Here is a 55,800-nt window from a genome sequence, read left to right as displayed (position 1 = left end):
GGGCGCAGCCCTCGCCCGCGTAGATGCGCGCCGGCAGCGGCGTGGTGTTGCTGAACTCGAGGGTCACGTAGCCCTCCCATTCGGGCTCGAAGGGCGTGACGTTCACGATGATGCCGCAGCGGGCATAGGTGCTCTTGCCCAGGCAGATGGTGAGCACGTTGCGCGGGATGCGGAAGTACTCCACGGTGCGTGCCAGGGCGAAGCTGTTGGGGGGAATGATGCAGCTGTCGCCATGGAAATCGACGAAGCTTTTCTCGTCGAAATGCTTCGGGTCCACCACGGTGCTGTGGATGTTGGTGAACACCTTGAATTCGGGCGCGCAGCGGATGTCATAGCCGTAGCTGCTGGTGCCGTAGCTGATGATCTTGCGGCCATCGCTTTCGCGGATCTGGCCGGGCTCGAACGGCTCGATCATGCCGTGCTGTTCGGCCATGCGGCGGATCCATTTGTCGCTCTTGATGCTCATGGGTTCTCTCTCCTCGTGCGCGCCAGTCGAAAGGCGGCGCGCGGACGCGATACTACTCTTTTCATAGCTGAATGAAACCGCTGCACGGGCCCCACAGGCTCATGGGGTCGACGCGATCACCGTGCTCTCGACGAGCCGGTCATCGCCCAGCACGATCATCGCGAACAGCAGTTCGTCCAGGCTGGCGGCCTGGGCCGTCTTGCGCGCGAGCAGCGGGGTGGCGGCAGGGTTCAGCACGACGAAGTCCGCCTCGCAGCCCGGCTGCAGGTTGCCGATCACGCCTTCCAGCCCCAGCGCGCGCGCCGCGCCGGCCGTGTGCTGCCACCAGAGGTGGCCGGGCGGCAGCGAGAGGCCGGGCTTGGTCTGCCCTTCGCGCCCCACGTAGTAGGCCGCGAGCATGGTGTGGAACGGGCTGAAGCTGGTGCCCCCGCCCACGTCGCTCGCGAGGCCGTAGCGGAAGCCCACGCGGTCGGCGCCCTCGTAGTCGAAGAAGCCGCTGCCGAGGAAAAGGTTGCTGGTGGGGCTGACGGCCGCGGCGGTGCGGGTGTCGCGCATCAGTGCGCGGTCCTCGTCGTCGAAGTGGATGCAGTGGGCATAGACGGCCCGCTCGCGCATCAGGCCGAAGCCGTCGTACACGGAGAGGTAGCTGCGGGCCTGGGGAAAGAGTTCGAGCGCCCAGCGGATCTCGTCGCGGTTCTCGGCCACGTGCGACTGGATCCATACATCGGGGTACCGGGCCGCCAGCTCCCCGGCGCCGCGCAGCTGGGCCTCGCTGCAGCTGGGGGCGAAGCGCGGCGTGATCGCGTAGCCCAGCCGGCCACGGCCATGCCAGCGGCGGATCAGGTCTTCGGTGTCGGCGAGCGACCGGGTGGTCTCGTCGCGCACGCCGTCGGGGGAGTTCCGGTCCTGCAGCACCTTGCCGGCGATGAGGCGCATGCCGCGCGCGGAGGCCTCTTCCATCAGCGCATCCACCGACGCGGGATGGGAGGTGGCGAAGGTGAGCGCCGTGGTGACGCCGTTGCGCAGCAGTTCGTCGATGAAGACGGTGGCCACACCCCGGGCATAGCCGGCGTCGGCGAAGCGCGACTCGTGCGGGAAGGTGTAGTTCTCCAGCCAGGGCAGCAGCCCTTCCGCGGGCGAGCCGATGACGTCGGTCTGCGGGAAGTGCACGTGCATGTCCACGAAGCCGGGCGCGAGGATGCGGCCGGGGGTGTGCGTGACCGGAAGGCCGGCGAAGCGCGGAGAGAGCGTGCGCCAGTCGCCTGCAGCGACCACGCGCTGCACGCCGTCCGCACCGGGACCGATGGCGAGCAGGCCGTCTTCGTCGTAGAGCGGGAGGCCTTCGGCGTCGAAGCGCAACAGCGCGGCCCGGTAAACGTGGGTGGCGGCGTCAGGGGTCGGGGGCAAGGTCGGCGTGGGCATGCGGGAATGATGACATGGCGGCCCTTCGCGGGCGCACGGTCAGGCAGATGAATGGATGGGTGGGTGGATGAGCGAGGGGGACGCGGCTGCGGCGTGATTAACGTGCCTGGCGCTGCACGCCTTCCACGAGCCAGTCCATGCGCAGGATCTGCTCATCGGTCAGCGTGCGGCCGGCGGCGATCACCTCGCGCCCGGTGTTGTCCCGCACGGGCGCGGCGCCGGCCGCGAACGGGTGCAGGCGTCCGCGGGCGATGTCGTCCTGGCGTGCAAGCACTTCCTTGCGCACGGCGGGGGGCACGCGGCTGCCGAAGCCCTCCACGCGCACCATGCCCTCGCGCACGCCGCCCCAGAGGTTGCCGCTCGTCCAGCGGCCGTCGCGGACGGCGCGCACGCGCTCCGTGTAGTAGGCGCCCCACTGGTGCGTGACGGCGAGAATCTGCGCGTCCGGACCGGTGCCCCGCATGTCGGAGTGGTAGCCGATGGCCAGGCGCCCGCGCTCCTGGGCGGCGGCCATCACCGCGGTGGAGCCGGTATGGAAGGCCACCACGTCCACGCCCTCGTTGAAGAGCGCCATGGCCGCGTCGCGCTCCTTCGGGGGATCGAACCAGACGTTCAGCCATACCACCTTGACGGTGGCCTTCGGATCGACCGAGCGCATGCCGAGCGTGAAGGCGTTGATGCCCTGCAGCACCTCGGGGATCGGGAAGCCGGCCACGAAGCCCGCGACGTGCGAGCGCGTCATGCGGCCCGCCGCGACGCCCGCGAGGTAGCGGCCCTCGTAGTAGCGCGCGTTGGCGGTGGCGACGTTGGGCGCGGTCTTGTAGCCGGTGATGGATTCGAACTTCACCCCGGGGAAGTCGCGCGCCACCCGCAGCGTGGGCTCCATGTAGCCGAAGCTGGGCGTGAAGATGATCTGGTGGCCGGTGGCGGCGAGGTCGCGGATCACGCGCTCGGCATCCGCGCCTTCGGCCACGTTCTCGACATAGGTCGTGCGCACCTGCGGCCCCAGGGCCGCCTCGACGGCGCGGCGCCCTTCGTCGTGCTGGCGCGTCCAGCCGGCCTCGGTGATGGGCGATACGTACACGAAGCCGGCTTTCACCGGAGCGGTGTCGGCCGGTGCGGCGGGCTTGGCGGGCGGCTGCGCCCCGGCGGTGGAAGACAGGAAAAGACAGGCGGCCGCGAGCGCGGCAGCGAGGTTTTTGTACATGGTGGTCCTCTACATGGTCCCGGAACTGGAAAAAGAAAAAGGCTGCCGGGACAGCAGCCTTTTGTCCGCTTCTGCGGAAGAAAGGGGAAGGATTTTACCCGCGGCCCGCCTTCCGCGGGCCCGGTGGGGCCTTCCGGATCAGACCGGCGACACCACGCCGCGCCCGGAGAAATGCCCTTCCGCATTCGCCATGAACCGGTCCACGCTGGCCTGCACGGCCTCGGGCGACCAGCCGGCCACGTGCGGGGTCAGCACGATGTTGTCGAACCCGACGAGGGCCTCGGGCGGATGCGGCTCGCTCTCGTACACGTCCAGGCCCGCGCCGGCGATGCGGCGCTCGCGCAGCGCGTCGGCCAGCGCCTCGGTATCGACCACGCTGCCGCGAGCGATGTTCACGAGGTAGCCCAGCGGGCCGATGGCGTCGAGGATCTCGGCATTCACCGCGTGGCGCGTGGACGGGCCGCCGGGCGTGGCGCACACCAGGACGTCGCACCATTCGGCGAGGTCGCGCAGGCTGGGGAAGTACTGGTGCGGCACGCCTTCCCGCGGATTGCGGTTGTGGTAGCCGATCTGCATGTCGAAGCCGGACGCGCGGCGCGCGATCTTCTGGCCAATGGTGCCCAGCCCGAAGATGCCCAGGCGCTTGCCGGACACGTTCGGCGGCAGTCCGATGGCGTCGCGCCAGACGCCTTCGCGGCAGAGCCGGTCCAGCGGACGCAGGCCGCGCACGATGGAGATGAGCAGACCGAAGGCATGGTCGGCCACGCAGTCGTCGTTGGTGCCCGCGCCGTTGGCCACGGCGATGCCGCGCGCCCTGGCGGCGTCGAGCGCGATGTTCTCGTAGCCGGCGCCCAGGGCGCAGATGAGCTCGAGGGCGGGCATGGACTCGATTTCCTGGGCCGTGAGGCCGATGGAGCCGATGGTCAGCACCGCGCGGAAGCGGCCGCCCTGCGTGGCGATCGCCTGCGTGCGGTCGTTGGGGGTGGGCGCGTAGTGCAGGTCGTAGGCGGCGGCGATCTGGGCCTGGTGCTGCGGCGACAGGGTATTGAGGGCCAGGAGGGGAATGCGCGGGGTGGACACGGTGGAAGCTTCCAATCCAACAATCAAGGTCGGCATGCGCCCGGGGATCGGGCGCGGGCATGCCGCGGCGGCCGCAAGGGCCGCGGCGGCACACCGGCCGGAGTGACGAGATTGTGCGCCAGCCCGCGGCCCCGGGGAACTACGGCCGGACGGTCTGGGTGCGTAAATTCGCATCCGCGGCGATCTCGGCCTCCGTGAAGGGCACGCGCACCCACTGCTTCGCGGAATAGGCCTGGGTGTAGTCGCCCTGGTGCGCAGAGCCCGGGTCGTCCGAGAGGGAATGGGTGAGCAGCGTATGGGCCTGCACCCCGCCCGCGGGGAACGTGACCACCTGCAGGTAGCTGTTGCCGTGCGGCTGGCCGTCCATGGAATATCCGCCCTGGTCGATGGGGTTCTCCGAGCAGGTGATGGTGAAGTAGCCCACTCCGGCGCAACCGCCGAACAGGGGTAGCTTCTTTCCGCCGCGCACCGAGAACAGCACGTCGCCGCGCCGTGCGTCCACCGCGAAGCCGCTCTGCGCGACCTTGGCCACGGCGGCACCGAAGGCCTGCTGCAGGGCGCCGGCCGCCGCGGGATTCAGGTCGCGCGGCGTGTTCAACGGATCGGCCGGGTCGAACGGCGTGGTGTAGAGCTGGGCGGCGGGCACCTGCACGCGGCTCCAGAATTCATCCCACACGTGCGAGCCGCGCGCATCGCTGTTGCCGGTGTTGTCCCAGGCCCGCAGGGCGGCGCAGGCGGAAGCCACGTCCACGGAGGAGCCGCCCACCGTGACCTGTGGCGAGGCGCAGACCAGCGCGAGCGCCTGGTCCTTGAAGCGCTCGGCGCTGAAGACGCGGCTGTTCAGGACCATCTGGCGCACGATGGTGCTGGTGGCCTGGCGGCCGCCGTAGCCGTCGCTGCCGGCCAGGCGCTGCAGCGCCATCGTGTGGCCCAGGCGCGTGCGCAGGCTCTGCTGGGCACCGGTGGCACCGAAGATGGGGGCGTAACCGGTGAGCGGCGCGTTGGCGTTGGCGAGCCAGTAGCTGTCGTTCATGTTGCCCACGTAGTCGTCGCGCTGCAGGTTGGGCATGCGCGACGGGCCGATGGCGCCCTTCTGCACGGAATCCGGATCGGACTGCCAGTCGCAGGCGCTGCGGGAGCCGTCGAAGAACGGCACGCCCGGCAGCGCCGCGGCGACGGCCTTGCCGTAGGCCGTGGTGCAGGAGGCCAGCTGGCTCGCGGACACGTTGGGTACCGCGCCCATGTCGGCATACCAGGCGCGGGCGCTGCCGCGCCCCACGGCCACGGTGTTGACCCAGGGAATGGCGGACTCCTCGCGCTGGATGGCGATGAATTCGTCGAGCGAGCGGGCCTGGTTCCAGCGCATCCAGTTGCGGAAGGTGCGGTAGTTCTCGCCGTTGATGTCGCGGATGACGAAGGCGGTGGTCTGGTTCCAGGCCAGCGCCGGGTTGAGCGTGGACAGGTTCACCAGCGGGCCCATGTCGGTCTTGTAGAGCGTGCGCGTCACGTCGACCGTGCCCGATGCCGTGCGGTTCTGCACCGTGATGGTAGTGGCCGCCATCTTCACCGGGGCGCCGTCGCGCAGGTAGCTCGTGGGATCGCCCGCGGCCAGCGTGAGCTGGAAGAAGCCGAAGCGGCGCGCGGTGGAGACCGTATGGCTCCAGGCCACGTTGTCGTTGAAGCCGATCAGCACCACCGGGATGCCCAGGAACGACACCCCGCTCACGTTCAGCTCGTTGCCGATGGTGAGCTGCGCCTGGTAGAAGCGGTCGGGCCCCTTCCAGTACCAGTGCGGGTTGCCGAAGAGCAGCGGGCTGCCCTCGCCCGTCCCCGCCGTGCCGAAGCCGTACATGTTGCTGCCGATGCCTGCCGTGCCGCCGACCTGCAGCTCCGGGGCACGGGACCGGGAGGCATCCAGGGCCGCGAGCGAGGTGGAGCCATCCTTGCGCTGCGGCGTGGCCGCGGCGGTGCCAGACCGGGTGGCGGCCGGCGCGGTGGCGTTGGCGATGGCCGCCGCGAAGTTGCTGTAGCCGCCCGCCAGGTTCGCGGCGTACATGCGCCGCCATATGTCCTGCGCGGTGACGGGCTGCACCCAGGCTTCATTGCGGCAGGCTGCATGGGCGCCGCTGTCGACCTGGAGGTCGCCCAGGTAGCGGTTGTAGCCGGCGGCAAACCCCTCGACCATCTGCCGGAGCTTCTCCGGCTGGGCCGCCATCATTTTCTCCACCACGTCGGCGGAGATGACGTGGCGGTGGAAGAAGTCCGAATCGATGTTGAGCGGCCGGCCCAGCGTGCTGTTGTAGATGACCTGCGCGGACCCGCCGAAGTAGCGGGAGCGCTCGCCGCGGTAGGTGACGAAGGCATCGGCGAGGGTGCAGAGATTGTCCTGCGCCTGTGCGTAGCCGTAGCCGAAGCCCGCCCCGCCCCAGGTGGTGGCCTTGATGTGCGGCATGCCCATGGCGGTGCGGCGGATCTCCGCGGTGTAGGGGGCCAGTTCGCCGTCGCCGCGCCCGCCGCCACAGGCGGCGAGGCTGGCGACGAAACAAAGGGAAAGCGGCCTCAGGCCGCCACGGAACGTAGTGCGCATGGTTGCATGTCTCCTTGTGGGCCCTCTTGTCGGCCGGAATGGCCGGGGCCGCCAGAGCATAGGAAAAATTGCCGCCGGGCGCTTGTACGCAGCGGCTACGCAACCCCGGCAGGGAACGCGTCAGCAGGCCTGCGCACCGCGCCAGGCCGTGTGCGCGCAGTCGTCCACGAACACGTCCACGCGGCCCGCGTCCGCCAGGAAGGACGGTGTCAGGCCGAAGCAGCGCTGGAAGGTGCGGCTCATGTGCGCGCCGTCGGTGAAGCCGCCCGCGAGCGCGATGCCGGTGAGCGGCATGCCCGAGGCCATCATCTGCACGGTGCGGCGTATCTTGGACCACAGCAGGTAGCGCTTGATCGACAGGCCGGTCTGTTCATGGAAGAGGTGCGTGAGCCGCCCGGGCGACAGGCAGGCCACGGCCGCCAGGTCGCACAGCGGAACCGCCATGCCATGGCTTCCGGCATCGCGCATCCGCTGCAGCACGCGCTCCACGCGCGGATCCAGGCACGGCCGGTCGCCGCCGCGGGAGCGCTTCACGGCACAGCCGCAGGCCGCGTCCAGCATGCCGCCGCTGAGGCGGCGCAGGGCCGGGCTGTCCAGCTCGCCATGCAATGCGCCCTCGAAGTCCTCGCGCAGCGCGCCGAAGCCGGCCGCATCCAGCGGCAGGATGCCCCGGCCGTCCAGGCGCGCGGCCAGCCTGCGGAACGTTCCGGACGCCGGATCGACGTTCAGCGAAAGCAGGCCGCAGCCATCGGCGTCGAGCTGGCGGGGAACATGCGGCGCCACCAGGGCCGCGGTGCAGCGCAGCACCGTGCCATCGAGCGCGACGAGGACAAAGGGGCGGCCGGTGGCGGATGCCAGCAGGGTGGCGGAAGCCCGGGCGGTGAGACCGGACTGGATCGCCTCCGTGATGTAGAAGAAGCGGTCGTCCCAGAGATGCAGCTGGTTGGTGGTGGACATGCGGTGTGCGGCGCGTGCCCGGACCGGCGCCAGCTTGCGCGCCCGTGATTCTCACGCAACAGACTATCGGCCGTCGATCCGCAATGACCCGCGGGGCCATGCCGTTTCAATGCGGCGCGGCGAAGCGGTCGAAGCAGGCCCGCAGCGCGCGCTGCCAGGCCTGCTTGTCCGCGTCGGGAACGAAGCTCGCCTCGAAGCTGTTGGACGCGAGCTGGTAGGCATGCGCCGCCGTGAGCGTGGGGACGGCCTCGAACAGGCGCACGAAATTCGTGTTCAGGTAGCCGCCGAAATAGGCGGGGTCGTCAGAGTTCACCGTGGCCGCCAGGCCAGCGTCCAGCAGGGCCTGGATGTTGTGGTCGGCCAGGTCGGGAAAGACGCACAGCTTCTCGTTGGACAGCGGGCAGACGGTGAGTGCCACCCGCTCGGCGGCCAGCCGGCGCATCAGCGCCGGGTCGTGCACGGCCTGCACGCCATGGTCGATGCGCTCGGCATGCAGCACGTCGAGCGCGCTCCAGATATAGGCCGGCGGCCCCTCCTCGCCCGCGTGGGCGACGCGGTGCAGGCCCAGTTCGCCGCAGCGCGCGAACACGCGGGCGAACTTCTCGGGCGGGTGGCCCACCTCGCTCGAGTCCAGGCCCACGCCGATGAAGCGGTCCCGGTAGGGCAGCGCCTGCTCCAGCGTCTCGAAGGCGTCTTCTTCGCTGAGGTGGCGCAGGAAGCACAGGATCAGCGAGGCGCTCACGCCCAGTTGCGCCCTGGCGTCCTCGCAGGCACGGTGCAGGCCTTCGATGACCGTGCCGATGGCGACGCCGCGCGCGGTGTGGGTCTGCGGGTCGAAGAACATCTCGGTATGCACGATGTGGTCGGCGGCCGCGCGCTGCAGGTAGGCCCAGGCCATGTCGTAGAAATCCTGCTCGTGCAGCAGCACGCTCGCGCCGGCGTAGTAGATGTCGAGGAAGCTCTGCAGGTTGGTGAAGGCGTAGGCACTGCGCAGCGCCTCCACGTCGGCATAGGGCAGCGCCACGCCGTTGCGCTCGGCGAGCGCGAAGATCAGCTCGGGTTCGAGCGAGCCCTCGATGTGCATGTGGAGCTCTGCCTTGGGCATGGCGCGCAGCAGGTCGGGCAGGCGCTCCGGGGCGATGGCGCCGGCATGCGGCGGGAGGGTGGTACGGGAATCGGTCATGGGAAGCCTCGGGAAGGCGCGGCACGGATGCGCGCAGAGCACAGCATAAGGCCGGCCGGGGCCGCGCGGGCTACCAGGCCGAGTCCTGCCCCTGCAGCGCGCGCCGGGCCAGCAGGAAGGTGGCCGCGTTCCAGCTCTGGCCGGCCATGCCCATGGGCGCCAGCGTGCGGCCGTGGAACCATTCGGTGAAGCGCCAGTCGTCGAGCGCATTGGCATGGGCCAGCTTCGCCAGCCCGGACCAGCCGGCACGGTGCAGGCCCAGGCGGGCCAGCGCCATCACCCAGAAGCCGCCGACGAAGGGCCAGATGCCGCCGTTGTGGTACTGGTGCATGAGGTTCTGGCGGTGCCGTCCCATGTACGCCCGCCACAGGTCGTGCTCGTGGGACAGCGGGTGCAGCACCACGCGCACGGGCAGGGAGTGGCCCGCATGGGCGGCCTCGATGGTGTTGACGATGCTGTGCGCCATCGCCTCGTCGGCAAGGCCGCACTGGATGGCAAGCAGGTTGCCGAACACGTCGCCCTCGTCGCCCACCACCGCCAGGTTCACGAAGCTCAGGAACAGGCCCGGGTCGCGCCGGCCGCGGCGGGCATAGTGCTGCAGCAGCCGGGCGCGGTGGTACTCGGGCAGGTCGCGCTGGAAGGGGTTGAAGAGGTGGTTGAAATGGTGTTGCGTGTCCTCCGCCTGGCAGAGCGAGAAGCGGCGCTTGACGTCAAACCACAGGGCATTGGTGTAGAGCACGTAGCCCGAGCGCGGCATGATGTCCGCCCAGTCGCTGGCCTCGTTCTGCTGCAGCAGGCGGAAATGCTGGTGCTCCTGCGCGAGCAGCCAGCCGATGGCACGCTCGACGCCGTCCGCCCAGCGGCCGGCGCCCACCGCTCCGTGGCGGCGCACGTGGTCCACCGCGATCAGCCACCAGAGCGTGGCATCGATGCAGCCCAGGTACCAGAAATCCGCATCGCGTCCTTCCGGATCGACGTATTTGGGAATCTGGCCGTTGGGGGCCTGCTGCGAGGCGAGCGCATCGAGGCTGGCCACGGCGCCCTCCTCCAGGGACGGCACGCCGCTGCCGCACATCGCCATGACGCACATGGCTGCGTCGCGCCCGAAGATCCGCGTGTAGCGCCGCGCCACCGCCGCCGCGGTGCGGCTCGCGGCCAGGATGCCGTGGGGCGTGAGGTTGCGTTCGAGCAGCGCGAGGGAGGCTTCCGAACAGGCATCGATCAGCGCGAGGGATTGGGCGTCGAGGGAATGGTCTGTCATGGGCATGCAATGGGCAGGCGGGCAGGCAGGCGGGCAGCGAGGCGTGTCATGCGCCAGGTGGCCCCGCGGGGCCGGATGGCCGGGCGACCACGCACCCTCCCGGGCATGGAGCATCGGAGCCGGCACGGGTTCCATTGTGCAGCCGGACGCGGAACTGTCCAGGCCCCCGCCTGCATCCGGCGTGGCCGCGAGCGCCTCAGCAGACGCCGAAGGTGATGCCGCAGCCGCGCAGGTAGCGCCGGTAGGCGGATGAGGCCTTGTCCGCGGCGGTATGCAGCTCTGCACGCAGGTCCAGGGGCAGGCGCCTGGGCTGCTGGGATTCGAGCACCGGCTGGTCCTGCGTGAAGATGGTGTGCTGGAAATCGCGCAGCTTGCTGTCCGGCGAATCGAAATCCGCCACTGCCAGGCGGAACCACACGCGGCTCGATTCCGGCGTGAGCGGGCATATGTAGAGCGCGATGGACTCGCGCCAGCCCTCCACCGCGGTGGTGCCCGCTTCGGGCAGCTTGGTGAGCACCGCCGTGTAGGGCCCCGTGACCTCGTAGGTGTATTCGACCTGCGCGGCGGCCGTGGAATGCAGGTTGGACTGCGGCTGCCAGGCCTTGCAGCCGGTGGCCAGCAGGCCGGTCGGCGTGGGCTCCACGCGGTAATCGTCGATGGCCGCGGCATCGCGCGCGCCCAGCCAGCCTTCGTGCACGAAGCCGAAGTGGGACATGTCGAGGAAGTTCTCGACGATGCGCGGCGCGCTGGCCGCCACATCGTAGGGTCCGCAGTTGAGCTTGCGCAGTCGTGCATCGTCTTCCGCAGTGAATGCCGGCAGGGCGGCGTCGCCCGGCGCCAGGCACACCCACACCAGGCCGTGGGCCTCCCGCACGCCGAAGCATTCCACGCGGTGGCCGGCCGGCGGCTGGAACTGCGGCAGCGCGGGCACGTGGACGCAGCGGCCACCGCCCTCGAACTGCCAGCCGTGGTAGGGGCACTCGAGCCGGCCGTCGTGCACGCGGCCGAGCGAGAGGCGTGCGCCGCGGTGGGGGCAGCGGTCGGGGAAGGCGTGCGGCGCGCCTGCAGCATCGCGCCAGAGGACGAGGCGCTGGTCCAGGAGCAGCGCGGCCAGGGGTGAGGAGCCGACGTCCTCGGCCAGGGCGACAGGGTGCCAGTGGTGGTGTTCGATCATCGTGGGACCGGATTGTCAGGCCAGCGCGCGCACGGAATTGCTCAGCGAGCGTGCGCAGGCGATCAGGGCCGGCGCGAGGCGTTTTTCCGCCTCCTCGGGCGTCCAGCGGCTGGTGGGCGCCACGACATGCACGGCCGCCACGGGCCGGCCGCGCCCGCCGACGACCGGCGCGGCCAGGGTCATGTCGCCCAGGAACAGCTCTTCGCGGTTGACCGCATAGCCGCGCTGCCGGGCCAGCTGCAGTTGCTCCAGGATGGCGGACTCATCGGTCAGCGTATGGCGGGTATGGGCCACGCGCTCGCCCTGGCGGATGAGCGCCAGCGCATCGGCCTCGGGCAGTGCGCTCAGGAAGGCCCGCCCGGAAGCGGTGCAGTACATCGGGATGCGGCTGCCGATGGGCATGTGCACGGGCACGAACTGGGCGCTGACGAAGCGCGCCACATAGACCATCTCGGCGCCGTCGGCCTCGGTGAGGCAGGTGGTTTCCGTGGTGACGTTGGTGAGTTCGGACAGGAACGGATTGGCCAGGTCGATGAGCGGGTTGCCGGCCAGGTAGTTGAACCCGATGCGCAGCACGCGCGGCGTGAGTTCGTAGCGCCGCGTCTGCGGATGCTTGCGCACGTACCCCAGTTGCTCGAGGGTGTAGACCATGCGCTGCGCCGAGCTGCGGTTGATGCCCGCGGCCTCGGCGACCTCGGCGAAGGTCATACCCCGGCGCTGGGCGCCGAAGGCGCACAGCACGTCCAGCCCCTTCTCGACGGACTGGTTGAACAGGCGGCTGACGTCATCTTCGGAAGGGGTGGAGGCCATGGAAGCAGTATAGCCCGGACGCCTTAAAAAATCGCATATCGATTTCATATTGGCGACTAGTAGTTTTCACCGATTACAAAACGCTCCATACAAATCGATGATGGCACCGATCTTGCACCGTACTCCGCCGTGCGGACCGGCACGCCCCAATGGCGTGCATGGCGCACACCGTGGTCCATTCCGCCTTTCGTTCAAGGAGCCCCTGCCATGCGTTTCCTCATCCGCCGCCTCCGCCATCTCACGTCCGGCCTGCTGGCTGCCGCCGCCGTCACGGCTGCCTGCGCACAGGGGGCCGCGCCCGCGAGCTACAACGCCGGCGCGACCGCCACGGGCATTCCCTTCACCTTCCTCGACATCAAGACCAACACCATCCAGGGCATGATGGTGGACACCGTGCAGGCGGTGGCCAAGGCAGGTGGGTTCACCGTGAACGTCCAGCAGACGGTGTTCTCGGCGCTGATTCCCTCGCTCACCGCCAACAAGATCGATATCGTCTCGGCCGCCATGCTGAAGACGCCCGCGCGCCAGCAGGTGGTGGATTTCAGCGACCCGGTCTATTCCTACGGCGAAGGCCTGATCGTGAAGGCCGACGACGGCCGCGCCTACACCTCGCTGGACGACATGAAGGGCGAGGTGGTGGGCGCGCAGGTGGGCACGGTGTTCCTCGACATGCTGCAGAAGAAAGGCATCTTCAAGGAGGTGCGCAGCTACGACTCGGTGGCCGACCTGACGCGCGACCTGGCCCTGGGCCGCATCAAGGCGGGCCTGGCGGACCAGCCGATCCTGGCCTACCAGATCCGCCAGAACACCTTCCAGGGCGTGAAGCTGGCCGAAGGCTACAAGCCGTCGAACGTGGGCGACGTGTGCCTGGTGGTGCGCAAGGGCGATGCCGAGACGCTGCAGCGCCTGAACAAGGCGATCGCCGCGATCAAGGCCGATGGCACGCTCGCGCAGATCACGAAGAAGTGGGGCATTTGAGCCCCATGTCCAACTTCCTCCAGCATGCGCGCGACTTCCTGCCCATCCTGCTGCAGGGCGCGGTGGTCACGGTACAGGTCACCGTGCTCGCCTTCCTGCTCAGCAGCGCCCTCGGGCTCATCCTCGCGCTCGGCAAGCTCTCGCCGGTGCGGGCGGTGTCGCTCGCGGCCTCCACGTTCATCAACGTGATCCGCGGGCTGCCGATCATCGTGCAGCTGTTCTACATCTACTTCGTGCTGCCGGATTTCGGCGTGCAGCTCACGGCGTTCCAGGCCGGCGTGATCGGGCTGGGCATCGCCTATTCCGCCTACCAGGCGGAGAACTTCCGTGCCGGCATCGAGGCGGTGGACCCGGGCCAGCGCGAAGCGGCGCTGGCCATGGGCATGCGCCCCGCCCTGCTGATGCGGCGGGTGATCCTGCCACAGGCCTTCCGCATCGCGCTGCCCCCCTACGGCAACACGCTGGTGATGATGCTCAAGGACTCGTCGCTGGTCTCCACCATCACGGTGGCGGAGATGACGCGCGCCGGCCAGCTCATCGCTTCGTCCACCTTCCAGAACATGACCGTCTATACCCTGGTGGCGCTGCTCTACCTCGCGATGAGCCTGCCGCTGGTGGCCTGCCTGCGGCGCCTGGAGCGCCGGCTGGGCGCGGGGAGCCGCCGATGATCGAGATCGAAGGCCTGCAGAAAGCCTACGGCGCGCACCGCGTGCTGCAGGGCGTGAGCCTGCGCGTGGCGCGCGGCGAGGTGGTCTGCCTCATCGGCCCCTCGGGCTCGGGCAAATCCACCGTGCTGCGCTGCATCAACGGGCTGGAGTCCTACCAGGGCGGCGAGGTGCGCGCCTTCGGCGAGCGCGTGGACCAGCGCGGTGCCGGCATCCACCTGCTGCGCCGCCGCATGGGCATGGTGTTCCAGCGCTTCAACCTGTTTCCCCACCGCACCGCGCTGGAGAACGTGATGGAAGGCCCTGTGCACGTGCTGGGCGCGCCCTCCGCCCAGGCGCGTTCCGAGGCACTGGCGCTGCTGGAGAAAGTGGGCCTGGCCGACAAGGGCGGGCACTACCCGGCGCAGCTCTCGGGAGGGCAGCAGCAGCGCGTGGCGATCGCGCGGGCCCTGGCACTCAAGCCCGAGGCCATGCTGTTCGACGAGCCTACTTCGGCGCTGGACCCGGAACTGGTCGGCGACGTGCTCGGCGTGATGCGCACGCTGGCGGATGAAGGCATGACGATGGTGGTGGTGACGCACGAGATGGGCTTCGCGCGCGAGGTGGCCGACCGCGTGTGCTTCCTGCACGGCGGCACCATCGTGGAGGGAGGCGACGCGGCACAGGTGCTGGGCGCACCGCGGCATGCGCGCACCCAGGACTTCCTGCGCCGGGTGCTGCATGCCCCCACGGGGAGCACGGCATGAGCGGCGCCGCTTCGGCACGCCCGATCGGCACCCATCCGGCCGCGGACTCGCTCTGGGCCGCCACCGCGCCGCCGGCGCCGGAGGCACCGCCGCTCCAGGGCCGGCAGACGGCGGACGTGCTGGTGGTGGGCGCCGGCTACACGGGCCTGTCCACCGCGCTGCACCTGGCCGAGGGCGGAGCGCGCGTGCGCGTGCTGGATGCGCACGGCATCGGCTGGGGCGCCTCGGGCCGCAACGGCGGGCAGGTGAACCCCAGCCTCAAGCACGACCCGGACGAGCTGCTGCGCATCTACGGCGCCGCACGCGGGGAGCCCCTGATCCATGCCGTGTCCGGATCGGCGGACCTGGTGTTCGACCTCATCACGCGCCACGGCATCGATTGCGCACCAGTGCGCGCGGGCTGGCTGCAGGTGGGTTACACGGAAAAGGCGGTGGCGGGCATGCACGCACGCGCCCGGCAATGGGAGCGCCACGGCGTGCGCACCGCCATGCTGGGCCGCGCCGAGGCGGCCGCGCGCATCGGCAGCCCGGCGTTCGCGGGTGGCTGGTGGGACGGGCGCGCCGGAGCCGTGCAGCCGCTCGCCTATGCGCGTGGCCTGGCGCGTGCGGCGCAGGGCCTGGGCGTGCACCTGCACGGCGGCTCGCCGGTGGCGAAGCTGGAACGGCAGAGCACGCGCTGGGTGGCGACCACGGCTGCGGGCCACAGCGTGGAGGCGGGCCAGGTCGTGCTGGCCACCAACGGCTATACCGACGGCCTGTGGCCGGGTCTGGCGCGCACGGTGCTGGCGGCCAACAGCTTCATCGTCGCCACGCGCCCGCTCGGCCCGGGCGGCAACGCCATCCTGCCCGGCGGAGAAACCGGCTCCACTTCGCAGCGGCTGCTGCTGTATTTCCGCAAGGATGCGCAGGGCCGCCTGCTGATGGGCGGGCGCGGACACTTCACGGACCCCGCCGGCGCGGCGGATTTCGCGCACCTGGAGCGCGCCACGGCGCTGATGTTTCCCGGCCTGGGTCCGCTGGAGTACGCATACCGCTGGGCTGGCCGCATCGCGGTCACACGCGACTTCATGCCCCACCTGCACCAGCCCGCGCCGGGCGTCACCCTGGCGCTCGGCTACAACGGCCGCGGCGTGGCGCTCGCCACGAGCATGGGGAAGGAGGTGGCGGCCCTGGTGGGTGGCGGCGCGCCGGAACGCTGCCCCTATCCGGTCACGCCTGTCCAGCCCATCCCGCTGCACGGGCTGCAGCGGTTCTATGTGGCGGCGGGCGTGGCGTGGTACAGCCTGCTCGACCGGCTGAACACCTGAGTTCCCGGCCGCTCAGGCGGCCTTTCCCCGACCTGCTGCAGGCATAGCGTTCCGCAGCATGGCAGCGCGCGGCCGGCATGCGGTGCGCGCACGCCGCAGAATCGGGCCATGAATCTGCGACAGATCGAAGCCTTCCGGGCCGTGATGGTCACCGGGTCCGTCAGCGGGGCGGCGCGCCTGCTCCACGTGTCCGTGCCCGCCATCAGCCGGCTGCTGTCGCACACCGAGAGCCGGCTGGGCTTCGCGCTGTTCGAGCGCGTCAAGGGGCGGCTGCATCCCACGGCCGAGGCCCGGCGGCTGTACCTGGAGGTCGAGCAGGTCTATGGCGGCGTGCAGCGCATCGGCAGCCTGACGCGGGAGCTGGCGGTGCGGCGCCGGGGCCTGGTGAGCATCCTGTCGAGCCCGAGCCTCGGGCAGATGATCGTGCCACTGGCGATCGCCCAGCTGCGGACGGCGCTGCCGGACCTGCAGGTGCACTTCCACTGCCTCAATCACGACGCGCTGAAGGAGCGCATCCTGCAGCAGCGGGCCGACCTCGGCATTTCCACCTTCCCGGTCGATCATCCGAACCTCGTCACACGGCCCCTCGCGGCTGCCCGGCTGCTGTGCATCTGCCCGCGCAGCCATCCCCTGGCCACGTACGAGGAGGTCGGCACGGAGGAGCTGCTGCCGCACGAACTCATCGGCTATCCGCACGGCTCGCCGCTGGGAATGCGCATCGACCAGATGTTCGCGGCCGGCGATGCGGCGCCGCGCTTCAACATCGAGGTCACCTCCCCCCACTACGCCTGCGCGCTGGTGCGTGCGGGCGCGGGGGCCGCGCTGGTGGACGAGTATTCGCTGCAGGGCTGGCTGGAGTCGCGCTTCAAGGTGATTCCGGTGCGCGGCGCGCAGCCCATCGTGGCCGACCTCGTGCACCTGCAGAGCGAGCCGCTTTCGCCTGCGGCCCACGCGCTGTTGCGTGCGCTGCACAGCGTGCTGCTGCAGTGCGGGCTGGCGCTGCCGTTCATGGACGACGGCGCGCCCGGCTGAGTTCCGCCGCGCAAGGCAGGCAGCGGGCGGCGCACCACGGTGGAGTGCTGCCCGGGTTTTCCGCCCCCTGCCGGTGCATGGCCCGCCCGCGCGCACCGCGGGGATGCGAGGGTTTAACACCCGGTTAAACCTGCGCGACAAAGCGTCATTCGACGCACCGGACACCGCTTCGAATAATCGATTGCATCTCCCCGCTGCAACGAAAGAAGAAGGTTTCCATGACATCGCGCCCCGCCACTGCCCGCCGGTTCCTCGACCTGGCCGTCGCCCAGATGGGCCCCGTCCACCTGGCCGACAGCCGGCCCTCCGTGGTCGCACGGCTGGTCGCGATGCTGCGCGAGGCGCACGGCCGGGGCGCGCGGTTCGTGGTGTTCCCCGAACTGGCGCTGACCACGTTCTTCCCGCGCTACTGGATGCCGGAAGCGGAGGCGCACGAGCGCTTCTTCGAGCGCAGCCTGCCCGGACCGCAGACGCAGCCGCTGTTCGACGCGGCGCGCCAGCTCGGCGTGGGCTTCTACCTCGGCTATGCAGAACTGACCGCCGAGGGCCGCGGCTTCAATTCGGCGGTGATCGTGGGGCAGGACGGCGCCATCCGCGGCCGCTACCGCAAGATCCACCTGCCCGGCCATGCGGACCACAAGCCCGATGCGCCCTTCCAGCACCTGGAAAAGAAGTTCTTCGAGGTCGGCGACCTGGGCTTCCGCGCCTTCGACACCGACGGCGTGCGCATGGGCATGTGCCTGTGCAACGACCGCCGCTGGCCCGAGACCTACCGGGTGATGGCGCTGCAGGGCGCCGAGGTCGTGGTGCTCGGCTACAACACGCCCTCGGTCAACATCCACTGGGACGAGCCGGCCCACCTGCGCACCACCACGCACCTGATCTCGCTGCAGGCCAATGCCTACCAGAACGGCATCTGGGTGGCCGCGGCCGCCAAGTGCGGATCCGAGGACGGGCACCACATGATCGGCAGTTCGGTCATCGTCGCGCCCAGCGGCGAGATCGTCGCGCGCACCACGAGCGAAGAGGACGAGGTGATCTGCGTGCGCGCCGACCTGTCGCTCGGCGAGCACTTCCGCGAGCACGTCTTCAATTTCGCGAAGCACCGCCGCCCCGAGCACTACCGCCTGATCGTCGAGCGCACCGGCGCGGGCGATCCGCTGCCCTGAACCGCCCCCGGCCGCCGCCGCATTCCCATCCCCCTGAGAAAGCCCACCATGATGCACCGCATGCTGTCCCGCTCCCTCGCGCTCCTGGCCTCGGCCGCCTGCCTGGCGGCGGCCTCCCTGCCCGCGCAGGCCGCCTGGCCCGAGAAGCCCATCACCTTCGTCGTGCCCTCCGCCGCCGGCGGTTCGCCCGACGTGCTGTCGCGGCTCGTGACCAACGAACTCTCGAAGACGCTGGGCGTGCCGGTGGTGATCGACAACCGGCCCGGCGCCGCCGGCAACATCGGGATCATGCAGATCAGGAGCCGGCCGGCGGACGGCTACACCATCGGCTACGGCAACGTGAACACGCTGGCCGTGAACCGCACGCTGTTCAGGAAACTGCCCTACGACGTGGACCGCGACCTGGTGCCTGTGGCCCATGCGTTCGATCTCTACAACGTGCTGATCGTGCCCAGGGAATCACCCATCCAGGACGTGGCCGGCCTGATCGCCGCGGCGCGCAAGGCACCGGGCAAGCTGTCGTTCGGCGCACCCGGCGTGGGCACCACCGGGCACATGGGCGGCGAACTGTTCCGCAGCATGGCGGGCATCGACGTGCTCTTCGTGCCCTACAACGGCGGCCCGGCCGCGCTGCAGGACCTGATGGGCGGGCGCATCGACTACCTGTTCGCCAACTCTTCCGAAGTGGGCCCGCTCGTGGCCGCGGGCAAGGTGCGCGCGCTGGCCGTGAGCAGCGCGAAGCGGATCGCCCTGCTGCCCAACGTGCCCACGCTGGACGAGTCCGGCGTGAAGGGCTACGAGACGGTGGCCTGGGGCGGCGTGGTCGCGCCGCACGGCACGCCGCCCGAGATCGTCGCCAAGCTGAATGCCGCGATCAACGCCGCGCTGGCCACGTCCGCCGTGCGCGAAGGACTGGCGAAGCTTGGAGCCGTGCCGGCCGGCGGCACGCCTGCGGACTTCCAGCGCACCATCGATCGCGAGACCAAGCGCTGGGCCGAAGTGATCGAGCGCAACAAGATCGAGAAGCTGGACTGATGGCCGGGCCCGCATCCTCTTCCACGCCCGCGGCCCCCACGCGCCTGCTGCTGCGCGGTGGCCTGCTCATCGACGGCAGCGGCGCGGCGCCGCGGCCCGCCGACCTGCTGGTCGAGGGCGAGACGATCGCCGCCGTTCTGGAGCCGGGCACCGGCGCGGCCGGCCCGCATGCGGTCATCGACATCGCCGGACGCGTGGTCGCGCCGGGCTTCATCGATTCGCACACCCACGACGACGGCTACCTGCTGGCCCACCCCGGGATGGTGCCCAAGGTCTCGCAGGGCGTGACCACGGTGGTGACGGGCAATTGCGGCATCAGCCTCGCGCCCGTACCACCCGGCCGCGCCCTGCCCCAGCCGCTCGACCTGCTCGGCCCCCCCGATCTGTTCCGCTATCCCGGTTTCCATGCCTGGATGCAGGCGCTGCGCGATGCACCTGCCGCGGTCAACGTGATTCCCCTGGTGGGCCACGCCAGCCTGCGCGTGAGCGCGATGGACGACCTGCAGCGCGCCGCGACGGCGGAGGAATGCGAACGCATGGCACGGCTGCTGGAGGAAGCGCTGGATGCCGGTGCCTTCGGCCTGTCCACCGGCACCTTCTACCCGCCCGCGCAGCACGCCACCACGCAGGAGATCATCGACATCGGCGAGGCCATGCGCGGCCGCGCGGGCATGGTCTATGCCACCCACCTGCGCGACGAATCCGACCGCATCGACGAAGCGATCGAGGAAGCCCTGGACATCGGCCGCGCCCTCGGCGCCCGCGTCGTGTTCTCGCACCACAAGCTGGCCGGCGAGCGCAACCATGGCCGCTCGGTGCAAACGCTCGCGCGCATCGAGCGAGCGGCCGCACTGCAGCCCGTGTGCCTCGATTGCCACCCGTATCCCGCCACCTCCACCATGCTGCGCCTGGACCGCGTGCGGCTGGCGCGCCGCACGCTCATCGCCTGGTCGACGGGCGCCCCCTCGGCCCAGGGGCGCGACTATGCGGACCTGCAGCGCGAATGGGGCCTGGACGACGAGGCCATGCTGCAGCGGCTCGCGCCCGCGGGCGCGATCTATTTCCTGATGGACGAGCGCGACGTGGAGCGCATCCTGGCGCACCCGCGCACCATGGTCGGCTCCGACGGCCTGCCCTTCGATCCGCATCCGCACCCGCGCCAGTGGGGCACCTTCACGCGCGTGCTCTCGCGGCTGGTGCGCGACCAGGGCCTGCTGACGCTGGAGGCGGCCGTGCACAAGATGACCGGCCTGGCCGCGGAGAACTACGGCCTGGCCGACCGGGGCCTGCTGCGCGCCGGCTGGAAGGCCGATATCGTGGTGTTCGACCCTGCGCAGGTGCAGGATGTGGCCACCTTCGACCGCCCGGTGCAAGCCAGCCGCGGCATCGAGGGCGTGTGGGTCAACGGCCTGCGGGTCTGGGATGGCCGGGAGCCGACGGGGCTGCGGCCGGGCCGGGTGCTGGAGCGCTGACCGCGGCCAGCTTCCAGCGCCCGACCCCTGCGCCCGCGACGAAAAAGGGCCACCCGTCGGGTGGCCCTTCTGCCTTGGCGATGGACTGTGCTGCTTACTTCTTGTCGCCGCCCGGCACGGTGCCTTCCACGCCCTTGACGTAGAAGTTGATGCCCGAGAGGAACTTGTCGTCGGCGACGACGTCCTTGGCGAGCAGTTCCTTGCCGTCCTGGCCGAGGATCGGGCCCTTCCAGATCGCGAACGAACCGTCCTTCAGGCCGGCCTTGACCTGGTCCACCTTGGCCTTGGTCTCGGCGGGCACGTCGTCGGCGATGGAGACGAGGTCGATCGCGCCTTCCTTCACGCCCCACCAGCTCTGGCCGGTGGTCCACGTGCCTTCCAGCACGTCGCGCGTGGCCTTGATGTAGTACGGGCCCCAGTTGATCACGGCCGAGCCCAGGTGGGCCTTGGGGCCGTAGGCGGTCATGTCGCTATCCCAGCCGAAGGCGCGCTTGCCCTTTTCCTGGGCGGTCTTGAGCACGGCGGGCGAATCGGTGTTCTGGAACAGCACGTCGGCGCCGCCGTTGATCAGCGAGGTGGCGGCCTCGGTTTCCTTCGGCGGGCTGAACCATTCGTTCACCCACACCACCTTGGTTTTGATCTTCGGGTTGACCGACTGCGCGCCCAGCGTGAAGCTGTTGATGTTGCGGATCACCTCGGGGATCGGCACCGAGCCGACCACGCCCAGCGTGTTGGTCTTGGTCATGGCGCCGGCGATCACGCCGGCCATGTAGGCGCCTTCGTAGGTGCGGCTGTCGTAGGTGCGCACGTTGGGCGCGGTCTTGTAGCCGGTGGCGTGCTCGAACTTCACGTCGGGGAAGTCGGGGGCGATCTTCTGGATCGTCTCCATGTAGCCGAAGGTGGTGCCGAAGATCAGCTTGTTGCCCTGGCCGGCCATGTCGCGCAGCACGCGCTCGGCATCGGCCGATTCAGGCACGCTCTCGACGAAGCTGGTGACGACCTTGTCGCCGAATTCCTTCTCGATGGCCTTGCGGCCGTTGTCGTGCGCGAACGACCAGCCGCCGTCGCCCACCGGGCCGACGTAGGCGAACGCGATCTTCAGCGGCTCGGCCTTGGCCGCGGGAGCCGAGGCGGCGGGCGCGGGTGCGGGCGTGGATGCCGGTGCCGGCTCGTCCTTCTTGCCGCAGCCCGCGAGCGCGGCGGCAGCCAGGGCGGAAAGCGCGGCGGCCTTCATCAGCGAGCGCTTGTGCAGATCGGTCATGTCGAATGTCCTTCCAGGGGAAACAGGTGAGAGAAGAAATCGGAAACGTTTGGAAACGGCAATGATGGCACGGCGCGCCGCCCCGGTCAGCCCCCGGGATGGAACGGCTTGCCCAGCGAGGCCGGCATGTTCGCCCGGATCCAGGCCGGATTGCGCGAGATCAGCGCCAGCACCACGATGGTCGCCACATAGGGCAGCATGCTCAGGAGCTGGCTGGCCACCTGCACGCCCGTGGCCTGCAGGTGGAACTGCAGCATCGTCACGCCGCCGAACAGGTAGGCACCAAGCAACACCCGTGCCGGGCGCCAGGTGGCGAAGGTGGTGAGCGCCAGCGCGATCCAGCCGCGGCCGGCCACCATGCCCTCGACCCAGAGCGGCGTATAGACCGTGGAGATGTAGGCGCCCGAGAGGCCGCACAGCGCGCCGCCCGCCACCACCGCCGCGAGGCGGATGCGCCGCACCGGGTAGCCCAGCGCGTGGGCCGATTCGGGCGATTCGCCCACCGAGCGCAGCACCAGCCCGGCGCGCGAGCGGTAGAGGAACCAGGCGAGGCCCGCGGTGAGCGCCATCGCGCCGTACACCAGCGGATGCTGGCGGAACAGCGCCGGGCCCACCAGCGGCAGGTCGCCCAGCACCGGCAGCGCATACTGCGGCAGCGTGGGCAGCTTGGCCTGCACGTACTGGATGCCTGCGAAGGCCGAGAAGCCCGCGCCGAACAGGCTGAGCGCCAGGCCCGTCGCGTACTGGTTGGTATTGAGCCAGATCACCAGCACGCCGAACACGGCGGCGAGCAGCGCACCGGCGCCCATGCCGGCCGCGAAGCCCGCCCAGGTGCTGCCGGTATGCACCGCGGTGGCGAAGCCCGCGATGGCCGCGCAGAGCATGATGCCCTCGGCGCCGAGGTTGACGATGCCCGCCTTCTCGTTGATGAGCAGCCCGAGCGCGGCGAGCGCCAGCACGGTGCCGGCGCTGAGCGTGGAACCCAGGAGCAGTGCGTAGGCTTCCATCACGCGGCTCCTTTCCGGGCCGGCGTGCCGACCCAGCGCACGCGGTAGGCGATCAGCGTATCGCAGGCCAGCAGCGTGAACAGCAGCAGGCCCTGGAACACGCCCGTGAGCGATTTCGGCAGCCCGAGGCGCGACTGCGCGAGCTCGCCGCCGATGTAGAACATGCTCATGAGCAGCGCGGAGAACACCATGCCCACCGGGTGCAGCCGCCCCACGAAGGCCACGATGATGGCCGCGAAGCCGTAGCCCGCCGGCACGTAGGGCGTGAGCTGGCCCAGGGGGCCGGCCACTTCCAGCGCGCCCGCCAGGCCGGCGGCGCCGCCGGAGATGAGCAGCGCCGTCCACAGCGCGCGGCGCGACGAGAAACCGGCGTAGCGCGCGGCGGCCGGGGCGAGCCCGCCCACCTGCTGGGCAAAGCCCGCCCGCGTGCGGAACAGGAACACCCACAGCGCCGCCGCGGCAGCCAAGGCGATCGGCAGGCCGATGGTCACGCGCGAGCCCTGCATCAGGCGCGGGATCTGCGTCACCCGCTCGAAGGTGCGGGTCTGCGGGAAGTTGTAGCCCATCGGGTCCTTCCAGGGGCCGTAGACGAGGTAGCCCAGCACCAGGGTGGCCACATAGACCAGCATCAGGCTCACCAGGATCTCGTTGGCGTTGAAGCGGTCGCGCAGCAGCGCGGTGATGCCGGCCCAGCACATGCCGCCCAGCACGCCGGCCACCAGGATGGCCGGCACGATCCACGGCCCGGTGGTCTTGTCCGCCAGCAGCGCGATGCCGCCCGCGGCCACGGCGCCGATCACGAACTGGCCCTCGGCGCCGATGTTCCACACGTTGGAGCGGAAGCACACGGCCAGCCCCAGCGCGATCAGCAGCAGCGGCGTGGCCTTGACCATCAGTTCGCCGATCGCGTATTGCGTCTTGATCGGCTCCCAGAAGAACACCTGCAGGCCGCGCACCGGGTCCTTGCCCAGGGCGGCGAACAGCAGGACGCCGATCAGCACGGTGAAGGCCAGCGCGAGCAGCGGCGAGCCATAGGTCCACAGGCGCGAGGCCTGCGGACGCGGTTCAAGCTTGAGCATGCACGCCCTCCGGATGGTCCTGGCTTTCCCGGCGACCCAGGTGCGCCTGCACGTCGGCGTTCCACAGGCCGCTCATCCATTCGCCGATGCGCTCCACCGTGGCGTCGGCCCGGTCGATGGAGGGCGACAGGTGCCCCTTGGCGATCACGTGCAGGCGGTCGGAAATCTCGAACAGCTCGTCGAGCTCCTCGCTCAGCACCAGCACGGCGCAACCCGAGTCGCGCAGCGCCAGGATCTCGCCGCGGATCTGCGCGGCCGCGCCCACGTCCACGCCCCAGGTGGGCTGCGAGACGATCAAAAGTTTGGGGCCGGCGTCGATCTCGCGCCCGACGATGAACTTCTGCAGGTTGCCGCCGGAGAGCGACTTCGCCGCCGCCTGCGGGCCGCCCGCCTTCACCTGGAAGCGCTCGATGATGCGGCGCGCCTGCGCGGCCAGCGCGCCGGTGCGCACCCAGCCGCCCGCGCCCACGCAATCCGAGCGCGTGAGCAGCAGGTTGTCCGCCAGGCCCATGGTGGGCACGGCGCCGCGGCCCAGGCGCTCCTCGGGCACGAAATGCAGGCCCAATGCACGGCGCGCGCGCGGGCCCATGCGGCCGGCCGGGCGGCCCGCCACCCGCACCATGGCGGGCGCGGCGCGCGTGTCCTCGCCCGAGAGCGCGTAGAGCAGTTCCTTCTGGCCGTTGCCCGACACGCCCGCGATGCCGACGACCTCGCCGGCCCGCACGGAAAAGCCGACGTCGATCAGCTCCACGCCGAAAGGGTCTTCGCGGTGCAGGCTGAGTCCTTCGACCTCCAGCACGGCGTCGCCCGTGCGCGCGGGCCGGTGCTGCAGGGCCGGCGGCTCCGCACCGATCATGAGCCGCGACAGCGAGGCGTTCGATTCCTCCGACGGATTGCACACGCCCGTCACCTTGCCGCCGCGCAGCACCGTGCACGCCGTGCACAGCGCGCGGATCTCGTGCAGCTTGTGGCTGATGTAGAGGATGCTGCAGCCCTCGGCGCTCAGCTGGCGCAGCACCACGAAGAGCTTTTCCACCGCCTGGGGCGTGAGCACCGACGTGGGCTCGTCCAGGATCAGCAGGCGCGGCGAGGTGAGCAGCGCGCGGATGATCTCCACCCGCTGCATCTCGCCCACCGACAGGGTGTGCACCGGGCGCAGCGGATCGATGTCCAGGCCGTACTGCGCCGCGGTGTCGCGGATGCGACGCGTGACCTCGGCCAGGGCCAGGTGCTTGTCGAGCCCCAGCCAGACGTTCTCGGCCACCGTGAGCGTGTCGAACAGGCTGAAATGCTGGAACACCATGGCGATGCCCAGCTGCCGCGCCTCCTGAGGATTGCGCACCGCCACCGGCCGGCCGTCGAACCACACGGCGCCCTCGTCGGGCTTGACCGAGCCGTAGATGATCTTCATCAGCGTGGACTTGCCGGCGCCGTTCTCGCCGAGCACCGCGTGCACCTCGCCGGGCTGCACGGTGAGCGACACGCCGCTGTTGGCCACCACGGCCGGATAGCGCTTGGTGATGCCCGACAGCTGCAGGCGCGGCGGCGAACCGGTGGCAGCTGGCGGGGAGGGGGGAGCATTCATGCGGACGATTGTCTCTTGGATTGAATTGGGCGGCGCAGAAAGAAGAGCGCCCGGCGGGACCATGCAAGCCCCGTGCCGTGCCGGTGCGTGGAATGCCGCTCCGGCGCCCCTCTATCATCGGGAGAGTTCCTCCGGCCTCCATCCGGCCTTTCACCGACGACGCCATGGTTCCCTCTCCGTACCGCGGTGCCCTGGTGCACCGCTTCGTCCTCCTGTGCTCGGCCCTGTGCGCCGCTGCCGTTCACGCAGGCCCTGCTCCCACCCCGGACCTGGCCCCTGCCCAGGCGGACCAGCGCCGCACGGAAGCCCGCCCCTACCCCCACGCGCTCGGCCCGGTCCAGGGCATCCGGATCCGCAGCACGCGCTACTTCGATGCCGACAACCGGCCCTGCGCCGCGCCGCCGCCGAAGTCCCGCAGGGTCACGGCCCGCCATGTGCGGACGTTCCTGCGCAAGGCCGTGCCGGTGTCGCAGATCGACGTGATGAACTATTACGGCGCCTTCGGCGAATGCATGAGCGACTGGGTGGACGTATCGTTCGCCGATGGGCGGCGCGTGCGGATGACCTTCGCGGCAGACAGCGGCGTGGCCTACCTCGCGCGGCTGGTGGACGGGAAGGAAGGCGAGGTGTATTTCTACGTCTGCGAGGACTGCGGCCGCTAGCGGGAGTGCGGGTGCTGGCATCGAATTTGCGGTGGCAGGCGGCGCCGGGACCGGTTACGCTTCCAGTCCATGGCCCCATGCCCCCGTCCGGTTCCTGGACGCCGGCGCCCGCCCCAGAAAGCCCCGCGAATGACCGTTGCCTCCCGCCCGATCCGCTTCCTCCGCCGCGGCCAGCCCGTGACGCTGGCCCATGTCCCGCCCGACCGCACGCTGCTCGAGGTGCTGCGCGAGGACCTGGGCGACTGCGGCACCAAGGAGGGCTGCGGCGAGGGCGACTGCGGCGCCTGCACCGTGGTGCTGGGCTCCGAGGAGGACGGCCGCCTGCGCCTGCGGGCCGTGAACAGCTGCATCCGCCTCGCGCACGCGATCGATGGCATGGCGCTCTGGACGGTGGAAGACCTCGCGCAGGATCCGCTCATCCAGCGCGGCGCGCCGGCGGATGGGAAGGAAGGCGGCTCGTCCGCACCGCTGCACCCCGCGCAGGAAGCCATGGTGCAGTGCCATGGGTCGCAATGCGGCTTCTGCACGCCGGGCTTCGTGATGAGCCTGTTCGGCATGTACCAGAACCATGTCTGCCAGGGCCGCGCCGTCACGCGCGAACTGGCCGTGGCGGAGCTTTCGGGCAACCTGTGCCGCTGTACCGGCTACCGCCCGATCCTGGACGCCGCCGGGCGGATGGCCGAGTTGCCGGCCCGGCCGGTGGATGAAGCCGCGGTGCTGGAGCGGCTGCGGGAGCTGCGGGCCACAGGGTCGGCGCCGCAGGATGCCGCACCCGGCTATCTGGCGCCGGAGACGCTCGCCGGACTGCTGGCCGCGCGCGCCGCGCATCCGGACGCGCAAATCGTCGCCGGCACCACCGACGTGGGCCTGTGGATCACCAAGCAGCACCGCCGCTTCGAGCGCGTGCTCGATGTCACCCGTGCCGGGGAACTGCGGCGCATCGGTACCGCGGACGGCCACCTTTCCATCGGCGCGGCGGCCACGCTGGACGATGCCTTCGCCGGGCTGGCCGCGCACTGGCCGGCGCTGCGGCGCTTCGCCGAGCGCTTCGCCGGGCTGCCGGTGCGCAACGCGGGCACGCTGGGCGGCAACGTCGCCAACGGCTCGCCCATCGGCGATTCGATGCCGGTGCTGATAGCGCTCGGCGCGCGCATCGTGCTGGCCAGCGTGCGCGGCGAACGCAGCCTGCCGCTGGAAGATTTCTATACGGGCTACCGCCGCAACCTGCTGGCGCCGGACGAGATCGTCGCGCGCATCGACGTGCCCCTGCCCGCTCCCGGCGACCGGCTGGCGGCCTACAAGGTGTCCAAGCGCTTCGACGACGACATCTCCGCCGTCTGCCTGGCCGTGCTGCTCACGGTGCGCCATGGTGCGGTGCAATCGGCCCGCATCGGTGCGGGCGGCGTGGCGGCGGTGCCGGCGCGCGCACGCGGCGCCGAGGCCGCGCTCACCGGCCAGCCCTGGAGCGAAGCCGCTGCGCTGCGCGCGGGCGAGGCGCTGCAGGCGGAGTTCACCCCCATTTCCGACATGCGCGCGAGCGGCGCCTACCGGCGCGCCGTGCTGGCCTCGCTGATGCGGCGCTGCTGGCTGGAGAGCCCGGAATGCCCCGCAGGAACCGAGGCACTGCCCGTGTCGCTCGAACAGCTCGTGCCGGTGGCGCAACCGCCATCGCAGGCACGGGCCCACGCGGAGGAACAGGCATGAACCGCCGCGATGACACCCTGCCCACCAGCACCGCGCCCGAGGGCCCGCTGAGCCGCGATGCGGACGCGGACCCGGTGGCGGCACGCGCCGATGCGCAAGGCGCGGCCGGCCCGATGGCTGGCGAGGCCCCACCGCCCGGCCTGGACGGCACGCCCCGCAGCGCGCGCCGTGCCGTGGGCGTCTCCCAGATCCATGAAAGCGCCCGCGCCCAGGTGGCGGGCACGGCACAGTACATCGACGACCTGCCCGAATGGAAGGGCACGCTGCACGCGGCTCCCATCCTCTCGCCCGTGGCACACGGGCGCCTGCGCGGCGTGGATGCCGCAGCGGCCCGCGCCCTGACAGGCGTGCGCGACATCGTGCTCGCGGCCGACGTGCCGGGCGACCCGGTCCTCGCCGCCTTCGCGCACGACGAGCCGGTGTTCGCGCAGGACACGGTGCAGTTCGCCGGCCAGGTGGTTGGCCTCGTGCTGGCCGACACCGTGGCGCAGGCGCGGCGCGCCGCCCGGCTGGTGCAGCTGGACATCGAGGAACTGCCGGCCGTGCTCTCGGTGCACGACGCGTTGGCGCAGGAGAGCTACGTGCTGCCGCCCGTCACCGTGCGCCGCGGCGATGCGGCCTCTGCCCTGGCCGCGGCGGCGCACCGCCTGCAGGGCACGCTTGAAGTGGGCGGCCAGGAGCATTTCTACCTGGAAGGCCAGATCGCCTACGTCCTGCCCCAGGAGCAGGGCCAGTGGCAGGTGCATTCGAGCACCCAGCACCCGGGCGAGGTGCAGCACTGGGTGGCGCATGCGCTGGGCATCGACAGCCACCGCGTCACCGTGTCCTGCCGCCGCATGGGCGGCGGCTTCGGCGGCAAGGAGACGCAGGCCGGGCACCTGGCCGTCTGGGCCGCCGTGGCCGCGCGCAAGGCAGGGCGCCCCGTGAAGCTGCGGCTGGACCGCGACGACGACTTCATGGTCACGGGCAAGCGCCATCCCTTCGCCTACGACTGGGACGTGGGCTTCGACGGCAATGGCCGCATCCAGGGCCTGCGCCTGCGCATGGCCGTGAACTGCGGCTTCTCGGCCGACCTTTCCGGCCCCGTGGCCGACCGTGCGGTCTTTCATTGCGACAACGCGTACTTCCTCGAGAACGTGGAGATCGCGTCCTACCGCTGCAGGACGAACATGCAGAGCCACACGGCCTTCCGCGGCTTCGGCGGGCCACAGGGCGTGATCGCCATCGAGACCATCCTCGGAGACATCGCGCGCGCGCTCAGGCTGGATCCGCTGGACGTGCGCATGGCCAACCTCTACGGGCTGGAGGATCGCAACGTCACCCACTACCAGATGGCCGTGGAGGACAACGTCCTGCACGATCTGCTGCCCCGACTGGAACAGACCGCGCAGTACCGCGCGCGGCGCGAGGCGGTGGCGGACTGGAACGCGCGCCACCCCACCTTGAAGCGGGGCCTGGCCGTCACTCCGGTGAAGTTCGGCATCAGCTTCACGGCCACGCTCTTCAACCAGGCCGGCGCGCTGGTCCACGTCTATACCGACGGCAGCGTGCAGGTGAACCACGGCGGCACCGAGATGGGCCAGGGCCTGCACACCAAGGTGGCGCAGATCGTGGCCGACGAACTGGGCGTGCCGCTGGACCGGGTGCTGGTCACGGCCAGCGACACCAGCAAAGTGCCCAATGCCAGCGCCACCGCGGCATCGAGCGGCACCGACCTCAATGGCCGCGCCGCGCAGTTCGCCGCGCGCCATGTGCGCGACAACCTCGCCGCCTTCGTCGCCGGCCTGGACCACTGCGGCGCGGGCGCGGTGCAGTTCGAGAACGGCCGGATCACTTCACCGACGCGTTCGCACGCCTGGCGCGACGTGGTGCAGGCCGCCTATGCCAACCGCATCCAGCTCTGGAGCGACGGCTTCTACCGCACGCCCAAGATCCACTACGACAAGACGACGCTCACGGGGCGCCCGTTCTACTACTTCGCCTACGGTGCGGCCTGCACCGAGGTGGCGATCGACACGCTCACCGGCGAGAGCCGCGTGCTCGCCGTGGACATCCTCCACGACGCGGGCCGCAGCATCAACCCCGCCATCGACATCGGCCAGATCGAGGGCGGCTTCGTGCAGGGCATGGGCTGGCTGACCACCGAGCAGCTCGTCTGGGACGGCCGGGGCCGGCTCGCGACGCACGCGCCCAGCACCTACAAGATCCCCGCCACGGGCGACATCCCGGCCCACTTCCGGGTGGACCTGTGGCACGAGGCCAACCGCGAGGACAACGTGGGCGGCAGCAAGGCCGTGGGCGAGCCGCCCTTCATGCTGGCCGTGAGCGTCTATGAAGCGCTGCGGGATGCCGTGGCCGCGGCACGCGCCGATGCATCGGAGGGTGCCTCCGCGGACGGCCCCGTGCACCTCGTGGCGCCGGCCACCGCCGAGAACGTGCTGCGCGCGCTGGGTGGCGTGGCGGACTGACCGGAGCGCGAACCCTCAGGGAGCCGCCGGGCCGGCGCGCCGCGCCGAACGCAGCTGCCACGCCCGTGCCTCCGCCTCCCGGCCGTGGATCTGCAGATACCTGCCATAGGTCCGTTGCGCCGCGCTTTCACCCCGCTCCGCGCGCTCGCGCACCTGCATCAGGCACAGGCCGTGCAGCGTCGCCGCCTCCTGCCGGGGGCAGGTACGGGCACTGTCGATCCACCACCAGCCCGTCCACGCCCCGAACACCGACAGGAAGGTGATCAGGAACTTCGCGCCGCTGCCGCACCGCCGCCACCACGCCGCCATCGCCTTCGACCCCTGCCCTGCTGCCATGTCAGCGGTCCAGCGCATCCAGCTCGCGCGACAGCGCATCCAGGTCCGCCTGGCGCACCGGCATGAACTCGCGGACCGTATCGGCGATGGGCGGTGGATGGGCGACCTCATGCGCGCACAGCGCCATGTTCGACCGGATGGCCTGCCGCGTTGCAGGAGCGACGCGGTGGCCGGTGTCCCGGGCCGCCCGCAGGTAGTGCGCCAGCGAGAGATGGGCGCACTGGGTAAGCAGCGGAATCTGTGCCGCGGCCTTGTCCAGGTCGAACGCGCCGCAGCGCGGGTAGGTGTGGAGCTGCAGCAGCCGCAGGTGGGCATCGGGGCTGTCCGCCGCCACGCGCTGCATGATGGCTTCGACCGTGCGTGCCTCGAAGCCGGGGACACGGTCGCAGTAGCCGATCATGTTGTCGTGCAGCTCAACCCCTTTCCTGGCGCCGTGCATGGCGCGAAGCTGCCAGCCATTCCCCTCCTGCTTCCGGTCCTCCCCTTCGAGATAATTGCCGTAGATCCACTGGGCCAGCACCTCGCCCTGCTCGGCACTGTCACGGATCTGGATCAGGCAAATGCCACGCAAGGTGAATTCGTCCTGGCGATCACAACGCGCGCTGTCGGCCCACCACCATGCCGTCCAGCCGCCTGCCAGCATGAGCAAGGCCAGGAGCAGTTTGGCAGCCAGGGAGGACTTCCTCCACCAGAGGAACATCGTCATGGTTTTTTCATCAACACATCTGCCAGCGGACCCTTGACGAGTTCGCCCCCGTCACGCGGAGAGGTCCGAGTGATGGCAATTGGCTTCCCATCCGGCCCCCAGGTACGCCAGCGCCCGGGACGGAACAAATCCGGAAAAGGCAGTCCAGCCAGTACGCCCGGCAGCTTCTCGAAAGCGCCCTGACCGATCGCCGAGCCGCCCATGGCGTAGTTCCAAGTGGTCGTGGTCGGAGCTGTGACGAATGTGCGCAGTGCCAATGCAAGGGAACTCGCAATACCGTCCGGCTCAGCGCCGGCATTGCATGCATCGATCATGAGTGGCTGCCCATGCCATATTCCGCTGCGGTGGATGAGATCCACGATGATGTCCTGCCGCGTTACCCCTTGAAGGCTGTTCGACCGTGCGTGGGCAAAAATGTAAACGTATCCCGGAACGCCTCTTTCTCTCAGGCCAGACAGGTACAGAGCCTTGTCCGAAGGCTGGATCAGGATGATTTTTCTCCGCACCCGGTCCACGGTCGCGATTTTTTTCACGATGGTCCTGGAAGCATCCAGACTCTGAAAAACCAGCTTGGGCAACCCCTTCCCCGGCCCATGCTGGATACGGCCCTCCTCGACGGGCTCTGCAGGCTCCTCCCGAAGCCAGTACGCAAGCGACATTCTCTTGATTCCTCCCTGTGGCGCACGCCGCGGCAGCGGTGCCGCCGGCTCCCTGGAAGCGCCGGAACGGGCGCCCGGCGTGCGGCACGCACTATGCCCGACGGAGCCGCCGTTGCCGATGCCGCAGCCGCCCGTGTTCCGAAGAACAGAATGTTTCCACGGCCGTCATGGACAAGACGGCTGCTCCGCGGTAAGGCTCGGCAATTCCCGCTGCAGTGCCCCGGTCAGGCCTGCACGCTGCCGTCCGCCGGCGTGCTTTCGTGCGGGTGTTCGGGCCGCAGCCACCGCACTTCGACGCGGTTTCGGCCCGCGCGCTTGGCCTCGTAGCAGGCCATGTCGGCTGCATGCAGCACGGTGGGCACGTCGTAGGCGTCCCCATCCAGCGGCACGAGCCCGATGCTCACGCCCAGCGTGTACGTGCGGCCGGCATAGGCCGGCTCCCAGGCATGCACGGCCGCGCAGAGCTGGGTGGCGATCGCCAGGCCGCGCGGCAGGGCGCAGCCGGGCAGCACCACCGCGAACTCGTCCCCGCCCAGCCGCGCGGCCCACCCGACATGCCGCACCTGCGTCTCGATGAGCCGGCCCACGTGGCGCAGCACGTCGTCGCCCGCATCGTGCCCGGCGATCGCGTTCACCACCGTGAAATGGTCGAGGTCCAGGAACAGCAGCACGCCCGATTCTGGTGCGGCAGGTGGTGCCACTGCCTCCGCACGGCCGGAAGGCTCCTGCAGGGAATCCGGAGGCAATGCACCATTTCGGATCAATGGTCGCACCATCATGGAGCGTTTCGCATGGTTCGCCAGCAGGGCGTGCAGGCGCTGCTGGAATGCTTCGCGGTTGGCGAGTTGCGTGAGGGGATCATGCCCCGCGGGCCAGTCCTGCTGGCGCCGCGCCTCGCGCGCCGCCGTCAGGTCCTCCAGCATCCACACGGTGCCGCCCCCTTCCGCCACGGCGCCATCGCGCACGGCCCGGCCGAGCACCCGTGCCCAGACCGCGCCGCCGTCCTTGCGGACGAAGCAGACATCGCCGTCGAAGGCACCGTGCGCAGCGAACTCGGCGCGCACGCGCCGGCCCAGTTCGGCATAGGCCGCATCGCTCGCGTAGAGCACCCGCGCAGGCTGCCCTTGCAGTTCATGCGGCTCGTAGCCGAGCAGGCGGCAGGCCTCCAGCCCGACCACCACCACCTGCCCGGCACGGGTGATGACGATGCCGGCGGGTGCGTGGTCCAGCACGGCCTGGAACTGGTCCTGCAGCACGCCTGCGCGGTGCTGGGCCAGGCGGCAATCGTCCACCAGCGCGCGGCAGACCTGCGCGAGGTCATCCACCTCGCCGGCCCCTGCCGGCCAGGGCGCGTCGTCGGCCATGCCGGTGGGATGGGCGCGCGCCACGCGCCGGCACAGCCGCGTCAGGGGCTGGGCCAGCACGGCGATGGCAATGGCCGCGAGCAGCGCCGCGCAGGCCGTGGCGGCCGCCGCGCGCCCCAGGCCGCGCTGGCCGCCGCCGGCCAGCAGGTCCAGATCCGAGGCGCGTGCATCGCTCACGCGCGCGACCAGCCACTGGGGCAGCGGCACGCCCGCGACGCTCACGACCTGCCCGGCCACCACTTCCGAGAATCCGCGCCCCGCCACCGCTGCCTGCCCGCCCTGCAGCGCCCGCTCGTACACCTGCGACAGCCCGGTCTCGTTGCGCACCAGCCCGAGCACGCGGGCCGGGTCCGGGTGCGCGAGAATGGCGCCGTCGCGCGAGAAGACCACCAGCGTCGAGCCGGCCCGTGCCGGCAGCGCCATCGACGGCGGCAGCAGGCCCTGCGACTGCAGCCGCAGCGTGCCCGCGAGCGCGCCCTGCACCCCGCCGTCCTCGGCCGCGCGCAGCGGCAGGCTGAACATGATGCGCGCGTCGGCGGGACCGTTGCCGATCACGCCGGACACGAGCGGCTTGCCCTCCAACAGCGTGCGCCGCAGCTGGTCGCGCTCGGCAGGATCGAGTTGCGCGCCGGGATGCAGCCTGCCGTTCTGCCAGTACAGGCCGAGGCTGCCGTCCTGCCGCGCGATCTGCAGGGCGTCGAAGAAGCGCGCCGCGGGCAGCCGCTGGCCCAGCAGGGCGTCGAGCGCACCCGGAGAGTCGGGCAGTGGCGTGGGAATGCTCTCGGCCAGCGTGGCCAGCACGCGCTGGTTCTGCTCGATCTTGCTGGACAGCAGCAGCGCGACCGCCTCGACCTCGTCGGTCTGGCGCTCCATGAGCCGCTCCAGCGCCTCGTGCTGGGCAGAGCGCGCCACGAGCCAGGCGGCCAGTCCTCCGGCCAGCAGCACGGCCACCACGGCGGCGGCGATCAAGCGCAGCACCAGCGGGCCGGGCATGTGCCAGTGCGCCTCGCGCCCGTCATGCACCGTGGCGAAGGCACGCAGCCGGCCGCGCCCGGCCGCCGGCGGAGCGGGCGGCGCGCTCATGTGCGCCCCACGCTCTGCGCGGGCTTCGGCCGGGAACGGCGGGAACAACGGGACATGCAGAGCGGTTGGTTCGTTGCAGGGATGCACGCCCGGGACAGGCCGGGCCCTTGCAAACGAATATACGCAGCGCTCTGCCGGACGGCTTTGGGTAGAACCCCGGGGGGCGGCCCCGGGAGAACCCCGATGGCGTCCCGTCTTCAGGCCTCGGCGGGCTGGAGCGCAGGCCGCTGCTCCCGGTCCCCGATCTCGTAGAAGAGCTTGTGCACCGTCTCGTTGAACGGGGCCTCTTTCAGCCGGGCCTGGATCATCGCGTGCAGGGAGTCGGACGAGGCTCCTGCATCGTTGCGCACGGCGGCCTGCAGCAGGCTGCGCAGGTACGCCTCGAGTTCCCGCGCACGGCTGTAGGGCAGTGGGCTGCGCGGCTCCTGCAGGAACGCCACCAGGTCGCGCACGCCGACGTCGAGCAGGCGGTCGATGTCCCAGCCCGCCGGCCGCTGAGCATCTTCCAGCACGGAGAACGGATTGCCCTGGTAGGGCGCTGCGCGCAGGCCCAGCTCCGCGGCGATCATCGCCGCCACCAGGGGGGCCATCAGCACGCCGTTGCGGTAGGTGCCGGTCGCGATGTAGAGATCCGGCAGCCGGGTCCTGCCCACCAGGGGCCGCTTGAAGGCGGCGATGGGCCGGAAGCCCACGCGGATCTGCTCGATGCGGCTCGTGCGGATATCGGTGTTGATCTGGTGGATGGCCTCGTCGAACAGGCCGTGCAGTTCGCCCGGCTGCACCTTGGCCTCGGCCTCCTCGTCCACGCCCGTGAAGTTGGTGGCTCCGACATACAGGATGCCGGTACCGGGCCGGGGCACCAGGTGGATCCCGCAGGCGAACGTGCGGTTCGGAGTGCGGATGGTGTGGGCCACCGACGGCGCCTCGCTGATGAGGCAGGAAACACCCTTGCCGAAGCTCAGCGCAGGTAGCGCGGCGTCCTCCGCCAGTCCCGGAGGCAGGCACTCGAGCGAGCGCGAGCCGTTGGCCAGCACTACGGCATCCACCTGCTGCACGCTGCCGTCCGAGAGCGTCGCCTTCCAGGCACGCCCCTCGGGCTGCACCTCCAGCACGCGCGCGTCGCGATGGTGGTAGTGCGGCCGCCGCGAGAGCACTGCCGCCATCGCGTCGAGCAGTTCACCGGAATGCACCGCGTGCTCGTTCTTCAGGTAGAGGCACAAGGCCGGCGCGTGGACCGGGCTCGGCTTCAGGCCAGGCACATCGCCCGGCTCGATCCACTCGGCGGGCTCGCCGCGGCGCGCGGCCTCCGCGTGCATGCGGCGGATGCCGTCGCGGTCCCGCGCCCCCAGGTTGTTCGCGATGATCACCGTGCCCTCGACCTGGGAGACGGGCACGGCCGCTTCCTCCCGCAGGCGCGCCAGCCACTGCGGGTAGTAGCGCTGCGCGGCCAGCCGGAAGTCGAACTCTTCCATCTCCTCGGGGCCGTCGTCGGCGGACATTTCGCCGAAGGCGCCGAGCATCGCGCCGGCGGCGCGGGAAGCGGAAAGCGCATCGCCCTCGCGGGGGTAGGCATGGACCACGTTCGCGCCACTGCCGTTCAGTTCCATCGCGGTGGCCAGGCCCACCACGCCGCCGCCGATCACCAGAATGTTCTTCATGCCGTCTTTCATGCGTTGGACTTTCCTGTTCATGCCGCCTGCCCCGCCTCGGCGGGGGACGGCTTGCGGTAGGCGAATACCCCGTCGAAGTTGCGCGCCAGGTGGGCGCCCATGGTGACGGGCGCATAGCGCGCGGGCTTCGTTTCCGTGACGAACTGCGCCAGCGGCTCGACCACGCAGTCGTGGTCGGGGTCGAAGAAGAAGTTGAGCGAATGGCGCACGTTCCCGGACACGTTCACCACGCGGTGCGGCGTGGCGCGCCAGTGGTCATTTGTCCAGATGCCCGTCACGTTGCCGAGCAGGCAGAGGAAGGTGCCCGGCACGCGCGGCACGCGGGTCCAGCGGCCGGCCGGGTCGCAGACTTCGAGGCCCTCCTCGTCCATCTGCCAGATCACCGTGAGGATGCCGTAGTCCGTGTGCTCGCCGCAGCCGATCGCCTGTGGGTTGCCGCCCGCGGGCTGCTGCGGATAGCGCGCGGCACGCAATTGCGCGAGCGGCTTGAGCGTGCGCTCGGCGAAGTAGGTGTTGGACAGGCCGAGCGCGATCGCGAACAGTTCGCTGATGTCGCCGCACATCGCGAGCCACTCGCGGTAGAGCCAGGACAGCGTGGGCCGCAGCAGCGGCTGCGCCGCCGGCCAGGCATTGGGCCCGTGGAAGAACTTGCCGGCACGGACATCGGGATCGTCGGGCCCCAGCTCCAGCGCCATGTCGAAGGCCTCCTTGATGTCCTGGACGGTGCTGCCATAGGCGGTTTCCTCGCCCGGGGGCACGTATCCGCGGTGGTAGGGCGACCGCGAGAGCTCGATGGACATCTTCTCCGCATGGGGTAGGTCGAAGAACGCCTGGACGGCGTCCTGCGCGGAGTGCAGAAGATCCGCGGGTATGCCATGTTCTTCGACACAGAAGTAGCCGAATTCCCGGCATACCCCGCCGAGCGCCAGCGCCAGTTCCCGCTTCTTCACTGCATCACGCGTGCGCAGCGGGGCCAGGCTGACCACGGGAATCCGCCGGCCGGGCCCGGCATACCGGACATGTGGCGAACCCGCCATGGGAATATTCAATTCTTCCAGAATATTCATTCAAGCCCCTTCCATATTCCCCCGCGAGGAAGGGGCGCTGGCTGGAAGTCAGGCGGGACGCGGCACGGCGCGGGAAACCGTGAATGGGGAGCGGCATGCCATCCCGTCACGAAATAAATCGGTTGGATTTTCATCAGCGATCCGTTGGTTGATAACGCGACTATTATTAGCAGCATCACCACGGAAAATCCGGGCGTTCATAAAATTACAATAACCCGAAATTAAAAATCGGATGAAAATAAATAATCTTGAATACCGCGATTTTCCCCCAATGGAGCATGCGCGCCGGACCGGTCGCGTGGGCCTTCGGCGCAAGACGGAAACGGCGGGACAATGGGGTTGCCTGCCCGGGCAGGCCCGGATCTCAGCCGCCCGCCACCATCTGCAGCTCGCCCGGCTGGGGAAGCACGAGCACATTGCCCGTGCCGGCAATCAGTCCGTGCTCGCGCAGGTGCCGCAGCACGCGCGAGAAGGTTTCGGGCGCGATGCCGAGCTGCGCGGCGATGAGGCGCTTGCGCTGGCTGAGGGTGACGCGCAGCGCGCCGCCGTCGCCGGGCTCGGCATGGCGCAGCAGCCATTGGGCACAGCGGGCTTCCGCGTCCTGCGCCAGGCGGCTCACGGCCAGTTCGGTCTGCTGCAGGTAGCCCGCGGCCATGTCGCGCACCAGGCGCTGCACCGTATCCGGCAGCAGCGCCACTTCGCTGCGGAACGCTTCCAGGGGCACGCGGCGCAGTTGCACGCGCGAATCCGCCACCATGTCCACGGGACAGGGCTGGCCGAGCAGCGCCGATGCGGCATCGAGCCAGAAGGGGCCCTCCACCGCACCGAGCTGGTGCCTGAGCAGCCCCTCCTCGCGCACCCCGAAAACGACGCGGCCGCTGTCGAGATGCAGCACCGAAGCGGACTGCTGGCGGCGCTGGCGCAGCACCTGGCCCGCGGGGGCCACCTCGCACGGCACGGAAGGATCGGTGGAAGGGATGGGGAACATGGTGCGCACTGTGGCGCGCCCGCGCCCCGGGCGTGTTGAGCGAGGTCAAAAGCGCCGCGCGCACCTTCGCACGACGGAATGCGCGAGTGCCCATCCTGCCGGCACGGTAATTGCACGTAACGAATGGCAACCTCCCGAGCACGTGTTCCACGGTCCGCCGTGGTGCATCCAACCGATCCCTTTCTCTCTTTGTTTGTCTTTGTCGTTGTGGACAGGAGTCTTATGAAAAAAAACCTGATCGCGCTGAGCGCTGCCCTGCTGTGCGCCGCCGGTGCCCACGCCCAGAGCTCGGTGGAGCTCTCCGGGCTGTCGGACCTCTACGTGGGCTCCATGAAGATGGCCGGTGACGCGAACCGCCGCTCGGTGGTCAACAGTGGCGGGCTGACCACCTCGTGGTTCGGCTTCAAGGGCACGGAAGACCTGGGCGGCGGCCTGAAGGCCAGCTTCCAGCTGACGTCGTTCCTGCAGAACGACACCGGCACGCAGGGCCGTTTCACCGGCGATACCTTCTTCTCCCGCGATGCCAACGTCAGCCTGTCGGGCGACTTCGGCTCCGTACTGCTGGGCCGCTGGATGGCGCCCAACTTCCTGCCGTCGGTGGTGGGCAACCCGCTGGGCGATTCGTTCACGTTCTCGCCGCTGATCCTGCACATGAACGTTCCCCTGTTCAACGGCACGGGCTGGGCCGCGACGACGCCGGCCGACACGGGCTGGAGCAACCAGATCGTGTACAGCACGCCGAAGATCGGCGGCTTCTCCGCGAACATCCAGTACCAGTTCGGCGAGCAGGCGGGCAACAACAGCCGCAAGAACGTGGGCGCGAACTTCTTCTACTTCGGCGGCCCGCTCACGGTGACCGGCTTCTACGAGCGCGACCAGATCGCCAACCCCGGCCAGGGCGCCTACCTGGGCACGACCAAGAAGGACTGGATGCTGCTGGGCGCCTACGACTTCCAGGTGGTCAAGCCCTTCCTGAGCTATGGCGAGTCCAAGGCGGACAACACCGACAACAAGGCCAAGACCATGCAGGTCGGCGCCTCCATCCCCACCGGCCCCTCGGGCAAGGTGCTGGTCGAGTGGGTGAAGACCGAGATGACGCAGACCGACATCGACCGCAAGACCTTCACCGTCGGCTACGACTACTTCCTGTCCAAGCGCACCGATGTCTATGCGATGCTGATGAACGACCGCATCACCGCGCAGACCAAGGGCAACAGCTTCGGCGTGGGCATCCGCCACCGGTTCTGACCCTGCGGTTGTCTCCAAGGCAAAAGAGCGCGGGAAGCGATTCCCGCGCTCTTTTTCATGGGGCGTGCGCGACGGGTGCGGTCAGATCTTGCGCGAGAGATCCCACATCGCATCGACCAGCAGGTCGATGTCGCGCGCATCGTGCCAGAGGTGGGTGGAGACGCGGATGCCGTAGTGGTTGGACGGCGCGCCGATGACCGGGAAGTCCGCGCTGCGGATCACGAACCCCTGCGCATAGTCGCTCTGCATGCGCGCGACGAAGGCGTTCGCCTTCTGCGCGTTCATCACGTCCGCCTTGTTGGGGAAGGGATTGAAGGACGTGAGCGCGGACAGCAGTTTCGGATCGTCCTTGGGCGAGTACAGCGCGTCGATGCCCCAGCGCTCGGCGATCTTCTCCTTGAGGTAGGACGAGAGCGTGAGGTCGTAGGTCTCGATCTTCTTGCGACCGATGCCGTCCCACTGCGCACAGGCCTGGGCGAGCGCCATGAACATCGGCGTGTGCAGGCTGCCGCAGCTGGTGATGGTGGCTGCGATGTCGTAGGTCTCGGTGCCGTTGGTGGTGCGGTCCTTCGCGGTGTAAGAGCTCGTGTGGACCGGGTACCACCTGGGCAGCGGCAGCGGGTTGGAAGCACGCATCTTGTTGCGCACGATCAGGATGCCGGTGGAGCCCGGGCCGCACTGCCATTTGTGCCCGGCACCGGACATGAAGTCCATGCCCAGCTCCGCATAGTTGTAGGCCATCATGCCCGGCAGGTGCGCCCCGTCCACGATGCTGATGAGGCCGTGCGCCTTCACCACGCCCATCAGGTCCGCGATGGGCAGCATGGTGCCGGTCTTGTAGGTGGGCGAGGACCACATCATCGCGCGCACGCGCCTGCCCTGGGCTTTGAGCGCGCGGATGCGCTCGTCGAACAGGTTCACGTAGGTGGCCGCGGTCTGGTTGTTGCCCACCGGCATCTCGATGCGCGAGACCTCGATGCCGTAGCGGTCCGTGGCGATCTTGAGCGGCGTGTCGCCGCCGCCGTGCTCATGGTTGGTGGTCACGACCACGTCGCCGCGCTGCCAGTCGATGCCGAGGATGGCATGGCACATGCCCGAGGACGTGTTGGCGGAGAAGGCGAGTTCGTCCGCATCCACGCCGAAGCCCGGCGCCACCTGCCTGCGCAGGTCGAGCAGGTTGCCGTAGCCGCTGCCGGAATCGGCGGCCTTCTTGCGGTTCTCTCCATCGAAGACGTCGAGCACCAGCTTGGGCATGGAGCCGCCGGTGCCGATGTTCATGTAGGTCTTCTCGGGCTTGAGGATGAACATGTCCTGCACGCCGGTCCAGAAAGCCTCGTCGCGCACGAGCTGCTCGCGCAGCGCTTCGGCGGCGGTCTGCGCACCGCTGCTGCCGCAGGCGGCGACCAGGGGGCCGAGCGTGGCGGCGCCGGCGCCGTAGCCCATCATGCGCAGGAAGTCGCGGCGCTTGGCGCTCCAGCGGGGTTCGGCCACGGCACGCTCGATGCCATCGGCAGCACGGGCTGCCACGGGGGATGTTTCGATCATGGAAATCTCCTGGAACCGGTCCGCTGGCTCAGCGGCGCCCGACGATGGCCGCGATCTCGATCTTCACGTCGCGCGGCAGGCGCGCGACCTCGACGGTGGCACGCGCGGGCGCCGCGCTGCGGAAGTACTCGCCGTACACCTTGTTCATGGCGGCGAATTCGCCCAGGTCCTTCATGTACACGGTGGTGGAGAGCACGTCCGCGTACGACAGACCCTGGGAGCGCAGCTTGGCGCCGATGAAATCGAGCACGGCGCGGGTCTGCTCCTCGATGGTCGTGCCCTGCACCGCGTTGCCGGCGGCATTGAGGGGCAGCACGCCCGAGAAGTACAGCGTGTTGCCGTGGGCCACCATCTGCGAGTAGGGCCCGATCGCGGGGTAGATCCGGGTGGTGGAGAGCACCTCCCGCTGGGCGGGAGCCGCACAGCCCGCCAGCAGCACGGCCGCGAGCGCGGTGCCGCCCAGCGCAAGACCCCGGGACAGGGGATTCCGAATATCCATGGCATTCCTTCCGTTCAACGACGCAGACGTGGCATGGAAATACCCTTCCATACCGCCACGCGGCCCTCCCCAATAATCGAACCGCAACGGATCGAATATCGACGAAAAGGAGGGGCGCGAAGGAATTCTGTGCGGGTGCAGGCCGGAACGAAAGCACATTTTTCCCTTACGCAGGATTACGCAGAACGGTTTGCGCAGTACTACGCAGGGCATTGCACAGGACATGGGCACGGCACGCATCCTGCTGTCCCTGCAGGAGGCATCCTCCAGGTGCACGGCGGTTTTCCGGTGCACCACCGGCGGGCGCGCCGGCGCATCCAGGTACGTAACAGCACCGGCGCGGGGACGCGCCTCACCACGGCGGTGCGATTTATCCTTTCTCGATCACCAAGGCAATGCAAATCCCGGCTGGATTCCCAAAACTCCATGTGCCATGCATTTTCCCGGCACTCATCCGTATTAACAGCTTGTCACCGTGAGATGGAATACCGGGCCTTACCCCCATAGCCGCCGATCGACTTTGCCGGTATCAGGCGAAATACTTCTCCCCACTTCGCGAGACAGACCATGCAATTGCGGCTGAAACTCCTGCTGCTCTCCACCCTGCCCATCATGGTGGCCCTCGGCTCCGTGGCCGCGACGGCCCGGCACCAGACGCTCCGGCTGGCGCAGCAGGAGCGCGAACTGGTGGAGACGGCCTACCTGCACAGCAAGGAGACCGAACTGCGCCATTACGTGCAATTGGCCCAGAGCGCGCTCGCGCGCATCGCGGCCGAAGAGGCCGACCCCGCGGAGCGCCAGCGGCAGGCACTGGCGCTGCTCTCGCGCATGCAGTTCGGCCGGGACGGCTACTTCTTCGTCTACGACCGCGAAGGCAACGTGCTGCTGGACGCGCGGCACATGGGACTGTCGGGCGTGGACCTGTGCGATCCCGGCGACCCGCGCAGCGAAGCACCGGCGAACCGGATCCTGGCGACGGCGCGCCAGGGCGGCGGGATGGTGCGCTACGACTGGCAGAAGCCCTCCTCGCAACTGATGGCGCCCAAGCTCGCCTATGTCACCACCCTGCCCGGCTGGGAGTGGATCCTGGGCACGGGGCTGTACCTGGACGACGTGCAGGAGACGCTGCGCCACATCGACCGGGCCGCGCAGGAGAACATCGACGGCACGCGCCGACGCATCTACGGCATCGCCGCGCTGTGCATCGTGCTGATCGGGCTCGCGGGCCTGGCGCTCAACCTGAGCGACCACCGAGTGGCCAGCGCCAAGCTGCGCCGGCTCGCGCAGCGGGTGGTGAGCTCGCAGGAGGAGGAGCGGGTGCGGGTGGCGCGCGAACTGCACGACGGCGTGGTGCAGGTGCTGGTGTCTTCGAAATTCCTGCTGGAGACGGCGCAGGTGCAATGGGCCGCACGCGCCGCCCATGCCCCGCGCGACATGCTCGACCATGGGCTGGAGCGCCTCAACGACGCCCTGCTGGAGATCCGGCGCGTGTCCCACGGCCTGCGCCCCGCGCTGCTCGACGACCTGGGGCTCGCGCCCGCGCTCGCGCTGATGGCGCAGGAGGTGGAGGAACAGGGAGCGTTCAGCGTGCGATTCGTGCTGCGCGGGCCGGCCGGGCCCCTGCCCACCAGCCACGGCACGGCGCTGTTCCGCATTGCCCAGGAGGCGCTCACCAATGCCCGCATGCACGCGGGCGCCACCCACGTGGAGGTGGCGCTGCGCTTCACGCGCTGGCGGGTGAGCCTCTCGGTGCGCGACGACGGGCGCGGCTTCGACGTGCAGCGCGTGCAGCGCGACGGCCAGGGCGGCATCGGCCTGCGCAACATGCGCGAACGCATCGAGGGCCTGGGCGGCCGCTTCGCCATCGCATCGGGCCGCGGCGGCACGCGCATCCTGGCGGTGCTCGACCGCCGGGACGCGACCGCCGCCGGGCTGGCCGCCGGCCTCGAACCGTACCAGGTGCCCGCATGAACGCCGACCCCGGCCTGGATCCGATCCGCGTCCTGCTGGTGGACGACCATCCGCTGGTGCGCGACGGCGTGCGCATGCGCCTGGAGGCCACGCCCCACATCCGCGTGGCCGCCGAGGCGGGCGGCGTGCAGGAGGCCCTGGAACTCGCCGCCGCCGTGGCCCCGGACATCGTGCTGACGGACATCCGCATGCCCGACGGCAGCGGCATCGAGCTGGCCGCCGCGTTCCGCGAGCGCTTTCCGCTGGTGCGCGTGATGGTGCTGTCGATGCACCAGGATGCCGAATACGTGCGGCGCGCCGTGGGCCTGGGCGTGCGCGGCTATGTGCTCAAGGATGCGCCGGCCGGCCAGCTGGTGCAGGCCATCGAGGCGGTGCGGGCGGGCGGGCGGCATTTCAGCGAAGGCGTGCGTGCGCTGGTGGACGGCGGCCAGCCGGTGCCGCCGCAGGCGCGGTCGCTCACCCCGCGCGAGGCGGCGGTGCTGCGGCTGCTGGCCGAGGGCCGCTCCAACAAGGACATCGCCGAGCGGATGGGCACCTCGGTGCGCACGGTGGAAACGCACCGGCTCCACCTACGGCGCAAGCTGCGCATCGACGGGCAGGCGGCGCTGGTGAAGTACGCGGTGGCCTACGCGGACCTGCCCACGTAGCGGAATACCTGCGGTGGCACGGAACATGTCACTCCGATGTCATGGACCGGGCGTAACTTCGCGACAATTGTGTATGACTGTAACGAACGCCCCCGTCCATGACAGCGCTTTACAGGCGGTGCTCGCTTCGCTGTCGCCAGCGGTGCGGGACGGCGCGGGCCCGCTCGTGCGGCTCATGCGGGGCAGCGGGCTGTACTGTGTCTTCCAGCCCCTGGCCGATCTGCGCGAGGGCAACGTCTATGCCCACGAGGCCCTGATCCGTGGCCCGGAAGGCACGCCCCTGCACACGCCCGACCGCCTGCTGGAGGCCGCACTCGCGGAAGGCGTGCTGCAGGAGTTCGAGTTGCTGTGCGTGGCGATCGCCCTGCGGCAGTGGGGCGCGTCCGGCGGCGCGGGCCGCCTGTTCGTGAACATCAGTGCGGACGCCCTGGTGAGCGGGGTGTCGCTGTGCCGCGGCATGACGCTGGCCGGCGCGGCCCGGGCCGCGGGCGTGTCGGCGGAGAACGTGGTGCTGGAGATCACCGAGCACGAGCGCGTGGGCGACATGGCCTCGCTGCGCGAGGCGCTCAAGCAGGTGCACGCCTGCGGCGCCCGCATCGCGCTCGACGATTTCGGGGACGGCCGCTCCAGCCTGCGGCTCTGGTCCGAGACGCGGCCGGACTTCGTGAAGATCGACAAGTACTTCGTGCGCGACATCAGCGCCCATCCCGGGAACCTGCAGATGCTGCAGGCCATCAAGGGCATCGCCGACGTGTTCGGCACCACCCTGATCGCCGAGGGCATCGAGACGCAGGACGACCTGCGGGCGCTGCGCGACCTCGACATTCCCTACGGCCAGGGCTACCTGCTCGGCCGGCCAGGATCCGGGCCGCGCGGGCGGATCGAGGCGCCGGCCCTGGACGCCGTGCGCGACCGCCGCGTGGCGGTCCTGCCGCACCGCGGTCAGAACGCGCGGCCGGGCATCCTGCGCAACCTGCTGGTGGTGCATGCGCCCACGGCCACGGCCGAGACCAGCAACGACACGGTGGCCGGCTTCTTCAAGGCGCATCCCGAACTGCATGCCCTGCCGGTGCTCGACGGCACCCGGCCGGTGGCGCTGATCAACCGCCAGCAGTTCATGAACCACTATGCGACGCTCTACTTCCGCGAGGTGCACGGGCGCAAGGCCTGCGCGGCCTTCGCGAACCCGGCCCCGCGCGTGGTGGAGCTCGACTGCGACGTGGACCAGCTCGTGGGCATCCTGACCTCGCAGGACCAGCGCTACCTGAGCGACGGGTTCATCGTCACCGACAACGGCCGCTACGTGGGCCTGGGCACGGGCGAGCAACTGGTGCGCAGCGTGACCGAGGCCCGCATCGAGGCGGCACGGCACGCCAATCCCCTCACCTTCCTGCCTGGCAACATTCCCATCAGCATGCACATGCAACGGCTGATCGACAGCGGCACGGAGTTCGTGGCCTGCTATGCCGACCTGAACCACTTCAAGCCCTTCAACGACTATTACGGCTACTGGCGCGGCGACCAGATGATCCGCCTCGTGGCGCGGCTGGCCGTGGCGCACTGCGATGCGCAGCGGGACTTCATCGGGCACGTGGGCGGGGACGACTTCATGCTGCTGTTCCAGAGCGGCGACTGGCTGCAGCGCTGCCAGCGCATCGTGGAAGACTTCGCGCGCGAGGCGTTCCAGCTGTTCGACGACGCCGCGCGCGCCGAAGGCGGCATCTGGGCGGAAGACCGGCACGGGGTGAAGCGCTTCTTCCCCTGCACGACGCTGGCGATCGGGGCGGCGCGCGTGGTGCCGGGCTCCATGCGCCACGCCGAGGAAGTGGCCAATGCCGCGGCGCTGGCCAAGCACGAAGCCAAGGGCTGCGCGAGCGGCCTGGCCTGGCGCACGGCGGAACGGTCCGCTACCCAGGCGCACTCCGCCGGACCGGTGCCGCAGCGCGCCTGGCAGGGCTCGGACGCCACGGCCGCGGCGTCCGCCTGAGCGGCCGGGGCCGCCCGCCAGCGGTCAGCGGGCCGGCGCGCCGCCCTCGAACCAGCGCCGCACGAGATCGCGCTCGGCATCGGTCATGCCGGTGGCGTTGTTCATCGGCATGAGCTTTTGCACCACCGCCTGCTGGTAGATGGCCTGGGCATGCTGCGCTACGGATTCTGCGGAATCCAGGCGCAGGTTCTTCATCTGCACCTGCTCGCCGTGGCACATGTAGCAGCGCTGCGCCAGCACCGGCTGCAGCTGGGCGTAGCCCACGGGCGCGGCGGCGGCCGCGGACGAGGGCGCCGCCGGCGCGGCGGGCGCCTGCGACAGCCGCAGCCCGGCGATGGTGCCGACGATGACGGCGCAGCCCACCAGCGCGTAGGGCAGCGGGTGCGCGTTGCGGCCCAGCTTCCAGCCGTGGCGCATCACGAAGAACTGGCGGATGGACGCGCCCGCGAACATCATCAGGATGAGGATCAGCCAGTTCTGCGGATGGCTCCAGGTGAAGCTGTAGTGGTTGGACAGCATGCAGAACAGCACCGGCAGCGTGAAGTAGGTGTTGTGCACGCTGCGCTGCTTGCCGCGCTTGCCGTGGATGGGGTCCACCGGCTGGCCGGCCTTCATCTGCGCGATCACCTTGCGCTGGCCCGGAATGATCCAGAAGAACACGTTGGCGCTCATGCTGGTGGCGATCATCGCGCCCACCAGCAGGAAGGCGGCCCGGCCCGCGAACCAGTGGCAGGCCAGCCACGAGGCCGCACACACCAGCACGAAGACCAGCGCGCCGACGATGGCATCGCCGTTCCTGCGCTGGCCGAAAACGCGGCAGATCGCGTCGTACAGCAGCCAGAACACGGCCAGGAACGCCAGCGCGACCATGACGGCGGTGGCCGGCGCCCAGTCCATGCGCGACTTGTCGATGAGGTAGGTGCTGGCGCTCCAGAGGTAGGACACGGTGAACAGCGCGAAGCCGCTGATCCAGGTGCTGTAGCTTTCCCAGAAGAACCAGTGCAGGTGCTTCGGCAGTTGCGGCGGCGCGCCCGCGAACTTCACCGGGTGGTAGAAGCCGCCGCCGTGCACCGCCCAGAGTTCGCCGCTCACGCCCTGGCGCTTGAGGTCCTCATCGACCGGCGGGGTGAGGCTGGAATCGAGGAAGACGAAATAGAACGACGATCCGACCCAGGCGATGGCGGTGATGACGTGGACCCAGCGCAGCAGCAGGTTGGCCCAGTCGAGGAGATAGCTTTCCATGGTGGCTCTCAACTTCGCGCGCGGCCCGTTGCATCGGAGGCGGCCGCGCGGCAACCTGCTCACCACGGCGGGCGCTCTGAGCAGCGGGAAGGCCGCGCACCGGATGCACGCCCTCCCCCGTGGGAGCGGCGGCATCGCCTTGCACCGCTGCGACCTGTGGCCCGAGTGTATGCAGGTTCCGTTCCCGGCGCGACCGGAGCAGCCCGGATGGCGTCATCCGCGCGGCGCGGGCGGCAGGGTGGCCAGCAGTTGGGCCGCCACCGACACCGCGATCACTTCGGGCTCCTTGCCCGCGATGCCCGGCAGGCCGATGGGACAGGTGACATGCGCCAGTTCCTGCGCGCCGAAGCCCCGCGCCTGCAGGCGGTGCGAGAAGGTGGCCCACTTGGTGCGGCTGCCGATGAGCCCCACGAACGGCAGGTCGGCACGGTCGCGCTGCCGGGCCAAGCAGGCGGCGACCACGTCGAGATCCTCCGCGTGGCTGAAGCTCATGATGAGCACGCGCGAGCCCGGCGCCAGCCCCGGCACGGCCGCATGCACGGGCTCGGAATGCTCGCAATGCGCCCCGCCGGCCTCCGCGTCCGGAGGGAAGACGCCATCGCGGCTGTCGATCCAGGTGAGCGCGAAGGGCAGCGGCGCCAGCACGCGCGCCAGCGCATGGCCCACGTGCCCCGCGCCGAAGAGCGCCACCGGCGTGCGTGCGGGCGACAGGCGCCGCGCGAGCGCCTCGCGGTCCGGCGCTTCCACGCGGGTGAAGCGCAGGTGGACCACCCCGCCGCAGCACTGGCCCAGGCTCGGCCCCAGGGCGAACCGAACCACCGGGGGTGCGGCCTGCGCCGGCGCGGACAGGCGCGCCCGCGCCTCGCGCACGGCATCCCATTCCAGCCGGCCGCCGCCGATGGTGCCCAGCAGTGGCCCGTCGGCGAACACGGCCATCCACGCGCCGCGCTCCCGCGGCACCGATCCCTGGATAGACTCCACCTCGACCAGGCACGCCGGCCGTGTGGCCAGCCCCTGGAGCAAGGCGTGCAGGGGGGACGTCAACGCCATGGCGGGCCCCCGCGTTGGGCCATGCAGGGCCTGGCGCATGCCCGTCCATTTTTCCAGCAGCTCGCCACGGACCACCGATGAAGCCTTCCACCCCCTCTTTCCACGGCGCGACCGGTTCCGGACGCCACTGGCTGCTGGCCGGCCTGATGGCGGCCGTCGCCTCCCTCGTGGCCGCCTGCAAGTCGGGGCCGGAGACGGCCCCCGCGCCCGACGAAACCAGTGCCCCCGCCGCCGAGGCATCCAGCGGCGTCAAGGGCCCGGAGCCGGCCACGCGCGGCTCGGCGCGCACCTCGGCCGCGGCCAATCCGCGCGCCTACCGGCAGGACGCCGCCACGCACCTCTACGGCCTGAACCAGGCGCGCATCTACAAGGGCAAGCTCCCGCCCCTGCTCTACGCCATCGGCACGCTGCAGGTGGACATCGACCGCAACGGGCAGGTCACCCGCCTGTCCTGGATGCGCGCGCCGCGCCACGCGCCGGAGGTGATCGCGGAAATCGAGCGCACCGTGCGCGCCGCGGCACCCTACCCCGTGCCCGAGCGGATGGGCCGCGTCACCTACACCGACACCTGGCTGTGGCACAAGTCGGGCCGGTTCCAGCTCGACACGCTGACCGAGGGCCAGCTCTGACGCCTGCGGGCGCCGCAGTTCAGGAGCCACGGTAGGTCGAGTAGCTCCAGGGGCTGACCAGCAGCGGCACGTGGTAGTGCTGGTCTGCATGGGCCACGCCGAAATCCAGGCTCACGCGGTCGAGGAAGTTCGGCTCGGGCAGCGCCACGCCGCGCGCACGGAAGTACGCGCCCACCTCGAACGACAGCCGGTAGGTGCCGGGACGCAGGCTGGCGTTGTCGAAGAGCGGCGCATCCGTGCGGCCGTCCTGGTTGAGCACCAGCTCTTTGAGCAGCCGGGCCTGGCCGCCCGCGGTGTCGTAGAGCGAAACGGCCATGCCCGCGGCCGGGCAGCCGTGCATGGTGTCGAGAACGTGCGTACTGAGGCCCATGGGGCGTCTCCTGATATCCGGGATGCGCCAGTGTATGCAGGCTCCATGCCCGGGCGGCCGTTCCGGGAGGGCCTGTAACGAACCGTGACGTGACTTGCGGGACACCGGCTCTACACTGTCCGCCCCTGCCGGCGGCATTCCGCGCCGGCAGCCATGACAACGACAGGAAAGGGCTTCGACCGATGACTTCCCCCCGCCTCCAACGCCCCTGGCTGCTTGCTGGAAGCAGCATGCTCGCGCTGCTGGCCATCGCGGGCTGCGCGGACCTCCCCGGCGCATCGGCGCCTTCCGCGGACACCGCGCAGGCCCCGCAAGGCGCCCCCCAGCAGACGCCGGCGGCACGCGCTGCGGGCCGCGCCTACGACATGGACATGGATGTCTTCCATCCGGTCGTGGCGCGCAACGGCATGGTGGCCACCGAGCAGGAACTGGCCACCAAGGTGGGCCTGGACATCCTGCGGGCGGGCGGCAACGCGGTCGATGCGGCCGTGGGCGTGGGCTTCGCGCTGGCCGTGGTGCTGCCCAACGCCGGCAACCTGGGCGGCGGCGGCTTCATGATGGTGTACGACGCGAAGAGCGGCAAGAGCGTGGCGCTGGACTTCCGCGAGATCGCACCCCGCAAGGCGAGCCGCGACATGTACCTGGACGAGAAGGGCAACGTGATCGACGGCAAGTCGCTCTACACGCACTACGCCGTGGGCGTGCCGGGCACGGTGGCGGGCCTGGAGCATGCGCTCAAGACCTGGGGCACCCAGCCGCTGTCGAAGGTGATCGCACCCGCGATCGCGCTGGCGGACAAGGGCTTTCCCGTGAGCCTCACGCTGGCCAAGACGCTGGCGCAGGAGCGCGACAACATGGGCCGCTGGCCCGCCACGCGGCAGATCTTCTGGCGCGGCGACGCGCCCCTCAAGATCGGCGACCGGCTGGTGCAGAAGGACCTCGCCCAGTCCCTGCGGCTCATCTCGCAGCAGGGCGCCAAGGCGTTCTACCAGGGTCCGATCGCGCGGCGCATCGCAGCCGAGATGGCGCCCTATCCCGGCGCCCTGAGCCTGCAGGACCTGCGCGACTACGAGGTCGTGGAGCGCACGCCCGTGCGCGGCACCTACCGTGGCTACGAAGTGGTCACCATGCCCCCGCCCTCGTCGGGCGGCGCCCACCTCGTGCAGCTGCTCAACATGCTCGAGCCGATGCCGCTCGCCCAGTGGGGCCCGGGCAGCGCCCAGACCCTGCACATGATGGCCGAGAGCATGAAGCTGGCCTACGCCGACCGCTCCGAATACCTGGGCGACCCGGATTTCGTGAAGATCCCGCTCAAGGGGCTGACCTCCAAGGCCTACGCCGCCTCGCTCGCGAAAACCATCGACCCGAACAAGGCGCGCCCCGCCAGGGACATCAAGCCGGGACAGCCGCAACCCTACGAGAGCGACCAGACCACGCACTTCTCGGTGGTGGACAAGGCCGGCAACGCGGTGGCGGTGACCTATACGCTGAACACCAACTTCGGCAGCGGCATCGTGGCCAAGGGCACGGGCATCCTGCTCAACAACGAGATGGACGATTTCGCTGCCAAGCCCGGCGTGGCGAATGCCTACGGCCTCGTGGGCGGCGATGCCAACGCGGTGGCCGGCGGCAAGCGGCCCCTCTCGTCCATGACCCCCACGCTGGTGCTCAAGGACGGCAAGCCGGTGCTCGTCACCGGCAGCCCGGGCGGCGCGCGCATCATCACCACGGTGCTGCAGACCGTGGTCAACGTGATCGACTTCGGCATGAACCCCGCCGAGGCTGCGGCCGCCCCGCGCATCCACCACCAGTGGACCCCGGACGAGTTGCGCATCGAGAACGGCTTCTCGCCGGACACGCTGGCCATCCTGAAGTCGCGCGGCCACAACCTGGCCCTGAAGCCCTCCATGGGCCGCACGCAGACCATCCAGCGCAAGGACGGCGTGCTGTTCGGCTATTCCGATCCGCGCAACCCGGACGGGCTCACGCTGGGCTACTGATCGCGGCCCGCGCCCACCCGCCGTCAGGCCACGGGCCGCATCGGGTGGGCGAGGAAGAAGCGCAGCATTTCCGCGCTGGCGTCCACGCCGTCCACGTCGGTGAATGTGCCCTGCCCGCTGCCGCCGGACCACGCGTGGCCCGTGCCATGGAGTTCCCACAGCTCGGCGCCGCAGCGTCCCGTGCCGTCCTCATAGACCGTCCGGGTGAACCGGCGCCCTCCCGCCGAGGCACCCGCGGTCGTCCGGGAAATCGTGGCCTGCAGGGTTTCGCTCTCGTGGGCTTTCACTGCCGCATCGATGACGGCTCCGGCATTGCCGGGGTGCACGGTCGTGTCGCCATCGCCGTGGAACACGATCGTCGGCACCGCCCGGGTGCGGCCCGCGCAACCGCCGGGCGCCGGGCTTCCGCTGCGCATCACGGACAGCGCCGACATGGCATCGTTCGCGGCACCCGCCCGCAGGCCGGAATGCACCCCCACGGCGGCGAAGATATCGGGGTAGCTGCACGCCAGGATGTCCGCCATGGCCCCGCCCGCCGACAGCCCCGCCACGAACACGCGGGACCGGTCCATCCGGTGCTCGTGCGCGATCGACAGCGCCAGCGCAGCCAGCACGGCGGGCTCGCCGCCGTCCCGCCCCTGGTGCTGCGGCTTGAACCAGTTCCAGCACCGGTGCGCGTTGTCCCATTGCGCCTGTTCCGGATACAGCACCGCCGCCCCTGCGTCGCGGGCATGGACATGCATCTGCGTGCCGGCCGCGAAATCGCCGGCATCCTGGGTGCAGCCGTGGAGCATGACCACCATCGGGCAGGGCGGCGCGCCTTCGGCACGCGGCGGAAGGCACAGCCAGTAGGCGAGCGTGCGGCCCCGGTGCGTGAACTTGCCGCGTATCCATTGTTCGGGGTCCGGCCCGGCAGCCGGCAGCGGGGCCTGGGGTGCGCGCCCCATGAATCCGGCGGTGATGGTGGGAAATTCATTCATGCGGGCCCACTATGGACGGCGCACCCCTGCTGCAGTGCAGCAATTAGGCCCGTCCCGGCGTGCTCGCCGTCCTACGTACCTGTCCGCCGCAGGCGGCATGGCCACCGTGGCTGCATCCCTAGAGCACCAGCAGCGCGCGGAAGTCGTTCACGTTGGTGTGCGTCGGCCCGGTGACCACGAGGTCGCCCAGGGCGGCGAAGAATCCGTAGGCATCATTGCGCGCGAGATGGTCGTCCACGCGCAGGCCTGCCCGGGCGGCGCGTGCCAGCGTATCGGGTGCGACGAAGGCGCCCGCGTTGTCCTCCACCCCGTCGATGCCGTCGGTGTCGGCGGCCAGCGCCCACACCCCCTCCTGCCCCTGCAGCGCACGGGCCAGCCCCAGGCAGAACTCGCCGGCGCGGCCGCCCCGGCCCCGCGGAGCGCCAGGTGGCCGCTCGCGCACCGTCACCGTGGTCTCGCCGCCCGAGAGGATGGCGCAGGGCCGGGCGAAGGGCTCGCCGTGCCGCGCCACGGATCGGGCGAGCGCCGCATGCACGGCGCCCACGTCGCGCGACTCGCCTTCCATCTCGTCCGAGAGGATGTGCACCGCCAGGCCTGCGGACCGCGCCGCCGCGGCCGCCGCCTCCAGCGACTGCCGCGGCGTGGCGATGAGGTGCACGTCCGGCGCCTGGCCCTCCACGGGCTTGGGCGTTTCCAGCGAGCCGGCCTCCAGCGCCGCGCGCACGGACGGCGGCAGCGCGATGCGGTGGCGGTCGAGGATGCGCAATGCGTCCCCGCAGGTGGTGTCGTCCGGCACGGTGGGTCCGCTGGCGATCACCGCCGGGTCGTCGCCGGGCACATCGCTGATCGCGAGCGTCACCACCCGCGCCGGGGCGCAGGCGGCGGCCAGCCGGCCGCCCTTGATGCGCGAGAGGTGCTTGCGCACGCAGTTCATGTCCGCGATGCCCGCGCCGCTCTCCAGCAAGGCCCGGTTGATGCGCTGCTTGTCTTCCAGCGCCAGGCCCTCGGCAGGCAGCGTGAGCAGCGCGGAGCCGCCGCCGGAGATCAGGCAGACCACGAGATCGTCGGCGGTGAGCCCCTGCGCCAGCTCCAGCATGCGCCGCGCCGCCGCCTCGCCCGCCGCATCGGGCACCGGATGCGCGGCCTCCACGATGTCGATGCGCGCCGGCACCCCGTCCGGCCGCGGCGACACGTGGCCGTAACGCGTGACCACCAGCCCGGACAGCGGCGCCTGCGCCGGCCACAGCGCCTCCAGCGCGTGCGCCATGGCCCCGCCGGCCTTGCCGGCGCCCAGCACCAGCGTGCGGCCCCGGGGCGGGGGCGGCAGGTACGCGGCCATGCGCTGCGACGGCAGGGCTGCCTGGACGGCCACATCGTAGAGATGGCGCAGGAAGCGGACGGGTTCGGTGGCGGGATCGGGGGCGGCTGGCGCGGGAGCATCCGCAAGACGGGGTTGGAGCATGCGGGGATTCTGTCGCAGGCTCGCGTACCGTGGCTCGCCTGCCGGCACCACCGCGGTGCGGGAATGCCCTGAGACGGTTCCCGAATTCGGTGCACAAAAAGTGCATACAAAAATCCGGTCCGCCGCTATCATGGGCCGGATGGAACCCTCCACCACCAGCGCCATCGTCGCGAGCCTGACCAAGGCCATCGTGGAGCACCGCCTGCTGCCGGGCGCCAAGCTGGCCGAGCAGAAGCTGGCGGACCACTTCGGCGTATCGCGCACGCTGGTGCGGCAGGCGCTCTTCCAATTGTCGCAGAACCGGCTCGTCACGCTGGAGCCGGCGCGCGGGGCGTTCGTCGCGGCACCGTCGGCCGAGGAGGCCCGGCAGGTGTTCGCCGTGCGCCGCATGCTGGAAGCCGAGATGACGCGCGCCTTCGTGCGCGAGGTGACGCCTGCCCGGGTACGCGCCCTGCGCGAACACGTCGCGCGCGAGAAGCAGGCGGTGGACGAGGCCGACGTGCCGGGCCGCACCGAACTGCTCGGCGATTTCCACGTGCGCATGGCGGAGCTCATGGGCAACGAAGTGCTCGCGCAGATGCTGGGCGAGCTGATTTCCCGCTGCGCGCTCATCACCCTCATGTACCAGAGCGCCGACGAGGCAGCGCATTCGCACGAGGAGCACGGCCACATCGTGCAGGCGCTGGCCGACCACGATGCCGACCTGGCCGTGCGCCTGATGGACGAACACCTGCGCCACGTGGAAGCCAGCCTGGCCTTCGACCGCGCGCATCCCGCCAACGAGCTGTCCCGCGCGCTCTCCTGATCCCCCTGCAGCCCTCTTTTTCCCAACGCCGCCACCGCCATGACCGCACCGCCGCTCTACGACGCCACCCTGCCCTACCCGCGCGACCTCGTGGGCTACGGGCGCAATCCGCCGCACGCGCGCTGGCCCGGGGGCGCACGCATCGCCGTGCAGTTCGTGCTGAACTACGAGGAAGGCGGCGAGAACGCCACCCTGCACGGCGACGCGGGCAGCGAGCAGTTCCTCTCGGAGATGTTCAACCCGGCCAGCTACCCCGACCGCCACATCAGCATGGAAGGCATCTACGAGTACGGCTCGCGCGCGGGTGTCTGGCGCCTGCTGCGCGAGTTCGAGCGGCGCGGGCTGCCGCTCACCGTCTTCGGCGTGGCGACGGCGCTGCAGCGCCACCCGGAAGTGACCGCCGCCTTCGCCGAGCTGGGCCACGACATCGCCTGCCACGGCCTGAAGTGGATCCACTACCAGAACGTGCCCGAGGACGTGGAGCGCGCCCACATGGCCGAGGCCATGGACATCATCCGGCGCCTCACGGGTGAGCGCCCGCTGGGCTGGTACACCGGCCGCGACAGCCCCAACACCCGCCGCCTGGTGGCGGACTACGGCGGCTTCGCCTACGACAGCGACTACTACGGCGACGACCTGCCCTTCTGGATGAAGGTGAAGAAGACCGACGGCACCGATGCCACGCAACTCATCGTGCCCTACACGCTCGACTGCAACGACATGCGCTTCGCGCTGCCCCAGGGTTACTCACACGCCGACCCGTTCTTCCAGTACATGAAGGACACCTTCGACGCGCTCTATGCCGAAGGCGATCCCGGTGGTGACGACCGCCCGAAGATGATGAGCATCGGCATGCACTGCCGCCTGCTGGGCCGCCCGGGCCGCATCACGGCGCTGCAGCGCTTCCTCGACCACGTCCAGCGCCACGAGCACGCCTGGGTGTGCCGCCGCATCGACATCGCGCGCCACTGGGCCGCGACCCATCCCTGCCCGGAGGCGACGCCATGACCCTGACCCTCGAACAGCTCAACGCCGCACCCGCGGACGAAGCCGCGCGCATGCTGGACGGCCTGTACGAGCATTCGCCCTGGATCGCCGGGGCCGCGCTGTCCGCGCGCCCCTTCCGCACGCTCGCGCAGTTCAAGCACGCCCTGGTACGCGTGCTGGACCAGGCC

Annotated in this window: 48 protein-coding genes (2 of these 48 running past the window's edge); 20 read left to right on the top strand and 28 right to left on the bottom strand. The window is 70.2% G+C overall.

The genetic code is table 11. The annotated features are described in order from the left end of the window. The 10 genes from dcd to ACAV_RS05595 form a co-directional block, all read right to left on the bottom strand. Positions 1-466 carry the 5' portion of a dCTP deaminase gene (gene dcd, locus ACAV_RS05640; RefSeq protein ID WP_013593615.1) on the bottom strand. It extends 101 nt beyond the left edge of the window, so the window shows 466 of its 567 coding nt (coding positions 1-466); its start codon is at positions 464-466; the stop codon falls past the left edge of the window. A 99-nt stretch (positions 467-565) separates the two neighbouring features. Then, complete coding sequence (gene guaD / locus ACAV_RS05635) at positions 566-1,888, bottom strand: guanine deaminase (RefSeq protein ID WP_013593614.1); 1,323 nt, start codon at positions 1,886-1,888, stop codon at positions 566-568. A gap of 97 nt (positions 1,889-1,985) precedes the next feature. Beyond that, complete coding sequence (locus ACAV_RS05630; protein WP_013593613.1) at positions 1,986-3,095, bottom strand: BMP family ABC transporter substrate-binding protein; 1,110 nt, start codon at positions 3,093-3,095, stop codon at positions 1,986-1,988. A gap of 138 nt (positions 3,096-3,233) precedes the next feature. Continuing rightward, positions 3,234-4,211 carry a 2-hydroxyacid dehydrogenase gene (locus ACAV_RS05625; protein ID WP_041828597.1) on the bottom strand — a complete coding sequence of 326 codons (978 nt, stop codon included), beginning with the start codon at positions 4,209-4,211 and terminating at the stop codon, positions 3,234-3,236. Between the two features lie 103 nt (positions 4,212-4,314). After that, positions 4,315-6,762, bottom strand: coding sequence for a penicillin acylase family protein (locus ACAV_RS05620; RefSeq protein ID WP_013593611.1), 2,448 nt, complete (start codon positions 6,760-6,762; stop codon positions 4,315-4,317). Between the two features lie 120 nt (positions 6,763-6,882). Next, a complete protein-coding gene (locus tag ACAV_RS05615) occupies positions 6,883-7,719 on the bottom strand; it encodes an AraC family transcriptional regulator (protein WP_013593610.1) in 837 nt (278 codons plus the stop codon). Positions 7,720-7,825: 106 nt separating this feature from the next. After that, the gene (locus ACAV_RS05610) at positions 7,826-8,902 is read right to left on the bottom strand and encodes an adenosine deaminase (RefSeq protein WP_013593609.1); all 1,077 of its coding nucleotides are present in this window, start codon (positions 8,900-8,902) and stop codon (positions 7,826-7,828) included. Between the two features lie 70 nt (positions 8,903-8,972). After that, complete coding sequence (locus ACAV_RS05605) at positions 8,973-10,163, bottom strand: amylo-alpha-1,6-glucosidase (protein ID WP_013593608.1); 1,191 nt, start codon at positions 10,161-10,163, stop codon at positions 8,973-8,975. 196 nt (positions 10,164-10,359) lie between these two features. Then, the gene (locus ACAV_RS05600) at positions 10,360-11,337 is read right to left on the bottom strand and encodes an aromatic ring-hydroxylating dioxygenase subunit alpha (protein ID WP_013593607.1); all 978 of its coding nucleotides are present in this window, start codon (positions 11,335-11,337) and stop codon (positions 10,360-10,362) included. A 15-nt stretch (positions 11,338-11,352) separates the two neighbouring features. Continuing rightward, on the bottom strand, positions 11,353-12,147 hold the full coding sequence (locus tag ACAV_RS05595) for an IclR family transcriptional regulator (protein WP_013593606.1): 795 nt from the start codon (positions 12,145-12,147) through the stop codon (positions 11,353-11,355). A 207-nt stretch (positions 12,148-12,354) separates the two neighbouring features. Between ACAV_RS05595 and ACAV_RS05590 the strand changes: the two genes are divergently transcribed. The 8 genes from ACAV_RS05590 (at position 12,355) to ACAV_RS05555 (ending at position 20,551) form a co-directional block, all read left to right on the top strand. Beyond that, a complete protein-coding gene (locus ACAV_RS05590) occupies positions 12,355-13,125 on the top strand; it encodes an ABC transporter substrate-binding protein (RefSeq protein WP_013593605.1) in 771 nt (256 codons plus the stop codon). Positions 13,126-13,130: 5 nt separating this feature from the next. Then, a complete protein-coding gene (locus ACAV_RS05585) occupies positions 13,131-13,793 on the top strand; it encodes an amino acid ABC transporter permease (protein ID WP_013593604.1) in 663 nt (220 codons plus the stop codon). Continuing rightward, on the top strand, positions 13,790-14,536 hold the full coding sequence (locus ACAV_RS05580) for an amino acid ABC transporter ATP-binding protein (RefSeq protein ID WP_013593603.1): 747 nt from the start codon (positions 13,790-13,792) through the stop codon (positions 14,534-14,536). Before ACAV_RS05585 ends, ACAV_RS05580 begins: the two co-directional genes overlap by 4 nt. After that, on the top strand, positions 14,533-15,843 hold the full coding sequence (locus ACAV_RS05575) for an NAD(P)/FAD-dependent oxidoreductase (protein WP_013593602.1): 1,311 nt from the start codon (positions 14,533-14,535) through the stop codon (positions 15,841-15,843). Before ACAV_RS05580 ends, ACAV_RS05575 begins: the two co-directional genes overlap by 4 nt. Positions 15,844-15,951: 108 nt before the next feature. Continuing rightward, the gene (locus ACAV_RS05570) at positions 15,952-16,875 is read left to right on the top strand and encodes a LysR family transcriptional regulator (RefSeq protein WP_013593601.1); all 924 of its coding nucleotides are present in this window, start codon (positions 15,952-15,954) and stop codon (positions 16,873-16,875) included. Between the two features lie 218 nt (positions 16,876-17,093). Continuing rightward, positions 17,094-18,044, top strand: a complete 951-nt coding sequence (locus ACAV_RS05565) for an N-carbamoyl-D-amino-acid hydrolase (RefSeq protein ID WP_013593600.1) — start codon at positions 17,094-17,096, stop codon at positions 18,042-18,044. Positions 18,045-18,095: 51 nt separating this feature from the next. Further along, positions 18,096-19,079 (top strand): Bug family tripartite tricarboxylate transporter substrate binding protein, encoded by a 984-nt coding sequence (locus ACAV_RS05560; RefSeq protein WP_041828988.1) that lies wholly within the window; start codon positions 18,096-18,098, stop codon positions 19,077-19,079. Continuing rightward, positions 19,079-20,551, top strand: a complete 1,473-nt coding sequence (locus ACAV_RS05555) for an N-acyl-D-amino-acid deacylase family protein (protein ID WP_013593598.1) — start codon at positions 19,079-19,081, stop codon at positions 20,549-20,551. The genes ACAV_RS05560 and ACAV_RS05555 overlap by 1 nt, the downstream gene beginning before the upstream one ends. A 94-nt stretch (positions 20,552-20,645) precedes the next feature. On the opposite strand, the gene ACAV_RS05550 is transcribed toward ACAV_RS05555, so the two are convergent. The 4 genes from ACAV_RS05550 to ACAV_RS05535 all read right to left on the bottom strand — a co-directional run bounded on the left by ACAV_RS05550 (position 20,646) and on the right by ACAV_RS05535 (position 25,483). Beyond that, on the bottom strand, positions 20,646-21,812 hold the full coding sequence (locus ACAV_RS05550) for a BMP family ABC transporter substrate-binding protein (protein WP_013593597.1): 1,167 nt from the start codon (positions 21,810-21,812) through the stop codon (positions 20,646-20,648). 86 nt (positions 21,813-21,898) lie between these two features. Beyond that, on the bottom strand, positions 21,899-22,819 hold the full coding sequence (locus ACAV_RS05545) for an ABC transporter permease (protein WP_013593596.1): 921 nt from the start codon (positions 22,817-22,819) through the stop codon (positions 21,899-21,901). Further along, positions 22,819-23,898 carry an ABC transporter permease gene (locus tag ACAV_RS05540; protein ID WP_013593595.1) on the bottom strand — a complete coding sequence of 360 codons (1,080 nt, stop codon included), beginning with the start codon at positions 23,896-23,898 and terminating at the stop codon, positions 22,819-22,821. The genes ACAV_RS05545 and ACAV_RS05540 overlap by 1 nt, the downstream gene beginning before the upstream one ends. Continuing rightward, entirely contained in the window at positions 23,885-25,483 is a 1,599-nt protein-coding gene (locus ACAV_RS05535) for an ABC transporter ATP-binding protein (protein ID WP_013593594.1), read from the bottom strand. The genes ACAV_RS05540 and ACAV_RS05535 overlap by 14 nt, the downstream gene beginning before the upstream one ends. 164 nt (positions 25,484-25,647) lie before the next feature. On the opposite strand from ACAV_RS05535, the gene ACAV_RS05530 reads away from it, so the two are divergent. The 3 genes from ACAV_RS05530 (at position 25,648) to xdhB (ending at position 30,317) form a co-directional block, all read left to right on the top strand. Beyond that, positions 25,648-26,145 (top strand): hypothetical protein, encoded by a 498-nt coding sequence (locus tag ACAV_RS05530; protein WP_013593593.1) that lies wholly within the window; start codon positions 25,648-25,650, stop codon positions 26,143-26,145. A gap of 129 nt (positions 26,146-26,274) precedes the next feature. Beyond that, the gene (gene xdhA, locus ACAV_RS05525; protein WP_013593592.1) at positions 26,275-27,849 is read left to right on the top strand and encodes a xanthine dehydrogenase small subunit; all 1,575 of its coding nucleotides are present in this window, start codon (positions 26,275-26,277) and stop codon (positions 27,847-27,849) included. Then, entirely contained in the window at positions 27,846-30,317 is a 2,472-nt protein-coding gene (gene xdhB / locus ACAV_RS05520) for a xanthine dehydrogenase molybdopterin binding subunit (RefSeq protein ID WP_013593591.1), read from the top strand. Before xdhA ends, xdhB begins: the two co-directional genes overlap by 4 nt. A 15-nt stretch (positions 30,318-30,332) precedes the next feature. Here the strand turns inward: xdhB and ACAV_RS05515 are convergent, their stop codons facing one another. From ACAV_RS05515 to ACAV_RS05485, 7 genes are all read right to left on the bottom strand, one after another. After that, positions 30,333-30,653 carry a hypothetical protein gene (locus tag ACAV_RS05515; RefSeq protein ID WP_013593590.1) on the bottom strand — a complete coding sequence of 107 codons (321 nt, stop codon included), beginning with the start codon at positions 30,651-30,653 and terminating at the stop codon, positions 30,333-30,335. A 1-nt stretch (position 30,654) separates the two neighbouring features. Beyond that, positions 30,655-31,359 (bottom strand): hypothetical protein, encoded by a 705-nt coding sequence (locus ACAV_RS05510; protein WP_013593589.1) that lies wholly within the window; start codon positions 31,357-31,359, stop codon positions 30,655-30,657. Beyond that, entirely contained in the window at positions 31,356-32,018 is a 663-nt protein-coding gene (locus ACAV_RS05505) for a DUF8616 domain-containing protein (RefSeq protein WP_013593588.1), read from the bottom strand. Before ACAV_RS05505 ends, ACAV_RS05510 begins: the two co-directional genes overlap by 4 nt. 224 nt (positions 32,019-32,242) lie before the next feature. Beyond that, entirely contained in the window at positions 32,243-34,465 is a 2,223-nt protein-coding gene (locus tag ACAV_RS05500) for a sensor domain-containing diguanylate cyclase (protein ID WP_013593587.1), read from the bottom strand. Positions 34,466-34,662: 197 nt separating this feature from the next. Further along, positions 34,663-36,123 (bottom strand): NAD(P)/FAD-dependent oxidoreductase, encoded by a 1,461-nt coding sequence (locus tag ACAV_RS05495; protein ID WP_049791227.1) that lies wholly within the window; start codon positions 36,121-36,123, stop codon positions 34,663-34,665. 29 nt (positions 36,124-36,152) lie between these two features. Continuing rightward, a complete protein-coding gene (locus ACAV_RS05490; protein WP_041828594.1) occupies positions 36,153-37,172 on the bottom strand; it encodes an isopenicillin N synthase family dioxygenase in 1,020 nt (339 codons plus the stop codon). Between the two features lie 394 nt (positions 37,173-37,566). Continuing rightward, positions 37,567-38,190: a Crp/Fnr family transcriptional regulator gene (locus tag ACAV_RS05485; protein WP_013593584.1), complete on the bottom strand. Its 624-nt coding sequence runs from the start codon at positions 38,188-38,190 to the stop codon at positions 37,567-37,569. Between the two features lie 222 nt (positions 38,191-38,412). Here ACAV_RS05485 and ACAV_RS05480 point away from each other — a divergent pair, with 222 nt between their 5' ends. Beyond that, positions 38,413-39,438, top strand: coding sequence for a porin (locus ACAV_RS05480; RefSeq protein ID WP_013593583.1), 1,026 nt, complete (start codon positions 38,413-38,415; stop codon positions 39,436-39,438). An 81-nt stretch (positions 39,439-39,519) separates the two neighbouring features. Here ACAV_RS05480 and ACAV_RS05475 read toward each other — a convergent pair whose 3' ends face one another. After that, complete coding sequence (locus ACAV_RS05475) at positions 39,520-40,983, bottom strand: aminotransferase class V-fold PLP-dependent enzyme (protein ID WP_013593582.1); 1,464 nt, start codon at positions 40,981-40,983, stop codon at positions 39,520-39,522. A 28-nt stretch (positions 40,984-41,011) separates the two neighbouring features. Then, positions 41,012-41,482 carry a Rid family detoxifying hydrolase gene (locus ACAV_RS05470; protein ID WP_013593581.1) on the bottom strand — a complete coding sequence of 157 codons (471 nt, stop codon included), beginning with the start codon at positions 41,480-41,482 and terminating at the stop codon, positions 41,012-41,014. 567 nt (positions 41,483-42,049) lie between these two features. Here ACAV_RS05470 and ACAV_RS05465 point away from each other — a divergent pair. The 3 genes from ACAV_RS05465 to ACAV_RS05455 all read left to right on the top strand — a co-directional run bounded on the left by ACAV_RS05465 (position 42,050) and on the right by ACAV_RS05455 (position 46,087). Then, positions 42,050-43,453, top strand: coding sequence for a cache domain-containing protein (locus ACAV_RS05465; RefSeq protein WP_013593580.1), 1,404 nt, complete (start codon positions 42,050-42,052; stop codon positions 43,451-43,453). After that, positions 43,450-44,100, top strand: a complete 651-nt coding sequence (locus tag ACAV_RS05460; protein ID WP_013593579.1) for a response regulator — start codon at positions 43,450-43,452, stop codon at positions 44,098-44,100. Before ACAV_RS05465 ends, ACAV_RS05460 begins: the two co-directional genes overlap by 4 nt. 73 nt (positions 44,101-44,173) lie before the next feature. Continuing rightward, a complete protein-coding gene (locus ACAV_RS05455) occupies positions 44,174-46,087 on the top strand; it encodes an EAL domain-containing protein (RefSeq protein ID WP_013593578.1) in 1,914 nt (637 codons plus the stop codon). A gap of 24 nt (positions 46,088-46,111) precedes the next feature. Here ACAV_RS05455 and ACAV_RS05450 read toward each other — a convergent pair whose 3' ends face one another. Beyond that, the gene (locus ACAV_RS05450; protein WP_013593577.1) at positions 46,112-47,329 is read right to left on the bottom strand and encodes a urate hydroxylase PuuD; all 1,218 of its coding nucleotides are present in this window, start codon (positions 47,327-47,329) and stop codon (positions 46,112-46,114) included. A 213-nt stretch (positions 47,330-47,542) separates the two neighbouring features. Beyond that, positions 47,543-48,379 (bottom strand): xanthine dehydrogenase accessory protein XdhC, encoded by an 837-nt coding sequence (gene xdhC / locus ACAV_RS05445; protein WP_013593576.1) that lies wholly within the window; start codon positions 48,377-48,379, stop codon positions 47,543-47,545. A gap of 146 nt (positions 48,380-48,525) precedes the next feature. Here xdhC and ACAV_RS05440 point away from each other — a divergent pair, with 146 nt between their 5' ends. After that, on the top strand, positions 48,526-49,008 hold the full coding sequence (locus ACAV_RS05440) for a hypothetical protein (protein ID WP_041828982.1): 483 nt from the start codon (positions 48,526-48,528) through the stop codon (positions 49,006-49,008). A gap of 19 nt (positions 49,009-49,027) precedes the next feature. On the opposite strand, the gene uraH is transcribed toward ACAV_RS05440, so the two are convergent. Continuing rightward, positions 49,028-49,378, bottom strand: coding sequence for a hydroxyisourate hydrolase (gene uraH, locus ACAV_RS05435; RefSeq protein WP_013593574.1), 351 nt, complete (start codon positions 49,376-49,378; stop codon positions 49,028-49,030). Between the two features lie 230 nt (positions 49,379-49,608). Here uraH and ggt point away from each other — a divergent pair, with 230 nt between their 5' ends. Further along, entirely contained in the window at positions 49,609-51,378 is a 1,770-nt protein-coding gene (ggt, locus tag ACAV_RS05430) for a gamma-glutamyltransferase (RefSeq protein WP_013593573.1), read from the top strand. A gap of 23 nt (positions 51,379-51,401) precedes the next feature. Here the strand turns inward: ggt and ACAV_RS05425 are convergent, their stop codons facing one another. Beyond that, entirely contained in the window at positions 51,402-52,358 is a 957-nt protein-coding gene (locus ACAV_RS05425; protein ID WP_013593572.1) for an extracellular catalytic domain type 1 short-chain-length polyhydroxyalkanoate depolymerase, read from the bottom strand. Positions 52,359-52,476: 118 nt separating this feature from the next. Next, on the bottom strand, positions 52,477-53,820 hold the full coding sequence (locus tag ACAV_RS05420) for a glycerate kinase type-2 family protein (RefSeq protein ID WP_013593571.1): 1,344 nt from the start codon (positions 53,818-53,820) through the stop codon (positions 52,477-52,479). Between the two features lie 130 nt (positions 53,821-53,950). Here ACAV_RS05420 and ACAV_RS05415 point away from each other — a divergent pair, with 130 nt between their 5' ends. The 3 genes in view from ACAV_RS05415 to uraD are tightly spaced (at most 39 nt apart) and all read left to right on the top strand, a layout consistent with a single transcriptional unit that may run on beyond the window. Then, positions 53,951-54,625, top strand: a complete 675-nt coding sequence (locus tag ACAV_RS05415) for a GntR family transcriptional regulator (RefSeq protein WP_013593570.1) — start codon at positions 53,951-53,953, stop codon at positions 54,623-54,625. A gap of 39 nt (positions 54,626-54,664) precedes the next feature. Continuing rightward, positions 54,665-55,633, top strand: a complete 969-nt coding sequence (puuE, locus tag ACAV_RS05410) for an allantoinase PuuE (RefSeq protein WP_013593569.1) — start codon at positions 54,665-54,667, stop codon at positions 55,631-55,633. Continuing rightward, positions 55,630-55,800, top strand: partial view of a 2-oxo-4-hydroxy-4-carboxy-5-ureidoimidazoline decarboxylase gene (gene uraD / locus ACAV_RS05405; RefSeq protein WP_013593568.1) — the beginning only. It continues 1,611 nt past the right edge of the window; only the first 171 of its 1,782 coding nucleotides appear in the window; it begins with the start codon at positions 55,630-55,632; its stop codon lies off the right edge, out of view. The genes puuE and uraD overlap by 4 nt, the downstream gene beginning before the upstream one ends.

Source organism: Paracidovorax avenae ATCC 19860, from assembly GCF_000176855.2.
Classification (GTDB): Bacteria; Pseudomonadota; Gammaproteobacteria; order Burkholderiales; family Burkholderiaceae_C; genus Paracidovorax; species Paracidovorax avenae.
The sequence above is the reverse complement of the archived record's forward strand: the minus strand, read 5'-3'. Positions and strand labels throughout refer to the sequence as shown.

Excerpts from the sequence above, each read along its gene's own strand:
- guaD (WP_013593614.1), bottom strand. The coding sequence starts at position 1,888 with ATGCCCACGCCGACCTTGCCCCCGACCCCTGACGCCGCCACCCACGTT.
- ACAV_RS05630 (WP_013593613.1), bottom strand. The coding sequence starts at position 3,095 with ATGTACAAAAACCTCGCTGCCGCGCTCGCGGCCGCCTGTCTTTTCCTG.
- ACAV_RS05625 (WP_041828597.1), bottom strand. The coding sequence starts at position 4,211 with ATGCCGACCTTGATTGTTGGATTGGAAGCTTCCACCGTGTCCACCCCG.
- ACAV_RS05620 (WP_013593611.1), bottom strand. The coding sequence starts at position 6,762 with ATGCGCACTACGTTCCGTGGCGGCCTGAGGCCGCTTTCCCTTTGTTTC.
- ACAV_RS05615 (WP_013593610.1), bottom strand. The coding sequence starts at position 7,719 with ATGTCCACCACCAACCAGCTGCATCTCTGGGACGACCGCTTCTTCTAC.
- ACAV_RS05610 (WP_013593609.1), bottom strand. The coding sequence starts at position 8,902 with ATGACCGATTCCCGTACCACCCTCCCGCCGCATGCCGGCGCCATCGCC.
- ACAV_RS05605 (WP_013593608.1), bottom strand. The coding sequence starts at position 10,163 with ATGACAGACCATTCCCTCGACGCCCAATCCCTCGCGCTGATCGATGCC.
- ACAV_RS05600 (WP_013593607.1), bottom strand. The coding sequence starts at position 11,337 with ATGATCGAACACCACCACTGGCACCCTGTCGCCCTGGCCGAGGACGTC.
- ACAV_RS05595 (WP_013593606.1), bottom strand. The coding sequence starts at position 12,147 with ATGGCCTCCACCCCTTCCGAAGATGACGTCAGCCGCCTGTTCAACCAG.
- ACAV_RS05590 (WP_013593605.1), top strand. The coding sequence starts at position 12,355 with ATGCGTTTCCTCATCCGCCGCCTCCGCCATCTCACGTCCGGCCTGCTG.
- ACAV_RS05585 (WP_013593604.1), top strand. The coding sequence starts at position 13,131 with ATGTCCAACTTCCTCCAGCATGCGCGCGACTTCCTGCCCATCCTGCTG.
- ACAV_RS05580 (WP_013593603.1), top strand. The coding sequence starts at position 13,790 with ATGATCGAGATCGAAGGCCTGCAGAAAGCCTACGGCGCGCACCGCGTG.
- ACAV_RS05575 (WP_013593602.1), top strand. The coding sequence starts at position 14,533 with ATGAGCGGCGCCGCTTCGGCACGCCCGATCGGCACCCATCCGGCCGCG.
- ACAV_RS05570 (WP_013593601.1), top strand. The coding sequence starts at position 15,952 with ATGAATCTGCGACAGATCGAAGCCTTCCGGGCCGTGATGGTCACCGGG.
- ACAV_RS05565 (WP_013593600.1), top strand. The coding sequence starts at position 17,094 with ATGACATCGCGCCCCGCCACTGCCCGCCGGTTCCTCGACCTGGCCGTC.
- ACAV_RS05560 (WP_041828988.1), top strand. The coding sequence starts at position 18,096 with ATGCACCGCATGCTGTCCCGCTCCCTCGCGCTCCTGGCCTCGGCCGCC.
- ACAV_RS05555 (WP_013593598.1), top strand. The coding sequence starts at position 19,079 with ATGGCCGGGCCCGCATCCTCTTCCACGCCCGCGGCCCCCACGCGCCTG.
- ACAV_RS05550 (WP_013593597.1), bottom strand. The coding sequence starts at position 21,812 with ATGACCGATCTGCACAAGCGCTCGCTGATGAAGGCCGCCGCGCTTTCC.
- ACAV_RS05545 (WP_013593596.1), bottom strand. The coding sequence starts at position 22,819 with ATGGAAGCCTACGCACTGCTCCTGGGTTCCACGCTCAGCGCCGGCACC.
- ACAV_RS05540 (WP_013593595.1), bottom strand. The coding sequence starts at position 23,898 with ATGCTCAAGCTTGAACCGCGTCCGCAGGCCTCGCGCCTGTGGACCTAT.
- ACAV_RS05535 (WP_013593594.1), bottom strand. The coding sequence starts at position 25,483 with ATGAATGCTCCCCCCTCCCCGCCAGCTGCCACCGGTTCGCCGCCGCGC.
- ACAV_RS05530 (WP_013593593.1), top strand. The coding sequence starts at position 25,648 with ATGGTTCCCTCTCCGTACCGCGGTGCCCTGGTGCACCGCTTCGTCCTC.
- xdhA (WP_013593592.1), top strand. The coding sequence starts at position 26,275 with ATGACCGTTGCCTCCCGCCCGATCCGCTTCCTCCGCCGCGGCCAGCCC.
- xdhB (WP_013593591.1), top strand. The coding sequence starts at position 27,846 with ATGAACCGCCGCGATGACACCCTGCCCACCAGCACCGCGCCCGAGGGC.
- ACAV_RS05515 (WP_013593590.1), bottom strand. The coding sequence starts at position 30,653 with ATGGCAGCAGGGCAGGGGTCGAAGGCGATGGCGGCGTGGTGGCGGCGG.
- ACAV_RS05510 (WP_013593589.1), bottom strand. The coding sequence starts at position 31,359 with ATGACGATGTTCCTCTGGTGGAGGAAGTCCTCCCTGGCTGCCAAACTG.
- ACAV_RS05505 (WP_013593588.1), bottom strand. The coding sequence starts at position 32,018 with ATGTCGCTTGCGTACTGGCTTCGGGAGGAGCCTGCAGAGCCCGTCGAG.
- ACAV_RS05500 (WP_013593587.1), bottom strand. The coding sequence starts at position 34,465 with ATGAGCGCGCCGCCCGCTCCGCCGGCGGCCGGGCGCGGCCGGCTGCGT.
- ACAV_RS05495 (WP_049791227.1), bottom strand. The coding sequence starts at position 36,123 with ATGAAGAACATTCTGGTGATCGGCGGCGGCGTGGTGGGCCTGGCCACC.
- ACAV_RS05490 (WP_041828594.1), bottom strand. The coding sequence starts at position 37,172 with ATGGCGGGTTCGCCACATGTCCGGTATGCCGGGCCCGGCCGGCGGATT.
- ACAV_RS05485 (WP_013593584.1), bottom strand. The coding sequence starts at position 38,190 with ATGTTCCCCATCCCTTCCACCGATCCTTCCGTGCCGTGCGAGGTGGCC.
- ACAV_RS05480 (WP_013593583.1), top strand. The coding sequence starts at position 38,413 with ATGAAAAAAAACCTGATCGCGCTGAGCGCTGCCCTGCTGTGCGCCGCC.
- ACAV_RS05475 (WP_013593582.1), bottom strand. The coding sequence starts at position 40,983 with ATGATCGAAACATCCCCCGTGGCAGCCCGTGCTGCCGATGGCATCGAG.
- ACAV_RS05470 (WP_013593581.1), bottom strand. The coding sequence starts at position 41,482 with ATGGATATTCGGAATCCCCTGTCCCGGGGTCTTGCGCTGGGCGGCACC.
- ACAV_RS05465 (WP_013593580.1), top strand. The coding sequence starts at position 42,050 with ATGCAATTGCGGCTGAAACTCCTGCTGCTCTCCACCCTGCCCATCATG.
- ACAV_RS05460 (WP_013593579.1), top strand. The coding sequence starts at position 43,450 with ATGAACGCCGACCCCGGCCTGGATCCGATCCGCGTCCTGCTGGTGGAC.
- ACAV_RS05455 (WP_013593578.1), top strand. The coding sequence starts at position 44,174 with ATGACTGTAACGAACGCCCCCGTCCATGACAGCGCTTTACAGGCGGTG.
- ACAV_RS05450 (WP_013593577.1), bottom strand. The coding sequence starts at position 47,329 with ATGGAAAGCTATCTCCTCGACTGGGCCAACCTGCTGCTGCGCTGGGTC.
- xdhC (WP_013593576.1), bottom strand. The coding sequence starts at position 48,379 with ATGGCGTTGACGTCCCCCCTGCACGCCTTGCTCCAGGGGCTGGCCACA.
- ACAV_RS05440 (WP_041828982.1), top strand. The coding sequence starts at position 48,526 with ATGGCGGCCGTCGCCTCCCTCGTGGCCGCCTGCAAGTCGGGGCCGGAG.
- uraH (WP_013593574.1), bottom strand. The coding sequence starts at position 49,378 with ATGGGCCTCAGTACGCACGTTCTCGACACCATGCACGGCTGCCCGGCC.
- ggt (WP_013593573.1), top strand. The coding sequence starts at position 49,609 with ATGCTCGCGCTGCTGGCCATCGCGGGCTGCGCGGACCTCCCCGGCGCA.
- ACAV_RS05425 (WP_013593572.1), bottom strand. The coding sequence starts at position 52,358 with ATGAATGAATTTCCCACCATCACCGCCGGATTCATGGGGCGCGCACCC.
- ACAV_RS05420 (WP_013593571.1), bottom strand. The coding sequence starts at position 53,820 with ATGCTCCAACCCCGTCTTGCGGATGCTCCCGCGCCAGCCGCCCCCGAT.
- ACAV_RS05415 (WP_013593570.1), top strand. The coding sequence starts at position 53,951 with ATGGGCCGGATGGAACCCTCCACCACCAGCGCCATCGTCGCGAGCCTG.
- puuE (WP_013593569.1), top strand. The coding sequence starts at position 54,665 with ATGACCGCACCGCCGCTCTACGACGCCACCCTGCCCTACCCGCGCGAC.